We start from the raw sequence: 57,496 nt of genomic DNA, 5'->3' as shown, positions 1-57,496 counted from the left end.
ACGTTCCGCCTCGTCCATGGCGGCATCGACCATATCCAGCAGCAGCCGGTGGGCACACTGTTCCTGTCTGTCCCCGGCAGCGATGCAAGCCATCTCGCGCGAGTGATCGCATTCCTGAAATCGCGCCAGGCGCGGGTGGAGGTGCTTGGCCATGTCGCCGATCCTGTTTGAGCTTCTGCTGCGGTCGATCTGGGAGACGGTGCTGATGACGGCCGCTTCCGGCCTCATCTCGCTGGTTTTCGGCCTGCCGCTTGGTCTCGCCTTGATCGCCACCGAACGCGGCGGCATCGCCGAAAGCCTGTGGGTCAACCGCGTGCTCGGCGCAGTCATCAACGGCTTCCGGTCGGTGCCGTTCATCATCCTTTTGGTGGCGCTGATCCCGGTGACGCGGCTGATCGTCGGTACCTCGATCGGCACCTGGGCGGCGATCGTGCCGCTGTCGATCGCCGCCACGCCCTACTACGCGCGCATCGCCGAAGTGTCGCTGCGCGAGGTCGACCATGGCCTGATCGAGGCGGCGCGCGCCATGGGCGGCAATCGCTGGACGATCATCCGCGAGGTGCTGGTGCCGGAAGCGCTGCCAGGCATCGTCGCGGGCTTCACCGTGACGCTGGTGACGCTGGTCGGCGCCTCCGCCATGGCCGGCGCGATCGGCGCCGGCGGCCTCGGAGACCTCGCCATCCGCTACGGCTACCAGCGGTTCGAGACGTCAGTGATGATCGCCGTGGTGATCGTGCTGATCATCCTGGTCTGCGGCATCCAGTGGGTGGGCGACCGGCTGGTGGCGAAGCTGGACCGGAGGGGGTGAGCGGCTGAGCTACGCGATGATGTCTTCGATAAGCGTTTGAAGCGGCGCCTCGGAACCACCGAAGCTGTCAATCATCGCCTGAATAACGCGATCTCGCTCCAGGATATCGGCGTTGAATGTGAAGCCCGCATGTTCAGCAAGCATCGCAAGGAAGGTGAGTTGGGTACGGCCGTTGCCTTCGCGAAAAGGATGAACGGCATTGACCTCCGCAACGATGTGGGCCACGTGCCTCGCAAAACCGAGGCTGTCTAGGTCTGCCAAGGAGTCGGGCTCGCCAAGTTCACGGAACACCCGAACCATCTCGCCGGCGATGTGCTCGGGATAGCAAAACCAGCTGCCACCCTTGCCGATCCGGATGGTGCGCGGCTGACCGGCCCAAGCATACACGTCTTGGAACAGGTGCCGATGCAGGTGGAGATAGTGACGGTAGTCGAGTTCGCCTGCGGGAAGGGGCTCGTCCGCGCGAGTCAGGAACAAGGCGAGCTCGACCTCATCGAGCTCTGCCTGCTCGCGGATATCAAGCAGATTTATAAGCACGGTCGTGCCGGGGTAGCAGAGTGGATCGAACTCGGCAGCGTAGACCAACGGCCTATTTCTTTTTGCGGATTTCTTCTTTGATCAGCGAGCGCCGCTCGTCACCGGACAACCCTTGCCGCACACCATGGTTGAGTATTTTCGCCATGCGGGACGACAACTTCATACCTTCGACAGCGCTGATTTTCTCGCCATGCGCTCTCGTCAGCACGAAATGACCCGTCTTGGCTGAGCGGCCGGTTCTTGAATTAAGATACTTCATTCGCAAATCATATCATGGACCCGCAGGAGAGGCCAAAACGATTTCCGAGCAAGCCGGACCAGGCCGCGGCCTTACTCCTCCGGGTCGAACAAGGCGCCAGCGAGTTCATGCGGCGCCGAACAAATCCCTGGCCTGTTCAGCCGTATAATAACCAAGCCTGACGTCCTGAGCCACCAGTTCCGGATCGCGCTCACGCGGATTGCCGTAGCCGCCACCACCCGGCGTACCGACGCGGACGCGGTCACCGGCCTTGAGCGCGATGTCCTGCTCCTTGGAGAGGTGCGGCGGCACATGTTCCTTCCCGTCGCGGATGACGGCCACCGTGTTGGGCTCGCCATCCCGGCCGCCGAGCGCGCCTTGCGGGCCGAAGCGGCCATGGTCCATGACAAAGGAGGCGCGGGCTTCTCCACGCAGGATCTCGACCTCGTAGGCAAGGCCAAAGCCGCCGCGATGTTTGCCGGCGCCGCCCGAGCCCTCGCGCAACGCATAGTGACGGTAAAGCACCGGAAAGGCCTGCTCCATGATCTCGACCGGCGGCGACTTGGAGATGCCGATGGTCGAGCAGCCATTGGTCAGCCCGTCATGGCCGGCATTGCCGCCATAGCCGCCACCAGAGATCTGGTACATGACATAGTCGCGGCCGCGCGCCGGATCGTTGCCGCCGAGCGCGAAATTGCCGCTGGAGCCGGCGGGCGCCGCCGTTACCTTGTCGGGCAGCGCCTGCACCATGGCCGCGAACACCGCCTCGGCGATGCGCTGCGACACTTCCGCGGCGCAGCCCGAGACCGGGCGGGGATATCTGGCATCCAGGAAGGTACCCTCCGGCCGCTTGACCTCGAGCGGCTCGAAGGCGCCGGCGCTGATCGGCACATCGGGGAAGATATGGCGCATGGCGAGATAAACCGAGGACAAGGTGGTCGCCAGCACGCTGTTCATCGGCCCGGCGCAGGGCTTTGACGAGCCGGCGAAATCGAAAATCAGGGTGTCGCCCTTCTTCTCGACGGCGAGCGCGATGGTCAGCGGCTCGTTGACCACGCCGTCGGAATCGACGAAGGCCTTCGAGCGGTAGGTCCCGTCGGGAATGGCCGCTATGTTGGCGCGCATCTGCTCGGCGGCGCGGCGGCGCAGTTCTGCGATCGCCTCGACAACAGTTTCGTCTCCGTAACGATCCAGAATTCCATTGAGCCGATCCTGGCCGATCAGCAGTGCGGCAGCCTGCGCCCTGATGTCGCCGATGCGCTGGTCGGCGACGCGGATGTTCGAACAGATGATGGCGTAGATCTCCGGGTCGAGTACGCCTTTCTTGAACAGTTTGACCGGCGGCAGCCGCAAGCCTTCCTGCTCGACCGCCGTCGCCGAAGCCGAGAAGCCGCCGGGCACCGAACCGCCAATGTCGGGCCAATGGCCGGTGTTGGAAAGCCAGCAGAAAATCTTGCCGTCGCGGTAGACCGGCATGACGAAGCGTACGTCCATCAAGTGCGTGCCGCCGAGATAGGGGTCGTTGACAATGTAGATATCGCCCGGCTCCGGAGCCAGGCAGCGGCCGTCGGCGATCATCTCGATCATCGTCCTGGTCGAATATTGCATGACGCCGACGAATACCGGCAGGCCCTGGCTGCCTTGCGCGATCAGCGAGCCGTCGACGGCCGAATAGATGCCGTCGGAGCGGTCGTTGGCCTCGGCGATGACAGGTGAGAAGGCGGCGCGGGAAAAGGTCAGGTCCATCTCATCGCAGACCTGCTGCAGGGCTGCCTGGAGGACTGAGAGCGTGATCGCGTCGAGCTTTTGCATCTCAGGCCTCACCGATGTCGATGATGATGTTGCCGTCGGCGTCCGAGCGGGCGCGGTCGCCGGGTTCGAGCACCGTGGTAGCGTCCATCTGTTCGAGGATCGCGGGCCCTTCGATGACCGCATTGAGCGGCAGTTCTTCGCGTGCGTATACGGGCGTGTCATGCCAGCGCCCGCTGTACCAGACCGGCCGGATCTCACGCCGGGCCTCGTCGAGCGTCTTTGCCCGCCCGGCGGGGTCGATCAGCCGCGACAGATCGATCGCCGGCCTGACACCCGTCACCGAAGTGTTCAAGTTGACCAGATTGGCGCGGATTTCCGGCAGCTCGACCTTGAAGCGGGCGAAATAGACCTTTTCGAACAGCGCCTGCAGCTCCTGCCGGGTCACCGACGAGGACGGCAGCGGCACGTTGATGATGTGGGTCTGCCCGACGAACTGCATGTCGGCGGAATGGGTGACGCGGATGGTCTGCGGTTTCACCGCCTCCTTGGCGATCAGCTCCTCGCCTTCGTTTCGATGCCGTTCCAATACCTGATGGAGGCGGCTTTCCTCCAAAACGCCTACCGGCTGATTGATGGTGTTGACGAAATCGTGGCGCAGGTCCGCGACAACGCAGCCGAGCGCGTTGGTGATGCCCGGCCGAGCCGGCACCAGCACCCGGGGCAGTCCAAGTTCGCGCGCCAGAGCGGTGGCGTGCAGCGGGCCGGCGCCGCCGAAGGCGAACAGCGCGAAATCGCGCGGATCGTGACCGCGCGACACCGACACCATGCGGATGGCGCCGGCCATCTTCATATTGCCGAGCCTGAGCACCGCGCCGGCTGCTTCGACGCCGGACAAGCCCGTCGCCTTGCCGATCCTGTCGGCGAAAATGCCGGTGACACGCTCTGATGTGACCGGATTGTCGACGGCAAGCAGCTTCTTCGACGCCAGCCGGCCGAGCACCAGATTGGCGTCGGTGATGGTCGGCTCCAGGCCGCCGCGGCCGTAGCAGATCGGGCCGGGATTGGCGCCGGCACTTTCCGGGCCGATCTGGATCAGGCCTGCCGCGTCGACGCGCGCGATCGAGCCGCCGCCGGCGCCGACCGTGTGCACCGCCACCATCGGCACATGGATGGGCATGGCGTATTCGATCTCGATCTCGTTCGAAACCGCCGGTTCGGCGTTGCGGATCAGCGCCACGTCGGTCGAGGTGCCGCCCATGTCGTAGGTGACGAGGTTTTCGAAGCCGGCGCGCTTGCCCGTATAGGCGGCGGCGATGACGCCCGAGGCCGGCCCGGACATCACGGTCTTGGCCGATTCACGTGTGACGAAGCGGGCCGAGATCATACCGCCATTGCCGTTCATGATCAGGAAATCGCGAGCATAGCCCTTATCAGCCAACTCCTTACGTAGCCGCTCGACATAGCGCTCGAGGATCGGCTGCACCGAAGCGTTGACCGAGGCGGTGACGCCGCGCTCGAATTCGCGCGCTTCCGACAGCAGCGCATGACCCGCGGTGATGTAGTCGTTCGGCCAGAGTTCGGCGGCGATCTCGGCGGCGCGCCGCTCGTGCGAAGGGTTAGCGTAGGAATGCAGGAAGTGGATGACCAGGGATTCGCAGCCGGCATCGATCAGCGCCTTCACCGCCTCGCGCATTTCGGCTTCGTCGAGTGGCATGCGTACCGCTCCCGACGCCTCGACGCGCTCGGACACTTCGAGCCGCAGGTTGCGCGGGATGACCGGAACAAAGGTGCCGGTCATGCCATAGGGCTGCGGCCGCGTGCGCCGGCCGAGCTCGATCACGTCGCGAAAGCCGCGCGTGGTGATCATGCCGGTCTTCGCCAGCCGGCGTTCGAGCACCGCGTTGGTGGTTGTCGTCGTGCCATGCACGATAAGATCGATGCCGTCGATCGGAAAGCCGGTGGTATCGAGCGCCGAAACGACGCCGAAGGCCTGGTTGTCGACGGTCGTGGGCGTCTTGGCGATATGTACCCGCCCGCCATCCTTGCCATCAATCAGAAGCAGATCGGTGAAGGTTCCGCCGACGTCGATGCCGGCGACGACACTGCCCAGGGAATCCGGCGGCTGCACCGAAAAATTCTCTTTCATTGTCGAAACCCGAAATGCTGGGACTACGGATATGTCACAGTTTGGAAAGGTGTTTTACGGCGGCATCTTGACGCAAATATCGTTTGTATACTAATAAATTCCGGACACAAGAGCTTACCGCTTTGGAGTGTGCGAGCAGCACGCCGGAACCTGAACGGTCCGGACGCGCAGGAATAAGGTTTGGCGCCCGCGTTCGTGAGTTGGGCCAGAAGGTTGGATTTGATGAACACCACATCCGCGTTCAACACCGCCGGCGCCCGCCCGCTGCAATTTCCGATTCCAGCCAATGTCTATGCCGAAACCGTGGTCTCGGTGAAGCACTACACCGACCGGCTGTTCTCGTTCCGCATCACCCGTCCGCAGTCGCTGCGCTTCCGTTCCGGCGAATTCGTCATGATCGGCCTGCCCAATGCCGAGAAGCCGGTGTTCCGCGCCTATTCGGTGGCCAGCCCGGCCTGGGACGAAGAGCTGGAATTCTTTTCCATCAAGGTACCGGACGGCCCCCTGACCTCGGAGTTGCAGAAGATCCAGGTCGGCGACACCGTCATCATGCGCCAGAAGTCGACCGGCACGCTGGTGGTCGACGCGCTGACGCCGGCCAAGCGGCTGTTCATGATCTCCACCGGCACCGGCATCGCGCCCTTCGCCAGCCTGCTGCGTGACCCTGACACTTATGAAAAATTCGAGCAGCTGATCCTGACCCACACCTGCCGTGACAATGCCGAGCTGACCTATGGCCAGGAACTGGTGGCGGCGCTCGAAAGCGACCCGCTGATCGGCGAACTGACCGGCGGCCGTGTCACGCTTTACAACTCCACGACCCGCGAGGAGTCGGCGCGCATGGGTCGCATCACCGCGCTGATCGGCTCCGGCAAATTCTACGCCGACCTCGGCATAGAGAAGCTCAATCCCGAGACCGACCGCATCATGATCTGCGGCTCGATGCATATGCTGAAGGACGTCAAGGAAATGGCCGAGAGCCTCGGTTTCCAGGAAGGCTCGCTCAGCCATCCCTCGACTTTTGTCGTCGAGCGCGCCTTCGTCGGCTGAGGCCTGCTCTTCCCGGCGATCGAGCTTTTGACCTTCTGGTCAAAAATTAGCTGCTTTCGCGGCCCTTTTCAGCTATCCTCGCTTGAGGACTCGTGAAGCGCGGCTTCGCGGGCTATCTTCGTGCGTGTCGCCCAAAAGTGCCGAGCGGTTTGGGAAGACGATACACACCTAGACATAAGCGCAGTCGCTGAGTGAAAGGGCAGGAGATGAGCAGCACAATCCGCGAGGCCGAGGCCAAGGTGATGCCGCTGCCGGCGCGCGCCGCCGCCAACACCGCCCTCCCGCTGGATCATCGCATCGCGCGCAATCCCGGCATGAAGCTCGACCTCGGCTTTCTGGAGTCGGTGCGCAGCGTCAACCGCTCGGCGCTGGAACGGCGCGTCGCCAGCCTGACCAAGCGGCGCTCGATCAAGGCCGACAACCAGGCGGCCTGGCTGCTGCGGGCGATAGCCTGCATGGACCTGACGACGCTCAACTCGAACGACACGGAAGAGCGCGTGCGCCGGCTTTGCGCCAAGGCGATCAATCCGCTGCGCCGCGACATCGCCGAGGGCCTGGGCATTGCGGGCGAACCCATCCGCCCGGCCGCCGTCTGCGTGTATCATCCGTTCGTCGCCACCGCGGTCGACGCCGTGCGCGGCACCGGCATCCATGTCGCCGCCGTCTCCACCGCCTTCCCGCATGGTCTTGCGCCACTGTCGACCCGCCTCCAGGAGATCGAGGCCTCGGTGCGCGACGGCGCCGACGAGATCGACGTCGTCATCCCGCGCGGCCTGGTGTTCGGGGCCAAATGGCGCGAGCTCTACAACGAGATCGTCTCGATGCGCGCTGCCTGCGGCGATGCGCATCTGAAGGTCATTCTCGGCACCGGCGACCTCGCCACGCTGCGGAATGTGATGCTGGCCTCTATGGTGGCAATGATGGCGGGCGCCGATTTCATCAAGACCTCGACCGGCAAGGAAAGCGTCAACGCCACGCTGCCCGTCGGCCTTGCCATGGTGCGCGCCATCAGGGCCTATTTCGAGGAAACCGGCTATCTCATCGGCTTCAAGCCGGCCGGCGGCATTTCTACCGCCAAGGTGTCGCTCGACTGGCTGGTGCTGATGAAGGAAGAACTCGGCCGGCCGTGGCTGGAACCGGATCTGTTCCGCTTCGGCGCCTCGAGCCTGCTGACAGACATCGAGCGGCAACTCGAACATCACCTGACCGGGCACTATTCGGCCAATCACCGCCACGCGATGGCTTGAGTCAGGGCTCGAACGTGGAGCCCTACGGCGCCCCCCTCTGTCCTACCGGACATCTCCCCCACACGGGGGGAGATCACGCGCTTCCTTGTTTTCGTCCATTTTCAACGTCGCAAGGGCAGCGACACGCTGAAACTGCCAATCTCCCCCCTTGTGGGGGAGATGTCCGGCAGGACAGAGGGGGGCGCGACAGAGCGCTTGCCGAGGCAATTATCTGGAGGGCCCCATGAACATTCTCGAACGCTATCACGCCATGGAATACGGTCCGGCGCCGGAAGCCCGCAACGAGGCCGACGCCTGGCTTGCCGTGCGCGATTTTTCCAAGGCATTGTTCATCGACGGCACCTGGAAGGCGGCTGGGGGCGGCAAGACCTTCGAGACCAGCGAGCCTTCTTCCGGCAAGCTGCTGGCCAAGGTTTCGGACGCGGGCGCCGCCGACATCGACGCGGCGGTCGCGGCGGCCACCAAGGCGCTGCCGAAATGGTCGGCCTCCTCGGGCTATACCAGGGCAAAAGTGCTCTATGCCATCGGCCGCGCCATGCAGCGCCACCAGCGCCTGCTCGCGGTGCTTGAGACAATCGACAATGGCAAGCCGATCCGCGAGAGCCGCGACATCGACGTGCCGCTGGCGATCCGCCACTTCATCCATCACGCCGGCTGGGCGCAGGCGCTGGACAAGGATTTCCCCGGCCACAAGGGCGTCGGCATCGTCGGCCAGATCATCCCTTGGAACTTTCCGCTGCTGATGCTGGCCTGGAAGATCGCGCCGGCACTGGCCGCCGGCTGCACCGTGGTGCTGAAGCCGGCCGAATTCACGCCGCTGACCGCCATCCTGTTCGCCGAAATCTGCGAACGCGCCGGCGTGCCGAAAGGCGTCGTCAACATCGTGCAGGGCGGCCCGGAAGCGGGTGCGGCCATCGTCAACCACCCCGGCATCCAGAAGATCGCCTTCACCGGGTCTTCCGAAGTCGGCAAGATCATCCGCAAGGCTACCGCCGGCTCGGGCAAGAAGCTGTCGCTGGAGCTTGGCGGCAAGTCGGCCTTCATCGTGTTCGAGGACGCTGATCTCGACAGCGCCGTCGAAGGCTTGGTCGACGGCATCTGGTTCAACCAGGGACAGGTCTGCTGCGCCGGTTCGCGGCTGCTGGTGCAGGAAGGCATCGCCGACGCCTTCATCGCCAAGGTCAAGGTCAGGATGAGCCGGCTGCACGTCGGCAGCCCGCTGGACAAGAACACCGATATCGGCCCGCTGGTCGATCTGACGCAGCTCGATCGCGTCAAGGGCCTGGTCGCCGAGGGCGCAAAACAGGGGGCGGTCTGCTGGCAGCCGGATGCGGCGCTGCCTTCATCCGGCTATTACCATCTGCCGACCCTCGCTACCGGCGTTTCGCCGGCTAATATTCTCGCCCAGGAAGAAGTGTTCGGGCCCGTTCTGGCGACCATGACGTTCCGCAACACCGAGGAAGCAATCGAGCTCGCCAACAACACCCGCTATGGCCTTGCCGCTTCGGTGTGGAGCGAAAACGTCAATCTTGCCTTGCACGTCGCGCCGCAATTGAAAGCGGGTGTTGTCTGGGTCAACGGTACCAATATGTTCGACGCCGCCTGCGGCTTTGGCGGCTACCGCGAGAGCGGTTTCGGCCGCGAGGGCGGGCGCGAAGGCATGTTCGAATATCTCACGGCAAAGCTGCCGCTCGGCCCGGACATCAAGCCGGCGGCAGCCTCGACACAACCGGTCGAGCAGGCCGAGGGCATGGCGATCGACCGGACGGCAAAACTGTTCATCGGCGGCAAACAGGTTCGGCCCGATGGCAACTACTCGCTGGCGGTTGTCACTGCCAAGGGCAAGCTTGCCGGCGAAGTCGGCTTGGGCAACCGCAAGGATATACGCGATGCCGTCGCAGCTGCGCGAGCCTGCAAGGCATGGCCGGAGGCGACCGCCTACAACCGCTCACAGGTGCTCTATTATCTGGCGGAAAACCTCTCCGGCCGGGCGGAGGAGTTCGCCGCCCGTCTCGTCCAGCTCACGGGCGCGACCGCCAAGGCGGCACGCGAGGAGGTCGACCAGTCGATCGAGCGCTTGTTCCTCTATGCCGGACTTGCCGACAAGTTTGAGGGGCGCGTGCACCAGCCACCGGCACGGGCCGTGACGCTGGCATTGCATGAGCCGGTTGGCGTCGTCGGCATCGTCGCGCCCGACAATCAGCCGCTGCTCGGGTTCATCTCACTGGTCGCGCCGGCGCTGGCAATGGGCAACACGGTGGTCGCGGTGCCTTCGGAGCGCCATCCGCTGCTCGCCACCGATCTCTATCAGGTCATCGAATATTCCGACGTGCCTGCCGGCGCCATCAACATCGTCACCGGACGCACGGCCGAACTTGCCGGCGTGCTGGCCAAGCATGACGATGTCGATGGGCTCTGGCTGTTCGCCGATGCCGACACCTGCGCCAAGGCGGAGGTCGAGTCCGTCGGCAACCTCAAACGTATCTGGAGCGGCAATGGCCGTAGCCTCGACTGGGCCTCGGAAGAAGCCGCTGGCGATGTTTTGCTGCGCCGCGCCGTCGAGGTGAAGAACGTCTGGGTGCCCTACGGCGACTGACGTTCCATGCTGTCACGATGGAGATCGGGTTCGGGCTTGACGCTCGGGCTTATGTTCTTTAACGAGAAAAAACATCTTTATCTGTGAACTGACAGAGCAGGCCACATCATGGCCTGTGACTGGCACATGACGCCTTCGCAGGCCGCCGATAAAGGCAGTTAACCCAGAAGGAGAACAGCATGGCGGATCTGGCAGGCAAGGTCGTCGTCATCACGGCAGCGGCGCAAGGCATCGGCAAGGCAAGCGCGCTCGCCTTCGCCAAGGCAGGAGCTACCGTCCATGCCACCGACATCAACGAAACGCTGCTGGCGGAACTCGCCAAGACTGCCGGGATCAAGACACGCAAGGTCGACGTGCTCAATGACGAGGCGGTCAACACCGCCTTCGCCGGGATCGGCCGCGTCGACGTGCTGTTCAACTGCGCCGGTTTCGTCCACTCCGGCTCAATCCTGGAGATGAAGGACAGCGATCTCGATTTCGCTCTCAACCTCAACGTTCGCGCCATGATCCGCACCATCCGCGCCGTGCTGCCCGGCATGCTGGAGCGCGCAGACGGGTCGATCATCAACATGGCCTCGCTGGCGAGTTCGCAGAAGGGCGTGCCGAACCGTTTCGCCTATGGTGTCACCAAGGCTGCGGTGATCGGCCTGACCAAGGCAGTCGCGGCCGACTATGTCGGCAAGGGCATACGCTGCAACGCCATCTGCCCCGGTACGGTCGAGAGCCCGTCGCTGCAGGATCGCATGCACGCGCAGGGCGATTATGAAGCCGCGCGCGCCGCCTTCATCGCGCGCCAGCCGATGGGCCGGCTCGGCACGCCGGAGGAAATCGCCGATCTGGCCGTCTATCTGGCCGGCGCCACCTACACATCCGGGCAGGCCTACAATATCGATGGTGGCTGGTCGATCTAACCGGATCGAGGAGTCTGAAAATCCCGCTCACCGGCGATCACTATATGGTGTCCGCGCTTGCCCTGGATCAGGCCGGTGGTACGGTCCGCCGGCTTCCCAAACGGGAGCCATTCGTTTCGGTGAAGAGTTTGCAAAAGGCCGCGAGGCCGCAACCAGGAGAAGGGTCTAAATGAAACTGCTGCGCTATGGCGAGGTGGGGAGCGAACGTCCCGGCCTGCTCGATGCGGATGGGACGATCCGCGACCTCTCCGCCCATGTCGCCGACATTGCCGGCACCACGCTTCACCCGGCCTCGCTGGAGATGCTGTCCAAGCTCGACGCAAAGTCGCTGCCGGCGGTTTCCGGCAAGCCGCGGCTCGGTGCCTGCGTTGCCGGCACCGGCAAGTTCATCTGCATCGGCCTCAACTATTCCGACCACGCCGCCGAGACCGGCGCCACCGTGCCGCCGGAGCCGATCATCTTCATGAAGGCCAGCTCGGCCATCGTCGGACCGGACGATGACGTGCTGATCCCGCGCGGCTCGGAAAAGACCGACTGGGAGGTCGAGCTCGGCGTGGTCATCGGCAAAACGGCAAAATATGTCAGCCAGGCCGATGCGCTCGATTATGTCGCCGGCTACTGCGTCGCGCACGATGTCTCCGAGCGCGCCTTCCAGGCCGAGCGCCAGGGCCAATGGACCAAGGGCAAGAGCTGCGACACGTTCGGCCCGACCGGCCCATGGCTGGTGACCAAGGACGAGGTCTCGGATCCGCAGAACCTGAAGATGTGGCTGACCGTCAACGGCAAGACCATGCAGAACGGCTCGACGAAGACCATGGTCTACGGCGTCGCCTATCTTGTGTCCTATCTCAGCCAGTTCATGTCGCTGCATCCTGGCGACATCATTTCGACAGGCACGCCGCCCGGTGTCGGCCTGGGCATGAAGCCGCCGGTGTTCTTGAAGGCCGGCGACGTGGTGGAGCTGGGCATCGAAGGGTTGGGCCAGCAGAAGCAGACGTTCAGGGCTGACGCATAACTTTCACGAGTCGCGCCGCCCCTCATCTGGCTGCCGCCATCTTCTCCCCGTAGAACGGGGAGAAGGACGCTGTCGTTGCTGCTTTCGCCAATCGCCGGCGCTGGAGCTATCTTCCTTCTCCCCGTCACTATACGGGGAGAAGGTGCCGGCAGGCGAATGAGGGGCAGCGCCAACTATGTTGCGATACTACTTCAGCACCTTCCCATCCGCGCCAAACCGATAGGTCTTCGCCGGATCCGGCGTTGCATAAAGTGTCGCCCCCGGCTCGGCGTCATAAACACCGAAAATGCGCACGGTGATCAGCCCGGCCTTCTCGCAGTCGAGATAGAGATTGGTGTCGGCGCCGAGGTGCTCGGCATGCACGACCGTGCCTTTCCAGGCGCCGGATTTCGGGTCGACAGTCAGATGCTCCGGCCGCACGCCGATGCTCTTGGCGGTTTCCCCAAGCCTGGCGCCGTCGATGAAGTTCATCTTCGGCGAGCCGATGAAGCCCGCGACAAATTCGTTCGCCGGCGAATTGTAGAGTTCCATCGGTCCGCCGATCTGCTCGATTTTCCCGGCATTGAGCACCACGATCTTGTCTGCCAGCGTCATCGCCTCGACCTGGTCGTGGGTGACGTAGATCATCGTCGCCTTGAGGCGGCGATGCAGCTGCGCGATTTCCAACCGCGTGTTGACGCGCAGTGCCGCGTCGAGATTGGACAAAGGCTCGTCGAACAGGAACAGCTTTGGCTCGCGCACCACGGCGCGGCCGATGGCGACGCGCTGGCGCTGGCCGCCGGAGAGTTCCGCGGGACGCCTTTCCAGATAGGGCTCAAGCGACAGCATGGACGAGGCGATGCCGATGCGGCGCTCGATCTCGGGCGCCGGCGTGCCGGCCTGCTTGAGGCCAAGGCCCATATTGTTCTTCACCGTCAGGTGCGGATAGAGCGCATAGGTCTGGAACACCATGGCGATGCCGCGCTTGGCCGGCGGCGTGGCCGAGACATCCGCGCCATCGATGACCACCCGGCCCGAGGTCGAATCCTCCAGCCCGGCGATCACCCTCAGCAAAGTCGACTTGCCGCAGCCCGAGGGGCCGACGAAGACGACGAATTCGCCATCCGTCACCTCGAGGTCGATGCCCTTCAGCACCTCGACCGGGCCGAAGGCCTTCTTCACATTCTCGATCTTCAGCGAGCCCACGGCAGTCCTCCAAATTGATGAGTGGGCGCCAGGGCACCCCCCTCTGTCCTGCCGGACATCTCCCCCTCAAGGGGGGAGATTGGCAGCTTTGACGCTGAAACACTCTTGTTGACGTTTGTGATTGGCGAAGGCCATGCCGACAGCTGATCTCCCTCCTTGAGGGGGAGATGGCCGGCAGGCCAGAGGGGGGCGCCGTAGGCCGCAACCCCTACCGCTAGCCTCGTTTTCACAATCGCACCGCCTTCCCGCTGCGCACGCTCTCGTCGGCGGCAAGGCAGACGGCGAGCGATTTCACGGCGTCGTCCATATGGCGGGTGAGATCGATATCCTCGCGGATCGCCTTGAGGACAAAAGCCTGTTCGAGATCGCAGAGATCCTGGTGGCCGGGTTCGCCCTCCATCGACAGCATCTCGTCTGGCTTGGCGAACTTGCCGTCCGCGCCGGTTTTCGCACTGTGCAGGCGGATGGTCGACGTCTTGGTGTGAGTGTCGATGTCGTCGGACTTAACGCCTTCCTTCATGACAATCGACACGCAGCCCGTCGGCGAGATGACATCTTTGACAAAGAACGCGGTCTCCGAAATCATCGGTCCCCAGCCGGCCTCGTACCAGCCGACCGAGCCGTCATCGAACAGCACCTGGAGGTGGCCGTAGTTGTACATCGTGGGCGCCACCTCCTCGGTCAGCCGCACGCCCATGCCGCGCACCTCGACCGGCCTGGCGTCGGTGATCTGCAGCATGACGTCGAGATAATGCACGCCGCAGTCCACGATCGGCGAGGTCGTGCGCATCAATTGCTTGTGCGTCTCCCAGGTATGGCCAGAGGACTGCTGGTTGAGGTTCATGCGGAAGACATAAGGGCCGCCGAGCTTGCGCGCCTCGGCGATCAGCCTGATCCAGGACGGGTGGTGGCGCAGTATGTAGCCGATCACCAGTTTCCTGCCATTGGCCTTGGCGGCCGCGACGACGCGCCTGGCGTCGGCCACCGTCGTCGCCAGGGGCTTTTCGACGAAGACATGGCAGCCGGCCTCGAACGCCCTCACCGCATAGTCGGCGTGGCTGTCGGAATAAGTGGCTATGCAGGCGACATCGGGCTTTTCGTCGCGCAGCGCATCGTCGAAGGAGCGCCTGATGCCGTAGCCCGACAGCCCATCCGGCAGCGGCACGTCGGAGCGGTTGATCAACGCGGCGATCTCGAAGCCCGGATTGGTGTGATAGGCGAGCGCATGGCTGCGGCCCATATTGCCGAGGCCGGCGGCGACGACGCGAAGGGGCGATTGCGAATTCACTTGACGGCTCCTGACGTGATGCCGCGGATCAACTGCCGCGAGAAGATGACGTAGAGGATCAGCACCGGCATGATCGCCAGCGAGAGCGCGGCCAGGATGGCGTTCCAGTTGGTGACGAACTGGCCGAGGAAGAGCTGCGCGCCGAGGGTCACAGTCTTGGTCTCTTCCGACGGCGCCAGGATCAGCGGGAACCACAGATCGTTCCAGATCGGGATCATGGTGAACACTGCGACTGTCGCCATCGATGGCCGCACCAGCGGCAGCACCAGCCGGAAGAAGATGGTGTATTCCGACAGGCCGTCGATGCGGCCGGCGTTCTTCAGGTCGTCGGACACCTGCTTCATGAATTCCGAAAGGATGAAGACAGCCAGCGGCAGGCCTTGCGCGGTGTAGACCAGGATCAGCGCCGTCAGCGTGTTGACCAGCCCGCTCGCCACCATCAATTGCAGGATGGCGACGGTGGCCAGCCGGATCGGGATCATGATGCCCAGCGCCAGATAGAGGCCCATCAGCGTATTGCCGCGAAAACGGTATTCCGACAGGGCGAATGCCGCCATGGCGCCGAACAGCAGCACGAAGAACAGCGAGGCGACGGTGACGACGAGGCTGTTCTGGAAATAGTGGATGAAATCGCCCTGGCCGATCACCGTGGTATAGCCGATCAGGTCGAAGGTCTTTGGCGTCGGCGGTGTCAGCGGCGCGCCGAATATGCCGGCGCGGGATTTGAACGAATTCATGATGACCAGGATCACCGGGAACAGCGCGATCGCCGTGTAGGTCAGCAGGATCGCATGAGCGCCGATCGTGCGGGGCAGCGAACGGGTGGCGGTGCTCATTGGATGGTCTCCTGAGGAGCTACTTTGCCGAGGAACAGCACCCAGCCACCCCCCTCTGGCCTGCCGGCCATCTCCCCCGCAAGGGGGGAGATTGGCAGCTTTGGCGCCGACACATATCCTGCATCGCTGGTGGCTGGCGAAGGCCGTGACAACAGCTGATCTCCCCCCTTGCGGGGGAGATGTCCGGCAGGACAGAGGGGGGTGCTCAAGCTCGACATATCGCCCCCTAAAACTGATATCGACGCAGGCGCGTCTGGATGAGGAAGAGGTAGACGCAGACACCGCCGAGGATGATCAGGAACATGATCGTGGCGATGGTCGCGCCCATGTTGGGGTCGCCGACCTGCAGCTGGAAGCCGAAGAATGCGCGGTAGAGGAAGGTGCCGAGAATGTCGGTCGAATAATTCGGCCCGGCGAGCGCGCCCTGCGCGGTGTAGATCAGGTCGAAGGCGTTGAAATTGCCGACGAAGGTCAGGATCGAGATGATGCCGATCGAGGGCAGGATCAGCGGCAGCTTGATCTTCCAGAACTGCGACAGGCCGGTGATGCCATCGCATTCCGCCGCCTCTATGACCTCATTGGGGATCGACAGCAGCGCGGCGTAGATCAGCATCATGGGGATGCCGACGAACTGCCACACCGAGACCAGGCTAAGCGCGGTCAGCGCATACTGCTCCTTGCCGAGCCATGGCGTGAACAGGCTTCTGAGGCCGACCAGGTCCATCATGTGCGGTGCCACGCCCCATAGCGGCGACAGGATGAGCTTCCAGGCGAAGCCGACGATGACGAAGGACAGGATGGTCGGCACGAAGATCGCCGTGCGGTAGAAGGCCGAAAAGCGCAGCCTGGGGCTGGACAGAAGTGCGGCCAGCAGTACGCCGATCGGGTTCTGCACCAGCATGTGGATGATGAAGAACCAGACATTGTTGCGCAGCGCGTTCCAGAAATTCACCGACCAGTTTGGATCGCCGAACAGGGTGCGGAAGTTTGCCAGCCCGACGAAGACCTGGGATTGCTCGATGTTGCGGAACAGCGACAGCTGCAAAGTGCCGGCGAGCGGCAGGATCATGATCGCCGTATAGACGAGCACCGCCGGCGCCAGGAAGACGGCGATATGCCAGCGGATCGGTCTTTTCGGTCGTGCTTGTGCGGCCATGAGTTCGGTCCCCGCCGATCAGGTCTGGGAAATGCTTTCGACCACAGCGCTGCCCCTCATCCCGACCCTCTCCCGGTGAAGAACGGAGAGAGGGGTCGCCAGCGTTGCGGCAACTCCCTTTCTCACCGTCACTGTACGGGGAGAAGCTGCCGGCAGGCGGATAAGGGGCGGCGCCGTCCTTCGCAGTCGATGCTATCGAAAAACGCTGGGCCGTCCACTGGAACGGCCCAGCTCATTGCCAGAGCCTTACTTGGCGGGCTTGTACCAGCTGTCGAGGCCGTCCTGCAGCTTCTTGGCAGCGGCTTCCGGCGTATCGGTGCCGTTGATGACATTGGCCGATTCGACCCAGGTCTCGTTCTCGAGGTTCGGCGTGCCGCGCGACAGGATCTGGTAGGTCGAGCGGATCGTCGACTTGCACTTGCCGCGCCAGGAGACGAATTCCTGTGCCAGCGGGTCCTCCATCTTCACCGGCGAGGAGTTCAGGCTGAAGAAGCCCGGCAGCGCGTTGGCGTAGATGGTGGCGAAATCCGGCGAGGCCACCCAGGACAAGAAGGTCTTGGCCGCATCCGCATGCTTGGAGCCCGCATTCAGGCCCATGCCGATATCGGTATGGTCGGAGATGTAGCAGGTATCGCCGGCCTTCTCGACCGGCGGCGGGAAGGCACCCATCTTGAACTGGGCCTGAGTGTTGAACAGGCCGATTTCCCACGAGCCGGCCGGGTAGATGGCGGCGCGGCCGAGCGTGAACAGGTTCTGGCTGTCCGGATAGGTCTGCGCCTCGAAGCCGTCGCCGAGATAGGGCTTCCACTTGGCCAGTTCCTCATAGGGCGCGACCCAGTCCTTGTCGGTCAGCTTCTGCTCGCGCTTGATGAGGGCCGCGCGGCCTTCCTCGCCCTTCCAGTAGTTGGGGCCGATGTTCTGGTAGCCCATGGTCGCGGCTTCCCAGAGATCCTTGGTGCCCATCGCCATCGGGATGTAAGTGCCGTCGGCCTTGATCTTATCGAGCGCGGCGAAGAACTCATCGCGGGTCTCCGGCACCTTGATGCCGAGCTTGTCGAAGGCGTCCTTGTTGTAGATGAAGCCATGGATGACCGACGCCATCGGCACGCAGAAGGTCGCCTTGCCGTCGTCGGTCTGCCAGGCGGACTTGGCCACCGGCGAGAAGTTGTCCATGCCCGGCAGCGAGGAGAGGTCCGCGAGATTGCCCTTCTTGAACAGCTCGAGCGACTTGTCGAACGGGCGGCAGGTGATCAGGTCGCCCGCCGAACCGGCGGCGAGCTTGGCGCCGAGAGCCGCGTCATATTCGGTCGGCGCCGAGGGCGCGAACACCACCTTGATGCCGGGGTTCTTGGCTTCGAAAGCGGGGATCAGCTTGTCCTTCCAGATGGCAAGGTCGTCGCCGCGCCAGCTTTCGATGTTGAGCGTTACGTCCTCGGCGTAAGCCATCCCGGCGGAGCCGAGAATGCTGGTGCCCAGAAGCAGTGCCGTCAGTAGTTTCGTTGTCATGCTCAGTCTCCCTGTTGACCTTTTTCAGGTTCGGTTTTGATGAAAACAGAGGCGTTGCGCCCCTTGCTCCCCTCGCAAGCCTGTTTCACCCCGATGGACACCGGGATGAAACAGGCTCTATTTCTTTGTTCGAGCATGATCTTTTCCGAAAAGCGGTCTCCACTTTTCGGGATCATGCCCCAGCGCGGAAAGGGCCGGCCGCAGCTTCTGGCCGGCCTCTTCCAGTATCTTCTGCGCCGTGTCGGCGCTGTCGGCGCCGGCGGCAAGCAGAATGGCGGTCTTGACCGCACCGCCGCTCTTTTCGAGCAGGCGGGCCGCGTCGTCGCGGCTGCCGCCGCTGATGGCCGCGACGATCCGCGCCGCGCGGTCGCGCAGCTTGCTGTTGTCGGCCATGAGATTGACCATGTAGCCGTCATGGACATGGCCGAGATGGATGGCGGCGAGCGTCGACAGCATATTGAGGGCGATCTTCTGGGCCGTGCCGGCGCCCATGCGCGTCGAGCCGGCGATCACTTCCGGCGGCGTTTCGAGCAGGATGGCGGTTCCAGACAGACGCAGCAGAGCCGAGTCCCGGTTGTTGGCGATGCCGATGGTGGCCGCACCGCGACGGGCGGCTTCCTCGATCGCCCGCAGTGCATAGGGCGTCGTACCACTGGCCGAGATTGCGATCAGGCAGTCGCCCTTGCCAATGCCGGCGTTGGCGACCGCTGTCGCGGCCTCCTCTTTATCGTCTTCGGGGCCGCCGGCCAGGGTTCTGAAGGCCTCATCGCCGCCGGCGATCAGGATGGCGATTCGGTCGCGACGGATGCCGAAGGTGCCGGGCAGTTCCAGCGCATCGGCAAGCGCCATCAGGCCGGAGCTGCCTGCCGCGGCATAGGCGAGCTTGCCGCCGCCCTTCAGGCTGCCGGCGATGATCTCGGCCGCTTTGGCGATGGAGGGAATGGCGTTGCGCACAATCTTCGCCGCCTCGACCTGCGCATCGGCCAGCGAAGCAAGGATCGCTTCGGGAGCCTGGATATCCAGCCCCTCGGCATTCCTGTGCAGCGCTTCGGTGCGCGTTTCGGCCATCCCAATTCCTCCAATTCGGAAACAATACCAAAAAAATACCACTTGTCCACACGCATTAACGAATTCGCGGTCTCGAAATCGCTGGCGCAGGTAAATGACCAAGTTTTTCAATAAAATACGCTCTAATCTTTTTGCAGCGGAAATTAACCCTTGGCTATTGGTATTTTATTGGTATTATCGGCCTGGAGGAGAAATCACGTGAAATTCGTGCTTGGCATCGATGGCGGCGGCACCAGCTGCAGGGCGGCCCTGGCAATGGCGGACGGCACGGTGCTCGGCCGCGCCAAAAGCGGCGCCGCCAACATCCGCACCGACCTGACCGGCGCCCGGTCGAACATCGTCGAGGCGGCGCGGCAAGCCTTTGTCGCGGCTGGCCAGGATCCGGACCTGATCCCGCAAACACCGGCCATTCTCGGCCTCGCCGGCGCCAATGTCGGCACCTACCGGCAGCAGCTCGAGGCGATCCTGCCGTTCAGCACCAGCCGCGTCGAAACCGATGCCGAAATCGCGCTGGAAGGCGCGGTCGGTTCCGGCGACGGCGCCATGGCGATCCTCGGCACCGGCACCGCCTACATGGCGCGCAAGAACGGCAAGTCGCGTGCCATCGGCGGCTGGGGCTTCCAGGTCGGCGACCAGGGCAGCGGCGCCCGCATCGGCCGCGACCTGCTCGAACAGACCCTGCTTGCCCATGATGGCGTGCGCGCGCGCACGCCGCTGACCGATAGCATGATGGCCGTCTTCCGCGACAATCCGGAGGATGTGGTCGAGTTCACCACCAATGCCAAGCCCGGCGATTTCGGCGGCTTCGCCCCCAAAGTGTTCGAACACGCCGAAAAGGGCGACGCGGTCGCCAACTGGATCCTCGACAAGGCGGTCGGCGATGTCGAGGCCTCGCTCGGCGCTCTCGATCTCGCGGCAGACGCGCCGCTCTGCCTGCTCGGCGGGCTGGCGCCGCTCTACGCGCCGCGCTTGTCGGCACGCTACCGGGCGCTGCTTCGGGAGCCGCTCGACGATGCGCTCGGCGGCGCCGTGCAGATGGCGGTCCGCCTGTTCGCGCCGAGGGGAGCGGCTCGATGAGCGACGCCGCCGACCAGATCTTCGCCGCGCTGAAACAGTCCTCGCAAAGCGGTGCGCCGCTCTACCTGCAACTGCGCAAAAGCATTGAGGATGCCGTCAACCGCGGCCTGATCGGGCCCGGCGACGCGCTGCCTTCCGAGCGCGACATCGCCATCAAGGCCGATATTTCGCGCGTCACCGTGCGTAAGGCGGTGCAGGACCTCGTCAAGGGCGGCATCCTGGTCCAGCGCCACGGCTCCGGCACCTTCGTGGCGCCGCGCATGGAGCGGGTCGAGCAGTCGCTGTCGCGGCTGACCTCCTTCACCGAGGACATGGCGCGGCGTGGCATGGTTGTGCGCTCGGCCTGGCTCGACCGCGGCCTTTACGCGCCCTCGCCCGACGAGATGATGGTGCTCGGCCTTTCGTCGAACGAACTGGTGGCGCGCGTGGCGCGCCTGCGCATCGCCAACGACACGCCGCTGGCGATCGAGCGCGCCTCGCTGTCGGCCAGCGTGCTGCCGGACCCCGCTGGAATTGGCTCCTCGCTCTACGCAGCCCTGGAATTGACCGGCAACAGGCCGGTGCGCGCGGTGCAGCGCATCTCGGCCGCCAATCTCGGCGACGGCGACGCGCGCCTGCTCGAAGTGCCGCCGGGCATTGCCGGCCTGCACATCGAGCGTATTTCCTATCTGGCGAGCGGCAAGGTGATCGAGTTCACCCGCTCCATCTACAGGGGCGACGCTTATGATTTCGTCGCCGAACTGCGGCTGACAGGGCCGAGCGAAGAGGGCCGACCATGACGACCGAGCCGAACAAATCGACGGAGCCGACCCATATGCGGCGCGAGATCGAGGAGATCCCGCAAGCCGTCGCCCGCCTGCTCGACGGTTCCGGTGCCGTACTTTCCGAAGCCGGCCGCGGCATTCGCGAGCGCGACCCGCATTTCGTCGTCACTGTGGCGCGCGGCTCGTCCGACCATGCCGCTACTTTCATGAAATACGCGGTCGAACTCACCGCCGGTCTTGCGGTGGCTTCGGTCGGCCCTTCCATCGCTTCGATCTATGGCCGCAAGCTCAGGCTCGGCGGCTCCGCGTGCCTGGCCATCTCGCAGTCGGGCAAGAGCCCCGACATCGTCGCCATGGCCGAAACCGCACGGGCAGGTGGCGCGCTGACCATCGCCGTCACCAACACCGCCGATTCACCGCTGGCGCGCGCCTCGGACCATGCGATCGACATCCTGGCCGGGCCCGAGCGCAGCGTCGCGGCGACCAAGACCTTCGTCAATTCCGCCGTCGCCGGCCTTGCTCTGATGGCGCATTCCACCGGCGACGAAGCGCTTCTCAAGGCGCTTGCCCGCTTGCCCGAGCATTTCGGCAAGGCGATCGCTTGCGACTGGATGAGCGTGCTCGTCGAAACGATCGAAAAGCAGAAGTCGCTGTTCATCCTCGGCCGCGGCCCATCCGCGGCGATGGCTAACGAAGCGGCGCTGAAATTCAAGGAAACCTGCGGCATGCATGCCGAGGCCTACAGTGCTGCCGAAGTCATGCATGGCCCGCTGGCGCTGATCGGCCCCGATTTTCCGGTGCTGGCCCTGGCCGCGCGCGACGCATCCGAACCGTCCGTGGCCGAAGCCGCCGACAGCCTGGCGGCCAAGGGGGCGCCGGTCTTCGTCACCTCGATGCTGGCGAACAAGGCCACACGCCTGCCGCATGTCGCCACCGGCCATCCACTGACCGATCCGCTGACGCTGATCGTGTCCTTCTACGTGTTCGTCGAGGCCCTTGCGCGCCACCGCGGCCTCGACCCGGATACGCCGCGCAACCTTCGCAAGGTGACGGAGACCGTATGAGCGACCGTTTCGCCCTGACTGGCGCCCGTATCTTCGACGGCGACGACTGGCATGACGGTCATGCCCTCGTCGTGCGCGACAGCCTGGTCGAGGCCATCCTGCCCACCGGCGCGCTTGCCGCGGATATGCGCCGCGTCGACACCGGCGGCGGCATGCTGACGCCGGGCTTCGTCGACATCCAGGTCAATGGCGGCGGCGGCGTCATGCTCAACGATCACCCCGATGTCGCCTCGATCGAGACCATCTGCCGGGCGCATGCGCCGTTCGGCACCACGGCGCTGCTGCCGACGCTGATCACCGATACGGCTGATATCACCGCCGCGGCGATTGCCGCCGGCGAGGCGTCGGCACTGCGGAAAGTGCCGGGGTTCCTCGGACTGCATCTGGAAGGTCCGCATCTGTCGATCGCCCGCAAGGGCGCGCATGACCCGGCGCTGATCCGGTCGATGACGGACAAGGACGAGGCGATGCTGATCGCGGCGCGAGGCAAGCTCCCGGTGCTGCTCACCACGATCGCACCCGAATCCGTCGAGGCGGCCCGCGTGACGGCCTTGGCCAAGGCCGGCATCATCGTCAGCCTCGGCCATTCCGACACCGGCTACGCCACGGCCAAAGCCTTCGCCGAGGCCGGCGCCAGCGTGGTCACGCATCTGTTCAATGCCATGAGCCAGATCGGCAACCGGGAGCCGGGACTGGCGGGCGCCGCCATCGACATCGGCGGCCTGTCCGCGGGACTGATCGCCGACGGCATCCATGTCGATCCCGCCACCATCGCAATAGCGCTGCGGGCCAAAGAGGGGCCGGGCAGGATCGTGCTGGTCACCGACGCCATGGCGACGATCGGCACCGACATGACCTCCTTCACGCTCAACGGCCGCACCATCTACCGCAAGGACGGCAGCCTGCGGCTTGCCGATGGAACGCTGGCCGGCGCGGATCTCGACATGATCTCGGCTGTGCGCTTCACTCACCGCAGCGTGGGCGTGGAGCTTTCCGAGGCCTTGCGCATGGCCTCTCTTTATCCGGCGCAGGCGATCGGCCAATCGCACCGGCTCGGCCGCTTCGCCAAGGGCACCGCCGCCGACATCGTTTCGCTTTCGAACGATCTCGACATCAAAACCGTCTGGATCGGCGGCGACAGGGTTTTTTCGACCAGCGCCGGCGGGCAACGGTGAAAGCCGGCCATGGCTGACGTCGATTGCGTCGTCGCCGGAGCCGGCGTCGTCGGGCTCGCCATTGCCAGGGCGCTCGCCTTGTCGGGCCGCGAAGTGCTGGTTATCGAAAAGGCCGCCTCGATCGGCACCGTCACCAGCTCGCGCAATTCGGAAGTCGTTCATGCCGGGCTCTATTACGCGCCCGGAAGCCTGAAGACGCGTTTCTGCGTCGAAGGACGCGAACGGCTCTATGCCTATTGCCGCGAGCGTGGCATCGGCCATCGACGCACCGGCAAGCTGATCGTCGCCGTCGGACCGGGCCAGCTGCCTCGGCTCAATGCAATCCGGGCCAATGCGGAACAATGCGGCGTCGACGACCTCGACTTGCTGACCGCCGCGCAAGCAGAAAGCCTCGAACCGGCGCTGAGCTGCGCCGGGGCGCTGCTGTCGCCGTCGACGGGCATCGTCGACAGCCAGGGGCTGATGCTGTCGCTGCGCGGCGACGCGGAGGCGGCCGGTGCGTCGTTCGCCTTCCTGACCGCCGTCGCAGCGGCGACGGTCGAGGCCGACGGGATTCGTATCACCACGCGCGATGGCGACGGCGAGACGTTCGCGTTGAAAGCCGGCGCTTTCGTCAACGCCGCAGGGCTCGACGCGCAGGCGCTGGCCGGCCGCATCGAAGGGTTCCCGCAAGAGCTCGTGCCGCCGCTCTGGCTGGCGCGCGGCAACTACTTTTCGCTTTCGGGCCGCTCGCCATTCTCGCGGCTGATCTATCCAGTGCCGGTCAATGGCGGCCTGGGCGTGCATCTGACCCTCGATCTTGGTGGCAGCGCGCGCTTCGGCCCAGACGTCGAATGGATCGGCCAGGCGGACTATACGGTGGATCCCGGCCGCGGCGCGGTCTTCTATGACGAGATCCGGCGCTATTGGCCGGATCTGAGGGACGGCGCCCTGCTGCCGGCCTATGCCGGGATCAGGTCGAAACTATCGGGCCCGAACCAGCCGGCGGCCGACTTCATGGTGCAGGGTCCGGCCGACCACGGCGCGGGCCGGATCGTCAACCTGTTCGGCATAGAGAGCCCGGGCCTGACGGCAAGCCTGGCGCTGGCCGAGCATGTCGTCGGTCTCTTGTTCCCCCGATAGTGCCCAGGCGATCGCACGAAACTGTTCGCGATGCTCCCCGTCCAAACAAGCGGGATGAGGTATCCTTGCCTGGATCGACTTAGCTGGCGGGACTGCTTATGGAAAAAAGATCCTTGTAGGTATCGCGCAGCAGATTCTTTTGCACCTTGCCCATGGTGTTGCGCGGCAATTCGTCGACGAAGACCACGCGCTTGGGATGCTTGTATTTCGCCACGCGCGCGGCAATGGCATTGAGTATCTCGGCAGCGGTGACGGTCGAAGCCGGCGAGCGAACCACGACGGCCGTTACGCCTTCGCCGAAATCGGGATGGGCAACGCCGATGACGGCACTTTCCAGGACGCCGTCAAGCGCGTCGATCTCGCTCTCGAGCTCCTTGGGATAGATGTTGTAGCCGCCCGAGATGATCAGGTCCTTGCCGCGGCCGACGATGTGGACATAACCGTCGGGGTCGATCATGCCGAGATCGCCCGTGATGAAGAAGCCGTCGGCGCGGAATTCCGCTTTGGTCTTTTCCGGCATGCGCCAGTAGCCGGAGAAGACATTCGGCCCCTTGACCTCGATCATGCCGACCTCGCTTTGGGCAAGCGGCCTGCCAGTGTCGGGGTCGGCGATGCGCAACGACACGCCGGGCAAGGGAAAGCCGACGGTGCCGGCGCGGCGCTCGCCATCATAGGGGTTCGAGGTGTTCATGTTGGTCTCGGTCATGCCGTAGCGCTCGAGAATGGCGTGGCCTGTGCGCTCGCGCCAGGCCCTGTGCGTCTCGGCCAGCAGCGGCGCCGAGCCGGAAACGAACAGGCGGATGTTTCTTGCCGCCTCGCGGGTCAGCCCGTCCTGCTGCAAGAGCCGGACATAGAAGGTCGGCACGCCCATCAGCGCCGTGGCGTCCGGCAAGAGCGCGACGACGCGCCCTGCGTCGAATTTCTGCTCGAACAGCATCGAGGCGCCGGCCATCAGGATGACGTTGGTGGCGACGAACAGCCCATGGGTGTGGAAGATGGGCAGCGCGTGGATCAGCACATCGTCTGATGTGAAGCGCCAATAGTCGACCAGCACGCGCGCATTCGAGGCGAGGTTCTCGTGGCTGAGCATGGCCCCTTTCGAGCGGCCGGTCGTTCCCGACGTGTAGAGGATCGCCGCAAGATCGTCGGGACCGCGCGCGACGTCGTGGAAGTCGGGCGATTGCCGCGACGCCTGGTCCGCCAGCGATCCTTCGCCCTTGCCGTCGAGGGTGACGGCAAGGGCTCCGCATTTTTGCGCCAGGGCTTCGATGTCGGCTGCCCGTGCCGGATCGCAGACGACCAGCCGGGGCTCGGCGTCGCCGAAGAAATAGGCGAGTTCGGCCAGCGTATAGGCGGTGTTGAGCGGCAGGAAGACGGCGCCGGCACGCAGGCAGGCGAGGTACAGCAGCATAGCTTCCGGGCTCTTCTCGACCTGCACCGCGACCCGGTCGCCGGGCTCGACGCTAAGTTGCAAAAGCGCGTGCGCCAGTTGCGCCGAGCGCGCCAGCATGTCGCCATAGGTCAGCACGCGGCCGTCATCCGTTCGCATCAACAGGCGTCCGGGCTTCGGCATCCGGGACCGGAAAATGTCGAACAGATGATTGCTCATGAGGTCTTCCTGCGTCTGGCGGCCAAAGGCATGCATCCGACGGAGCCGGGCCTGTCTTCCGGTTCGGCCGCTTGCACGGCGCCAGACTGTTGGTGGTTCTTGCCGACCCGTCAAGCCCGCAAGGGCGGCTCCACGCGGCCGCCATGATCATGTCGCCGGCGAAAAGCGGAAGGCCTCGGCGGTGGGGGGCAAAGGCTTGGGGCGCGATGCGGCGCTACCGTGGGGTGCGCTCGGCCCTGGCGCTGGCCGGCTCTGATGCTTCGACCTGCTTGAAGCGCTCCATGCACATGGCTGCCGTCAGGCGATAGTGATTGAGCAGGGCTTCGACCGCGGCGTCGGCATTACCGTCCAGCGCATTTTCCGCGATCAGGCGGTGCTCCGCAAAATCGTCGCGCTGGATGCCTTCGCCGTTACTGGCCATTCGGCGGTAGCGGTAGGCGTGATCGGAAAGCTGGTCGCAAAACCCCACCAGCCATCGCGACCGGCAGGCCGAGATCAGCGCACGGTGGAAAGTGCGGTGCAGTCTCTCCCAGTCCGGATTGAGCGACGACAGATCCGTTGGCATGAGACGTGAGGTGCGCCCCAACCGATGCAACGCCAGAACCAGCTGTTCTTCCCATTCGGCGGTGCGGTGGGCGATGGATTCGCGAAGCGCCCGTTCCTCGAGCCAGCAACGGGTACGCGTCAATTCCTCGAGCTCTGCCGCGCTGACCGGCATGATGAAGAAGCCTCGCTGGTCATGCCGACCGAGAAGCCCTTCCGAGGCCAGGCGATTGAGAGCCTCACGAACCGGGGAAGCGCCGGCGCCATATTTGGAAACAACCCACTCAACCCGCAGCTTGCTCTCGGTTTCAAAGGCGCCCCGCAGAAGATCGGCACGGAGTTGATGATAGACAGTGCTGGCGAGCGTACTCTTCGAGCCTGTGCCGTCGTCATTCAGATTGGCAGCTGCGTATGTCAAAATCGGCTCCTTGTCCCCAAATCTTGTCCTGGGCAATTCGAGTCCGAGAAACAGTTCCCTTTCCGTACACGTACCCTACCGCGCGCGCCTCGACGCGCTCAAGCGGGAGATCGCGTCATTGTACTTTAGAACAAAGAAATATGCACGATCCTATATCTGGTCGAACGAAATCGTGTTCGGCTACAACCGGCGGAAATTTAACGTGTTTATATGCAGGATCACCTGTTCTTCCGTGCCTCCGCGCGAACCTCTTTTCCGTCGCGCGCAAAAGACACCGAACAGTGGGACCGAATCAGGCCTTTTATCCTGCCCATGGCTTTTGTCGCGGGGCCAGCCGCAGCGAAGCGCGCAGTGCAGGCCCCCGGGGTTGACCACGTGGGGAGATCCTGGCCTCCATCGGTTCCTTGTGCGGTGCTTTTAGCCGGCTGCCTTGTCGGCCGCCGTCCTGATCGCCCCGATATTTGCCCGGTACGCTTCCACGCTGCCGCCCTTGAAGATGGCGGCGCCGGCCACCAGCACATCGGCGCCGGCGGCGGTCACCAGCGGCGCGGTTTCGGGCGACACGCCGCCGTCGATCTCGATGCGGATCGGCCGGCCGCCGATCAGCGCCTTGACCCGCCTCACCTTGTCGACGATTGCCGGAATGAAGGCCTGGCCCCCGAAACCCGGGTTGACGGTCATGATCAGGATCAGGTCGAGCCTGTCGAGCACGTATTCGATCGCACTTTCCGGCGTTGCCGGATTGAGCGAAACGCCGGCCTTCTTGCCGAGATTCCTGATCGTCTGCAACGAGCGGTCGAGATGCGGCCCGGCCTCGGCATGCACCGTCATGCCGTCGCAACCGGCCTCGGCGAAGGCGGCCAGATAGGGATCGGCCGGCGCAATCATCAAATGGCAGTCGAAGAAAGCCTTGGTGCGATTGCGGATCGCCTTGATCACCGGCGGGCCGAAGGTGATGTTGGGGACGAAATGGCCGTCCATCACATCGAGATGGATCCAGTCGGCGCCGGCTGCCGTGACGGCTTCGACCTCGTCGCCCAGCTTCGAAAAGTCTGAAGCCAGCACCGAAGGTGCGATCAAGGTTTTTTTCGTCATGATGACGGGGCCTTTCCGAGCGCCTTTTTCATCTGATCACTGCCTAAAGCGCGGCCGCTGACTTGTCGAGGGTGCGAGCTTGGCGGTTCCACAGCTGGGGTAGTGCGGCGTCCTCTTCGTGTTGCAGCTTCAGCCTGCCCGGCCACGAAGAACCCCGCCGGATTGCTCCGGCGGGGTTTCCGATGTGCCTTCAGGCGATGGTTACTGCTGCTGGAGATCCAGGATTCTGTTTGGAGCCGTATCCTGCCGCTGTTCGGACTGCGGCCTGCGCCGTGGCAGAACCTGCTGCAGCAGCAGTCCCGGGTTGAGTTCCAGCGAGGGCAGCCCGCGCACCGGCCTGCAGTTCGGATAACGGCCGATCATGCCTTCCGGGCAACGCCGCCTGAAGATCGGCTGGCACTGGCCGTTGACCATTTGCGAGCCCGGCGCGCATTCGCTCTCTTGCCTGGACCGGCGGCATGCGCCGTCGATCACCTGGGTTCCACGCGGACAGACGCACTCGCCGCGCTTGTTGTGGATCTGGCCGCGAATGTCGCACTGCTCCACATCGGGCTGCTTGCGCCGGCACACTCCATTGCGCAGCTCGGTCCCCCTCGGGCAGACGCAGTCGCCATTGGCGTCGTGGACCTGGCCGCGGATGGTGCATTGCTCAGGCTCCGGCTGGAGAGCCCGGCAGGCTCCCTTGCGCAGTTCGGTCCCTCGTGGGCAGACGCATTCGCCTTCCGCGCCGTGGACCTGGCCACGGATGGTGCACTGCTCAGGCTTCGGCCTGTCGCGTACGCAGGCGTTGGCATCCCGGTCGAGATGCGTGCCCCTGGGACAGGTGCAGCCATGGCCGTTCGATGTCGGCACCGAGCCCGGTATCGCGCAGCCCGGCCTGGATATCGTGACGCAGGCGCCATTCTCCAACTCGGTCCCGCGCGGACAGACGCAGCGTCCGTCCTCTGTGCGGACCTGGCCCTTGAGCAGCACGCAACGCTTTGGCTCCTTCGGCGGGATGATGACGCCGCCGGACGAGCACTGGCCGTTGCGATAGGTGGTGCCTTGCGGGCAGACGCACCGGCCGGCGTCGTTCATGACGAAGCCTGCCGAGCATTCCTTCTTCGTCTCATGCCCGATGGCGAAGGGATGGCAGGCATAGGCCTTGTCGCGATTGCCCTGGGTATTGGCCTGGTCGCGGGAAAGCACATCTCCGCCGCCCTGCACCCGCGTGTCGGGAGAGAGCACGCCGACGCAGTTCTGGCCGTTGACGCTGCCTTGCAGATTGGCCAGGCGGCCGTCGTCGGGGATGACCACGGTGACGTGGTGGACGCGGCTTTCGCCAGCGCCAAGCGTCAGGTCTGCGATGCAGGACGCAGGCAAGGCCGCCGGTTCCGGCGAGCAGCCGAAGGCCGGCTCGATCGAGGTGATCGCGACGCCTTCCAGCCGGCCGAGGCCTTCGACGCCGATCGCATCGCCGATGCGGACAGGGCCGGAAAATTCCGCCGGGCCGTCGTTGGTGATGGTGATCTCGAACGAGCAGGGTTCTCCGGGCCGGCACTCGCGGTCGCCGGTCTTCTCGACGCGGATGGACGAGACCCCGCCGCCCTTGGCGCAGGCCCGGCCGACCGGATGGACGACGTCCTCGCCCTGCGCCGGGCCGTAGGAGCCCCGCGCGCAATTCTCGAACTCGCCGTTGGCCGAAACCGTCACGTCGAAGTGCCTGCTGGTTCCGGGTGTCATGACGGCGCCTGGAATCTGGCACGCCAGCGTGTCGGCCGGAACCGGTCCGCACGCCCATTCCGCGCCGTCTGATGTGACGGTCTGGATCTGGACGGGCGCGCCGCCCGACACCAAAGCGGCGGCATCGTTGACCCGCACCGGACCGGTGGGGGCAGCCGTGCCGGCATTGCTGACGGTGATGCGGCAGGAGACGAAAGCGGCACCCGCCAGCGAACCGCCGCATGTCTTGGTGATACGCAGGACAGGCTGGCCGCCATTGGGACGAGGAATGCGTTGCTTGGCGCAGGCCCGGTTATTGGTGAGGTCGGTTTCGCCGGGGATCGGTTTCACCTCGGCGCAATTCTCGACCGTGTCCGACCGGTAGCCGGCCGGCACCACCGCCTTGACGACGATCGCCGTCAAAGCGCCCGGCGGCAGCGAGATGCCGGCATTGTCGCAACGGAACTGGCCGGGCCCGTTCGGACCGCATGTCCAGGGTGGGCTCGGGCCAAAGGTCGAGGAGGCCGGCGCGCCGCTGGGATAGGTGTCGACCACGGTCAGCGGCCCGTTATAGGTCGAGGTGCCGTTGTTGATGATGTCGATGACGAAGCTGCACACGCCATCGGCGGTGCAGGCTTCCGCGCGGGTACGCTTTTTCAGGATCAGGTCGGCCTTCTTCTCGACCGGCGGCCGGCAGTCGCGATCGCGATCGCCACGCCGGCAGATCGGGATCGAGGCGCAGCCACGGTCGTTGGCCTGGCTGCCGAACAGCGGCTTGCCGCTGGCGGCATAGTTATAGGTGGCACAGTTGCGCAAGCTGCTGCCTTGCCAGCCGCCAGCCGGCTTGAAGCCGAACTCCAGGTCGATGAAAGCCCCCGGATTGAGCGTGGTCACCGGATGGGTGCACGTCATCGGGGTGGCGCCGGGCACACAGGTCCAGGGCGGATTGGGTCCCGAATCGAGCGTCGAGCCCGCCGGCAGCGTCACCTCGTCGAGCACGATCTTGCCGTTGTAGGGCGCGTCGCCGACATTGGTGACCCGGATGCTGAAGTCGCAGCCGCCGCCCATCGTGCAGCGCGTGACATCGGCGCGTTTCTCGACCTTCAGGTCCGGTTCCCTGTCCTTGGGCGGACATCTCTGGTCGCGCGGGATGACGATGTCGTTGGTCTGCGTGCAGCAGAGCCCCCAACCCTCTTTCGGCCCGGCATAGGTCTCGATGCCGGTGACGACGAGGTGGATGACGTCGCCGGGCGAGGCGCCGACGATCTTCCAGTTCAGCACACCGCCGCCGGCCGGCACCTTCTGTGTGTCGGGGACGATGGTGATGCCTGGCGTGGCGGTCGAAAGCTGCACCCACCTGCCGCCCATCTCGGGGCCGACAGGCATATGGTAGATGAACGCGCCGCCGCCGGGCACGCAGTCGACCGTGCCGCGCTCCACCTTGAAGCATTCCTTGCCCGGAGGCGGCGGTGGTGGCGGATTGCACTTGGTCAGGTCGATCCGGATCGAGGTTTTTTCGCCGGTGAGAAAATTGCCGTCGTCCGGCTTGCCCGGATCCTGCGACGGGATGATGGTTCCCGTGCCGGTGCCGACGGTGACTTTGACCAGGCCCTGATTGTCGACCGTCGCCGGCGCGGGGAACGCCGCGTGGTCGATCCTGGCGGTGATACGGAAAGTGATGACGCGTTCGTCCGGTGCGCCCGAGCCGTCGAGGTCGGAAGCGGAAATCCGGAAATCCGAAACCGTTGCCGTGTCGTTGGGGCCGGCCGAATTGCTGATGACGGCGCCAGGCAGAGGTCCGCCGGACGCATCGGTGCCGTCACCGGAGACCTGCATGTTGACGATCTGCAAGCCATGCGGGAGCTGGTCCTTGAAGTCGAGCCGGACCGTCTGCAGCGAAGCCGCAAACCCCGGGCTGGCGAAGCCTTGCGGTGCGCCGCGCAGGCCGAAGCTCAAAGTGTAGAAGACATAGTCGCAGCTTCGCTGGCCGCCGGTCTTGGTGAAGAACGGCACGGCTCGTCCGGGCTCCGGATTGATGATGCGCGGATTGTCGAGCTTGAATTCCTTATCCGGGCTGGCGGCCTGGACGGTCTTGGCCGGAGCCGTGCCTTCGGCAAGTGCCGGCAGCGCCGGCAGCATGGCGACCGCGATACCGGCCGCCACCAGCCAGCGCGCAGCGCGCCTGGCAAAAGACAGGCGCCTCGTGTTCATGACGGTTGATTTGTCGGCGACGCCCAGCGGGGAGAGTGCGAGATTGTTCATCGTCCCCTCCTCAACGGTCGCAGCTGACGGCTGGCGTTCTGAGCGGCAAGGTCATCTTGCAGCAAGGGTAGTAGCCGCCCTTGTCCTTGTCGGACTTCCTGTAGAAGCAGAGTCCGACATCGACCGTGTCGCCCGGATCGTGGCCGGTGATGCCGATCGTGTATGGCTTGCCAGGCACATGCGACATGGGCGAGGTCACCCCGACGCCTGGCGTCCTGGATTGGGCTTTGATCGAATCGCCCCCGAGGCCGGCATGGTCATGGAGATAAAGGTCCGCCTCGAGCCCGCGCGGTGTGCAGAAATACCTGACATCGTCGACATCGAGACAAGGGGGCAGGTTGCCGGGCGGTTGGAAGTCCGGCGGATAGAACGGTGGCAGATAGCCGCCCGGGATTTCCTCATAATAGCCGGCGCGGCCCTCGCAGGGATGCCAGACGGCGACGTCGCCGACATGGCCTTCCACTTCCGGGTCCTCGAAATAGCCGTCGAAGTCGACGAACCGGGAGCCGAAAGGCGGCACATTGGCCGGCTTGACCAGCTCCCTGGGCGTGATCTGCACGCCATGCACGGCGAGCGGCCCGCCAGCGGCGAGCCGCTCGGCAAGAGCCGGATTGTCGCGCAATTTATCGCCGGTGTTGACCAGCGTCCGGGTGCAGGCCGACGTGTCGAGATCGCCCTCGGCGTCGTAGCCATATTGCAGGTCCAGCCCGCCGGCCGACTGCCTGAAACCTTGCGGGAAGCCGACGGCATATTCCTGCGGCGCTTCCACCCAGACCGATTCCGTTGCCGGATCGTCCGGGTTTTCGCTGAAGTAGCGGATGACCTCGCCCTTGCCGGAATCGGCGAGCTGGCTGTAGTCGTAGCGGTTCTCGACCGGGCCGCGCTGGGCCAGGTACATGAAGCCGCTATCGTCGAAGGCGATGTCGGTGACGGCGTAGTCCTTGTCGGCCTTGACCGTCAGCTCCCAACGGGGATCGCCGGCGAAGCGGCCGTCGCGGGCAATGCCCACCGACCAGATCTCGGCCTTCTCGCCGACGGAATAATAGAGCCGGCCGCCATGATAGGCGACGGCCCAGACACGGCGCTCGTCCTGGGTGTAGCCCCAGGTCTCGGGGTCTTCCGTGTCGAAGGCCGCGCCCTGTATGTCCATGACGGCGCCATCGTCGGTGACCGGAGCCAGGCCATGCGCCGGGCGCCCGGCGACGCCATGGTCGAACGTGTCGACCAGCGCGCCATTGGCGTCGATGCGATGGATCAGACCGGTATCGAGGTCGGAGGCGAAGACTTGGCGGTGGATGGGGTCGAAGGTGAGATTGCCGATGCCGGGCCCGCTGTTGGTGTCGATGTCGGCGAATTTGGCGACCTGGCCGGTGATGCCGTCGACCTTCCAGATGGTGCCCGGCCGGCCGCCGTTCTCGGTGCCGAACTGGCCCTCCATGAAGGCAGCGCCTGCCATGCCGCGGTGCTGCCGCTCCGGACGGCCGTCATCGTCGGCGTCAGGCGTGACGATGCGGATGCCGTGCAGCGAGGTGGCGCCGGCATAGAGATTGGGAACGCCTGACGGGGCGCCATCGCGCATGCCGTCATCATAAGTGAGGCCGAACACCTGGCCGATCTGGCCTGATGTCACCTCGAAAGGCGGCGGCGTGTAGACGAGCTGGCCGGAGGCCGGCCCGCCCAGGCTTGAAACGTCGAAAACGCGCAAGGTGGCGCGCGCCGTGTCGATGAAGGTCTCGTCAATCGGATCGACGCCGGGCGGCAGGCCCCCCTTTTCGGAATCTGAAGAGTCGAAATCGGGAATGACGGTGCCGGAAAATCCGGTGACCGCCATCGAGCCGGGATAGATGATCCGGGTTTCCTGCGCCCGCGCGGGGCCGCCAAGCCATAGGCCGGCGGTCAGCGCCAGGACAAGAAAGGCGCTGGCGGCCTTCGCCACGCCGCCCAAACGGCCGGCACGAGAGGGCGCGAACCGGCGGTGATCGCGAGACATGGAACTCCCCCCGAAGTCTAACGGAGAACCAACCGATCCTGCCGCGCAAACCAGCGCAAGGCGCGGCGTTCCAGCACGTTCGTCCCCGATCGAATTGTCTGCTTTCCTCATAATTACGATACGCCTGCTCCTGTGCAGGGTCAACGGAACCAGCGGAAAGCCAAGCGCATTGACCCTGTCGCGAAGACGATGGTCGCGCCGAGCTCCTGTTGGTCGGGGAGGCCATGGCGTCCCTGGGGTGCTGGTCATGGTGGCTCCCTTTCCCGTGGCCGCATCATGCGGCGCCTGAGCGTCAGTCGCACGCGGAGGCGGAAAGGTTCACCGTGGGGTCTGATTATTCTTTCCAGACCGCAGCGAGGCGGAACGGCGCAAATGCCTCAGGCGCAGGCGTAATTGCGCCGTTTCGCCATCCGCTGGCGAGGATGGTGGAAGCCTTGCGCAGAATGCTTGCGCCCGATGCTGCCTGTTCTTATATACGCGCCAAGCCGTCCAGCGCCGCAACAGCGGTTGCCGAACGGGATTTCTTGTGAACAGGGGCTTTCGTCGGAACGCCTTACGGGTCCTGAGAGCCTGCTTAGCGGAGAGACTAGAAAAATGGCAAAAGTAATCGGTATCGATCTCGGCACCACCAACTCCTGCATCGCCATCATGGACGGCAAGGAGCCGAAGGTGATCGAGAATGCGGAAGGCGCGCGCACGACGCCTTCCATCGTCGCCATCTCGGGCGACGGCGAACGTCTCGTCGGCCAGCCGGCCAAGCGCCAGGCGGTCACCAATCCTGAAAACACCATCTTCGCGGTCAAGCGCCTGATCGGCCGCCGCTATGACGATCCGGTGACGGAAAAGGACAAGAAGCTTGTCCCCTACAAGATCGTCAAGGGCGACAATGGCGATGCTTGGGTCGAGGCCGGCGGCAAGAAGCAGTCGCCCAGCCAGATCTCGGCCATGATCCTGCAGAAGATGAAGGAAACGGCGGAAGCCTATCTCGGCGAGAAGGTCGAGAAGGCGGTCATCACCGTTCCCGCCTATTTCAATGACGCCCAGCGCCAGGCGACCAAGGACGCCGGCAAGATCGCCGGCCTCGAAGTGCTGCGCATCATCAACGAGCCGACCGCGGCTGCCCTCGCCTACGGCCTCGACAAGAAGGACGGCAAGACCATCGCCGTCTATGACCTTGGCGGCGGCACGTTCGACATTTCGGTGCTCGAGATCGGTGACGGCGTGTTCGAGGTGAAGTCGACCAATGGCGACACCTTCCTCGGCGGCGAGGATTTCGACATGCGCCTCGTCGAGTATCTGGCGGCCGAGTTCAAGAAGGAACAGGGCATCGACCTGAAGAACGACAAGCTTGCCTTGCAGCGCCTCAAGGAGGCTGCCGAGAAGGCCAAGATCGAGCTGTCGTCGACGACGCAGACCGAGATCAACCTGCCGTTCATCACCGCCGACGCCACCGGGCCCAAGCACCTGACGCTGAAGCTGACGCGCGCCAAGTTCGAAAGCCTGGTCGAAGACCTCGTCCAGCGCACCATCGATCCGTGCAAGGCGGCGCTCAAGGATGCCGGCCTGAAGGCTGGCGAGATCGACGAAGTGGTGCTGGTCGGCGGCATGACCCGCATGCCCAAGATCCAGGAGATCGTGAAGCAGTTCTTCGGCAAGGAGCCGCACAAGGGCGTCAACCCCGATGAGGTCGTCGCACTCGGCGCCGCCATCCAGGCCGGCGTGCTGCAGGGCGATGTCAAGGACGTGCTGCTGCTCGACGTGACCCCGCTGTCGCTCGGCATCGAGACGCTGGGCGGCGTGTTCACCCGGCTTATCGAGCGCAACACGACGATCCCGACGAAGAAGAGCCAGGTGTTCTCGACGGCTGAGGATTCGCAGTCGGCCGTGACCATCCGGGTCTTCCAGGGCGAGCGCGAAATGGCCGCCGACAACAAGGCGCTCGGCCAGTTCGACCTGGTCGGCATTCCGCCGGCCCCGCGCGGCGTGCCGCAGATCGAGGTCACCTTCGACATCGACGCCAACGGCATCGTCAACGTTTCGGCCAAGGACAAGGGCACCGGCAAGGAGCACCAAATCCGCATCCAGGCCTCGGGTGGCCTTTCGGACGCCGACATCGAGAAGATGGTGAAGGATGCCGAAGCCAATGCCGACGCCGACAAGAAGCGGCGCGCGCTGGTCGAGGCCCGCAACCAGGCCGAGGCGCTGGTGCATTCCTCGGAGAAGTCGCTGAAGGAATATGGCGACAAGGTCTCGGAAGCCGACCGCACGGCGATATCGGACGCGATCGCGGCGCTGAAGACCGCTACCGAGGGTGACGACGCAGCGGAAATCGAAGCCAAGAGCCAAGCGCTCGCGGAGGCTTCGATGAAGCTCGGCCAGGCCATGTACGAGGCCTCGCAGAAGGAAGCGGCGGAAGCCGACGCCAAAGCGGACGCCGCCAAGGACTCGGATGTGGTCGATGCCGATTTCGAGGAAATCGACGAGGACGACGACAAGAAGAAGTCGGCCTGAACCGGCTGACGGCAAGATAAAGCGGAAAGCCCGGCGCAAAGCCGGGCTTTTTTGCAACCCTGGCAGAAAAAGTGCGGAAAAAATCGTCGAAAAGCACGAACAGCTCCGCGCCGGCCCTAGCATCCGGGCTGCGCCGATCCTAAATCGTGGCAACGTGCCGGCAAACGACGCAACACTGCATGAAGACGTTGAGCATCCGGACAGCGGGAAAAAATGAAAGCTGATTTCTACGAAACGCTGGGCGTGCACAAGGGTGCCGACGACAAGGAACTGAAGAGCGCTTTCCGCAAGCTCGCCATGCAGTTCCACCCCGACCGCAATCCGGGCGACCATGCCTGCGAGCACAAGTTCAAGGAAATCAACGAAGCCTACGAGACGCTGAAGGATCCGCAGAAGCGCGCGGCCTATGACCGTTTCGGTCACGCGGCCTTCGAGCAGGGCGGCATGAACGGCGGCGCACACGGCTTCGGCGCCGGCGGCTTCGCCGACATTTTCGAGGACATTTTCGGCGACATGATGGGTGGCCGCCAGCGCCGCTCTTCCGGCGGCCGCGAGCGCGGCGCCGACCTGCGCTACAACATGGAAATCTCACTGGAAGAGGCCTTTGCCGGCAAGACCGCGCAGATCCGCGTGCCGGCCTCGATCTCCTGTTCGGAATGTTCGGGAACCGGCGCCAAGCCCGGAACCCAGCCGGTCACGTGCTCGATGTGCAACGGCCACGGCAAGGTGCGCGCCACGCAAGGCTTCTTCTCCATCGAGCGCACCTGCCCGCAATGCCAGGGCCGCGGCCAGACGATCAAGGATCCGTGCCCGAAATGCGCCGGCCAGGGCCGCGTCACCGAGGAGCGGTCGCTGTCGGTCAACATCCCAGCCGGCATCGAGGACGGCACCCGCATCCGGCTTGCCAATGAGGGCGAAGCCGGCTTGCGCGGCGGGCCGTCGGGCGACCTCTACATCTTCCTCGCGGTCAAGCCGCACGAATTCTTCCAGCGCGACGGCGCCGACCTCTACTGCAAGGTGCCGATCTCGATGACGACTGCCGCCCTTGGCGGCTCGTTCGAGGTGACGACGCTGGACGGAACGCAGACCAAGGTGAAGGTGCCGGAGGGCACCCAGAACGGCCGCCAGTTCCGCCTCAAGGGCAAGGGCATGCCGGTGCTGCGCCAGCCCAATGTCGGCGACCTCTACATCCAGACGGCGGTCGAGACGCCGCAGAACCTGTCGCGCCGCCAACGCGAGCTGCTGGAGGAATTCGAACAGCTCTCCTCACAGGACAATTCCCCCCAGTCGAGCGGCTTTTTCGCCCGCATGAAGGACTTTTTCGAGTCGTTCGGCGAGCGTTGATCGACGGCCTGTGCGCGTGTGGCTTGCCTTGCCGGTGTCGGCGCTGCGCCTCACCTGCCGGGCGGCCGACACGCGCCGTGAAAACCGCAGTAGGCGCGCATTTTTAGACGCGACGAAAACTATCTTATCCACGACATAGGCATGACCCTGCCTTGCCTTGGGCGGCTTAGGTGTTAAGTAGCTCTCAGGGGAGCGCTGAGGAGAGCTTGCATGACACGTGGTCCGGGACTGCGGAAGGCGCTTGCCGAAAAGTTCGATGACGAGCTGAAGTTCTTCAAGGGCTGGATCGACAAGCCGAAGACGGTCGGCTCGATCGTGCCGACCAGCTCCATCACCGCCCGCAAGATGGCTTCGATCGTCGACCCGAAGTCCGGTCTGCCGGTGCTCGAGGTCGGGCCCGGCACCGGCGTCATCACCCGCGCCATCCTGGCCCAGGGCGTGAGGCCTGAAAACCTTTACGCGGTCGAATATTCCACCGACTTCGTGCGCCATCTGCGCCGGCTCTACCCCGGCGTCAACGTCATTGAGGGCGACGCCTTCAATCTCAACGCCACGCTTGGCGCCAAGAGCGGGATGATGTTCGATTCGGTGGTCTCGGGCGTGCCGCTGCTCAACTTCCCGGTCGCCCAGCGCATCGCCTATATCGAAAGCCTGCTTGACCGCATTCCGGCCGGCCGGCCGATCGTGCAGCTGACCTACGGCCCGATGTCGCCGATCCCGCCCGGCCGCGGCGACTATACTGTCAAGCATTTCGACTTCATCATCCGCAACATCCCGCCGACGCAGCTGTGGATCTACCGGCGCGAGGCGCATTAGGGATTGCGAAGCCGACCGCGAATGTCTTCGAAAGTCGTCATCCTGCGGCTTGTCCCGAGGATCTGCCGCATAGCGGTATCAGATGCGGTGGGCATTGGGACGAAAATGTCTGACTTGGATGCGTTGGCAGATCCTCGGGGCAAGCCCGAGGATGACGCTTTGCCTGATCTGCATTGATTTGAGCGGGCTCTGGCTGTACCTGTCCGGGAACAAGGTTGGCCAATGGCAGTGATCCCAAAAATCCTCGTCTTTGCCGGCTCGGTCCGGGCCGGGGCCTTCAGTGGCAGGACCGCCGACGTGGCGCAGAAGGAACTTGCGGTGCAAGGCGCCGAGGTCACTCGCATCTCGCTTGGCGACTATCCCTTGCCGATCATGGATGAGGATCTGGAGAAGGAAAAAGGCGTCCCCGAAAACGCCCTGAAACTTGCCCGGATGATCATTGCCCATGACGGGCTGCTGATCGCCACGCCCGAATATAACGGCTCCATTCCGCCGCTGCTCAAGAACACGATCGACTGGGTGAGCCGGGTGCGCAAGGATGGCGGCCGTGCGGTGAGGCCGTTTGCCGGCAAGGTCGCCGGCCTCAGTTCGTCTTCCAGCGGACACTTCGCCGGGATACGCTGCATCAACCATCTGCGCGCCGTGCTGGTGCGTTGCCAGATGGAGGTGGTGACGCCGGAATGCTCGGTGCCGGAAGGCGGCAACGCCTTCGACGAGGACGGGCGTTTCAAGGACGAACGACTGCACCGAACCATGGAGCACCTATGCCGCACGCTGATCGAAACCTCACGCATGCTGTCGACCCGGGTCGAGCCGTGATCGCCAACGCCATGCAGACCGACACAATGCGCGAAAGGCTGATCGTCGGCCTCGACGTGCCGAGCTTGAAAGAGGCCGAGAAGGCGGTCCGCGAACTCGACGGCGTCGTCTCCTTCTACAAGATCGGCTATCAGCTCGCCTTCGCCGGCGGGCTCGATTTCGCCAGGGAGCTCGCCAGCGCGGGCAAGAAGATCTTTCTCGACATGAAGCTGCTCGACATCGACAACACTGTGGCCAAGGGGGTCGAGAACATCGTCAAGATGGGCATGACCATGCTGACGCTGCATGCCTACCCGAAGACCATGCGGGCGGCGGTCGAGGCGGCGAGAGGCAGCGAGCTTTGCCTGCTTGCCGTCACCGTGCTGACCTCGATGGACGAACAGGACGTGATCGACGCGGGCTACGAATACGACCCGCACACGCTGGTGCTGAGGCGCGCGGAACAGGCGCTGCATGCCGGCATGGGCGGCATCGTCTGCTCGGCCGCGGAAACAGAGGCGGTGCGCCGCATCGTCGGGCCCGACATGGCGGTGGTAACGCCAGGCATACGCCCCGCCGGCAGCGACCATGGCGACCAGAAGCGCGTGATGACGCCGGCGGATGCCATCCGCAGCGGCTCCAGCCATCTGGTCGTCGGGCGCCCGATCGTCGCCGCGGCGGACAGACGCGCGGCGGCTGAAGCCATCCTCGACGAAATGCGCTCGGCATAATTTCCAACGAACGGCTTCGGAGAAGAGGGATGCCCAAGGGATACTGGATCGCCCGCGTCGATGTGCGCGACGCGGAAGGCTACAAGGATTATGTCGCCGCCGCCAAGCCGGCCTTCGAGCGCTTCGGCGCGAAATTCCTGGCGCGCGGCGGCGAGCATGAGAAGGCAGAAGGGGCCGGCCGCGCGCGCAACGTCGTCATCGAGTTCGAGACGCTTGCCGCCGCGCATGACTGCTACCATTCACCTGAATACCAGCGCGCCGCCGCCATTCGCCAGAAGGTCGCCGACGGCGAGATCGTGCTGGTCGAGGGCGTCTGAGGCTATCCCGGCCGGCATCAGTGCCGGCCGCGGCCTTTGCACGAGTCCTGAGGTTCACATCCCGCAGCCTGGCCCAGCAGGCGGCGCCCCGACCGGTTGTCTTTGAGCGACAACCGGCACAGTCGTTCGACAACGGCCACGACATGGCTGACGCATAATCCCTTTAGCAATCGCGTCCGAACAGCCCTTACACGGGGGTAATTTTGATGCCGGCCGATCGCGGGTTGACATGCAGGTATTTACCTGCATATTATGGCTTCACATCAGAGTGAACCCGATGGACGCGGACAAGGTTTTCAAGGCGCTGGGCGACCCGACACGCAGAAAGCTGCTTGATCTTCTGTGCGAGAAGAACGGGCAGACGCTGGGCCAGCTTTGCGAACATCTCGATATGGCCAGGCAATCCGCCACCCAGCACATCGACCTGCTGGAGGCGGCCAATCTGGTGAGCACGGTCAAACGCGGCCGCGAGAAGCTGCATTTTATCAATCCCGTGCCGCTGCACGAGGTCTACGAGCGCTGGGTGCGCAAATTCGAACGCCAGCGGCTCAGCCTGCTGCACGACCTGAAACAGGAACTCGAAGGAGAAGACAAATGACCGCAGAGACGACCAGCTTTGTCTACGTGACCTACATCCGCTCGACGCCGCAAAAAGTGTTCGAGGCCATAACCAGGCCCGACATCGCACGGCGTTACTGGGGCCATGAGAACGTCTCGGACTGGAAGGCGGGATCGAAATGGGAACATATCCGCGCCAATGACGAGCGCACCGTCGAACTGGTCGGCAAGGTCGTCGAGATCTCGCCGCCGACCCGTCTCGTGATGACCTGGGCAAACGCTTCGCAGGCCGACGATCCGTCGAAATACAGCCGGGTGACGTTCGCCATCGAGGAATACGACACGATGGTGCGGCTGACCGTCAGCCATAACGAACTCGAAGCCGGCAGCGGCATGGCGAAGGGCGTCAGCCAGGGATGGCCGGCGGTGCTGTCCAGCATGAAATCCTTCCTGGAAACCGGCAGCGGCATCGATATTTTCGCCAAGCCGAAATCGGCCTGACCAGCAAATCCGACTGCGGGAAAACGACAATGACCAAACGCTATAGCGGCGGATGCGCATGCGGTGCGATCCGCTATGAAACGAGCAGCGAACCCATCTTTCAAAACCACTGCCAATGCCACGAGTGCCAGAAGCGAAGCGGCACGGGCCACAGCTCCTATCTGACTTTCCCCCGGCGAGCCGATGTGACGATCACGGGCGAAGCGAGCACCTGGCGGGTGGCGGGCGACAGCGGCAACGAAAAGATCCACGCCTTCTGCCCGACCTGTGGAACGCCGGTCTACCTGACGCAGGTCGCAAGGCCGGACCTGATAGCGGTTCACGCGACCAGCCTTGACGATCCCGGCCAGTTCAATCCGCAGGTGGTCACATATGCCATCCGCGGCCATGCTTGGGACAGGATAGATCCTTCCTTGCAGGCATTCGAGCGAATGCCTTTGGGATAGCGTACGGCAGGCAATCTTGCCGCGCTTTAACGGGTCATTCGGTTCGCGGCGGTTTCGGCCATGGCGTCGGCGAGCTCCAGGTTCCATTGCGACCGGCAATAGGCGCGGAAATCGAAGCAGGGCAGGCCGGGGCAGACTTCGAATTCTATGAGGTGAACGGTGTCGTCGGGCTCGATGCGGAGATCGATGGAGAACACGTCGCGCAGGCCGAGCCCGCTCATCAGCCGTTCGGCGATCGCGCGGACTTTTGCATCGGCGACCGGCTGGCTTTCGGCGACCGGAAGCAGAAGCGGCTCGGCGTATTTGCCCGCCGCCTTCGCCGCCTCGCCGGTCTCGCCGTAAAGCGCCAGGCTGTCTTCCATGGTCTGGAAATCGCCGCCGGACTCGACGAAGGCGACGCCGAGCGCTTCGACGCCGGTGTCCGGCCTCAGGCCGAGGAAACTGGCGCGCGCATTGCGGCCGCCGACATAGGGCTGGACGACGGCGTCGTCGCGATAGGCGGCGAAAACACGCCGGCTAAGCTCCAGCGCGTGGCCGAGATCGCCGCAGCGCGAATCCGGCCAGATGCCGATCTTGGCGCCGAGCCGGTTCGGCTTGACGAACCAGCCGGCGGCGGAAACCGGCGGCTCGACCAGCCATTGTCCGTTGCGCGCCAGGCCGGCCTGCGGCACAGGCAGGCCGAGCGCGCCGAGCACGGCGCCGGAGCGAAACTTGTCCTGGCAGAGCGCGAACAGCGAGTCCTCGGCGCCGATCGTCTTCAGGCCGTTCAGCCTGGCAAGCGCGGGCGCCGTGCCGCCCCGGAAATAGGCGATGCCGTCGGTCAGCGTCCAGACCAGCGTGGCCGCCGGATCGGCCTTGGCGAGCATATCGGCGGCATCGTCCAGCTCCACCGCTGCGAAGCCGAGATCGCGCCGTTTGAAGGCAGAAGCGAGCGCGTCGAACTCATGCGCGAGATCGGTCGATTGCGCCAGGTAAGAAGCGATTTCGGCGGCACGCTCCGGCGCGTGGCCTTCGGCGAGGAGCCGCTCGAGGCAGGCCTTTTCCGGCTCATGGACGAGGATCAGCCTGGGGCTGGACATGACATGATTCCCAATGGTGCAATTCCACACCATCGCATGGCGAAGACGCCAGGCTTTCGCGAAACCGACGCGGGCCGGACGCCTGCGTGACAGCCGGCCGAATGATCCCGTCAGACGCGGTGCATCGGGGTACCGAGACTCGCGTCAGGCCGAGCCGAAAAGGCCGGCATCACCTGAGGTGCCCTAGGCGATCAGCACGCGGGGCTCGAACCGGCCATTGACCTCGATGTCGAGGAGGAAGGTCATGCCGGCCTGAGGGTCGAGCTGACGCTGCTTGTCGTCCTTGCCGTGCCAGGCCGATGTAACCGCCAGCCGGCTGGCGTTCTTGCCGACAAAGGCCGGGCAGGAAGGCTGCGTCACCGGCATGGCGATCGTGCGCACCAGCTTGCCGTCCGGGGCGTAGCCCTTAACCACCTTGCCGCCCCAGACGGCATTCCACAGGATGCCGTCGCGGTCGAGCACGGAGCCGTCGACGAAGCCCTTGGCCGACCGGTGATCAACGAACACTTTCGGCTCGCCCGCCGGCAGGCCGGTCGCCGGATCGCAAGCGACGCGCATCAACAGGCCGGTCGAGGTGTCGGTGTAATAAGCGAGCGCGCCGTCCGCGGAAAAACAGATCGAGTTCGACACGGTGATGTCGGAGAACAGCTTGCGCAATTCGCCCTTGAAGAACCAGTAGATCGCGCCGGCGCCCTTCTCCTCGCCCTTGCCCATCGTGCCGGTCCAAAGGGCGCCGCAGGGATGGACGCGGGAATCGTTGGAACGGGTGACCGGATTGTCGGCCTCGACAGGTGTGTGCAGCGTCATCCTGCCGGTGGCGACGTCGCGGACAAAAAGCCCGGTTTCGGTGGCGATCAGCTGGCGCTTGTCGTCGATGATGGCGATAGCGCTGGCCATCCGGCCAAGCTCGTGCACCTGGGCCGCGCCGCCGGACAGGCGCTTTTCCAGGAGATGGCCCTTGACTATGTCGAACCAGTAGAGCGTGTCTGTGGCGGGGTCGTAGCTCGGCCCCTCGCCGAGCTGGCAGACATGGTCGGAAAAAACCGAAACGATCGCTTCGCTCATCCTGCGTCTCCGCCGAACACCGCGTCCCAGGCCGTCACCGCCGCCTGGGCCCGCGCGGCCACGTCTTCGACGCTCATGCCCGGCTTGAACAGGCTGGAACCAAGCCCGAAAACCGTGACGCCGGCCGCCTTGTAGCCGGCAAAGTCCTTCTCTGAGACGCCGCCGACCGCGCCGACCAATGTCGAAGCCGGCAGCACCGCGCGGATGGCGGAAATACCGGATGCGCCGAGCACGCTTGCCGGGAAGAATTTCAGCGCCGAGGCGCCGAGCCGGATCGCCAGGAAGGCCTCCGTGGGCGTGAACACGCCGGGCATGGTGACCATGCCGTATTGCAGCGCGCGTTCCATCACCTCGGCATCGATGTTGGGACTGACCAGCAGCCGGCCGCCGGCTTCGTGCAAGCCATCGACATCGGCCGGCGTCAGCACCGTGCCGGCGCCGACCAGCGCGGCCGGCGGCAGCGCCTTGAGGATGGCGGCGATGGACGCGAACGGATCGGGTGAATTGAGCGGCACCTCGATCGCCTCGATGCCGGCATCGAAGACCGCCTGGCCGATCGCCACCGCCTCGGCAGGCTTGAGGCCGCGCAGGATGGCGACCAGCCCGCGCTTGAGCTTCGGGAACGCAGCGGTCTGGTTCATCAGGCAACTCCGGTTCTGGCGATCATGCCGTTTTCGCGCGCCGCCTCGACCAGGCCGGCACGCACCGCCTCATCCGCGTCGACGGTCCGCACGCCAAGCCCGGCAAGGCCGAGCGCCTGCCGATAAAGCGCCGCAAGCGCGCCGGAGGCAATCAGCACCACCGATGTGGCGCCCGCGGCCTGGCGGCGCCTCGCCGAGGCGATCTCGCCGCCGATCAGCAGGCCCGACAGGCAGGCCGCGGCATCGTCGGCCTTCATGTCCTGGAGCAGACCGGCGGCGCGGATCGAGAACAGTTTTGCGGTGACGTCGCCACCTTCGGTCAACGCCGCACCACACCAGCGGCGGAAGAAAGGGTTCTGCGGGTCGACCGGCTTGGGATGCTCGCCGAGCGAATGGCGCAGGATCGAATGCGCGGCCAGCACCGAGAACAGCTCGCCGGTCGGCCATGTGCCGAAGCCGGCAACGGCGCCGTCCTCAACCAGAACCCATTTCGAATGGGTGCCCGGCATGCAGACGATTTCACGCCCCTTTGCCGGCAAACCGGCGCCGGCAAGCTGTGTCTCCTCGCCGCGCATGACGTCTGGCGCATCGGCCAGGCGTTGGGCAAGGCCGGGCACGATACGAATGTCGCGGCTCTCCCCCGGGATGCGGGCCGCGCCGGCCAGGATGGCGCCGATCGGCGCCGGCAGCGTGACATAGGGCGCTTCGAGCCAGCCCTGGCGCGAGCCTGCCATGCCGCAGATGATGACGGGCAGCGTTTCCGGCGCGCCCATGGCGGCGAGATGACCCTCGAGAACCCGGGAAAAGCCCTTCTCGCGCGCGGTGATCAGTCCGTCGTCGCCGCGACGCTCGGCAAGCACCTTGCCGCCGCCGTCGATCAGCCAGGCACGAAGCCGGGTCGTGCCCCAATCGAGCGCCGCGACCGCCGGCACATTGCCGACAAATCGGGGGCCGGCAAACCCGGGGCTCACAGGAAACCTCCGTCGACGATCAGCATTTGCGCGGTCAGCATGCGCGAGGCGTCCGAGGCCAGGAACAGCACGGTGCCGACCAAATCGTCCGGCCGCATGACGTCCTTGATGCACTGCTTGGCGACATGAGAGGCAAGCGCCTGCTCCGTCACCCAGCGTTCCTGCTGCCGTTCCGTGATGACCCAGCCGGGCGCGACGGCGTTGACGCGGATACGGTCGGGCCCGAGCTTGCCGGCCAAACCCTTGGTGAGGCCGAGTATGCCCGCCTTGGCGGCGGTGTAGGCCGGCATGTCGGGGTGGTTGATCAGGTAGGAGGTCGAGGTGAAATTGATGATCGAGCCGCCGCCGGCCCGCTTCATGCCCGGCGCCACCGCCTGCGCGGTGAAGAAATGCGGTCTGAGGTTGATCGCCTGGTTGTTGTCCCAAAACTCCACCGTCACGTCTTCGACGGCGTGGCGTTCGTCCCAGGCGGCATTGTTGACCAGCACGGTGACGTCGCCATGCGCTTCGGCCGCCTTCGCGGCAGACGCCCGGAGCGCTTCGATGTCGCGCAGATCGGACTTGAGGTAGAGCGGCCGGCGGCCGAGCTCTTTCTCGATGCGGTCGGCAAGCGCGGTGCTGGGCTTGTCGGCGATGTCGATGAAGGCGACCTTGGCGCCCTGGCGCATGAAACCCTCGGTCAATGCCGCGCCAATGCCGGAGCCGCCGCCGGTGATCAGCACCGAAGCGCCTTCGAGGTCGGCAAAACGTGCCGATGGCATCATGGTTTTCGTCTCCCGGGTTGACCGGCGCGCATCCTAGCCAGACCGATCCGGCGGGCAAGGGCGAAAAGACGGATTTTGAGGCTTATGTCTGACAAAAAGCCTGGAGACCACGCACAGGCACGGCCGGTCCTCGATCGAGGACCGGTCAATCGCCCGGTCAGATTGCCTTGGCGCGCAAGGCGCCGCGGAAGGAATCGCGGAGATAGCCGAGCGTGGCGTCGGCATCGGCCGGCTTGCCGAACAGATAGCCCTGCCCACCGGCGCAGCCGAACTGGACGAGGCGGTCGGCCTGCGCCTCTTCCTCGATGCCTTCGGCGACGACATCCATGCCGAGCCCTTCGCACATTGCGAGAATGGCGCGGATGATGTGCTCCGACGGGCGGTCATCGAGAATGGAGGAGACGAAGGCGCGGTCGATCTTCAACTTGTCGAAATGGAATTCGCGCAGCCGCCCGAGCGAGGACTGGCCGGTGCCGAAATCGTCGAGCGAGACGCGGATGCCGACGCGGCGCAGGTCCTCGACGATCTGCGCGGCCGAGGCCGGATCGTTCATCAGGCCGGTCTCGGTAATCTCGATCTCCAGCCGGCGCGGATCGAAGCCCGTACGGTCGAGGATCGCCAATATGTGCAGGCCGGTGTTCTGGTCGACGAGCTGCGAGGGCGACAGGTTGAAGGACAGGAACAGGTCCTTCGGCCAACTCCTCGCCGCCTCGGTCGCCTTGCGCAGCACTAGCTGCGACAGCGGGCCGATGATGCCGCGCTCCTCGGCGATCGGAATGAAGACGGTCGGCGGCACCGAGCCGAGATCGCGGTCGGTCCAGCGCGCCAGCGTCTCGAAGCCGATGGTGCGGCGCGTGGTGAGGTCGACGATCGGCTGGAAATGCGGCTCCACCTCGCCGGCCGAGACGGCGCGGCGCAGCGCCTGCTCGATGCGGGTGACGCGCTTGGCCGCCTCTTCCATTTCGCGGGTATAGACGACGACCCGGCCGCGGCCGGATCGCTTGGCATGGTAAAGCGCCGTTTCGGCCTTGTTGATGAGGATCTCGGTGGTCTCGTCGCCGGAATAGAACAGCGAACAGCCGACGGAGGCCGACAGCCTCGCCGTGCGTTCGCCGACATCATACGGGGCCGACAGGATTTCGATCAGCATGCGCGACTTTTCGGCGGCCGCCTCCTCGCTGAACACCAGCGGATAGAGGAAGGCGAATTCGTCGGCGCCGATGCGGCAGACGGTGGAATGGCCGTCCATCGAGGCGCGCAGGCGCATCGCCACCTGGATCAGGATGTCGTCGCCGGCCTTGTGGCCGAACAGATCGTTGATCGGCTTGAATCCATCAAGGTCGAGAATGCCGACGGTGAAGGGCGCGGGATCGTCGGCACGGTCGCTGATTAGGCGATCGACCTTGTCGAAGAAGCGGCGATGGTTGCCAAGCCCGGTCAACGGATCGGTGAATGCCAGATCCGTGCTCTCCCTGTTTGCCTGACCGGTGCCAAACGAAGTTTGCATCGGTGTCCCTGTTTCTCGAAGTCGGAATTTATTTCCGAGACTGGCAGCAAACCCTTTAGGAAACGTATCGGGAAAATCGATTTTTCGCCGCTAGAGCGCGTTGCCCTCCGCAAAGCCGCCCGGGCTCAAGGGCGCCGTCGCTCAGGCGGATTCTCAACCGGCGGTGCGAACGCGATAGAGCTCCAGCGGCGCGCCCTGGGTCTCCGCCACCGGTTCCAGCCAATCCGGCACGCTGCCATGCATCAGCCCGGCCAGAAAGCCGTCAGGCGCCTTGGTTGCGAGAAGCCTGGTTTCGGGATTGCCGCGGCAGAGCGCGACAATCCCGACGCGATGGTTTGCCACGACGGCTTTCGCGTCAGTGGCCGAGCCCAGCAAGGCATCGAATACGAGCAGGTTTCCGGCGACGTTGCGGTGGTAGGGCCCAGCGAGCGCGCGATGACCGGTAAAGGCCAGGATCGGCGAGCCGAGATTGGAGATGGCCAGCACCGTGGTGTCAGGCATGCGGGCGAGCGCGGCGAACGAGGCCTTGCTGTTGCAAGGTGCATCGATGCCGGCATTGGTGACGGCCGCACCGGTCTGGAAGGCGCTCGATGCCGCCTCGGCAGCGCTGGACCAAACCGCATTGACCGAGATCAGCCAGGCTGCGGCCATACGGAGCACGGAGCCACCGGACGGACTGTTTTCGGCGCGCTGCCGCCATTTGGCGATCCAGGCGCAAAGCGGGATCACCGCGAAGGCGATGGAGAAGGTCGAGCCTCGGACCTCCCAGGCGCTGACCAGGAAAGCCACCACCAGCAGCGCGCCGACGAGACTGTCCTGCCGCCGCCAGCCGCCCTTGCCGAGACGCAGCGCCATCAGGACGATCGCCACCAGCGGCGTCGCGAAGCGCGCCACCGCTCTGGCCGGATCGGCCGCGACGAGCTGGAATATCGACTGCGCTTCGTCGATATGACCGAGCCACATCTGCTGGAGGCGCGGGTCGAGGCCGGCATAGGGGGCAGCCAGGCATTGCGGGAACAGAAACATCACGACAAGGATAAGCACGAACGCCAGCAGGCCGAGCGAGACCAGGCGACGGCCGTACGTCGCATTGGCGGCGCCCCATGAGGCGATGACCGCAAGGCCGGCGCCGGCAAGCGCGGCAACCACGAAGTGCACGGTCGAGAAGGTGTCGCACTGCGTCTGCCCCCATGCCGACGCCGGTATGGTAGTGATGAAAACAAGGGCCGAGACGGCGGTGACGCCCAAGCCAAAATCCCTGGCGATCAGCCTTTCGCCGCCACCGCTGACGAGGAACAGCAGGGCGACGATGGCGCCCAGGGTTCCAGCATAGGGGGCGCTTTCCATGCCGATCGCCAATGCCAGGGTGGCGCACGCGCCGGCAAACAGGGCGGCGGTCCGGTGGCGAGGGGCTTCAAGCAGCAAAGCCAGGCCGGCCAGGGTCAGCATCAGCTGGACATTGTGGTGATCGAGCGCGCCGGGCGAGAAGATTCCGAGATAATACAAGGCCGCTCCGCCGACCACCGCGGCGGGCAGGACCGCGTGCTCGCCGGCGAAAGCGCGCGCGGCGCGCATGATGGAGAACAGCGCGAGCCAGAATTGCAGGAGGGGCCAAAGCACCTGCACGACCTGCTCGCCCAAAGCGGCACTGCCCGTCAGGGCCGACAGGGCAAGCATGCCGAGCGCCAGCGGGGCGTCGAGCAGCCGCGACCAGTGCATGACGAAGCCACCCTCCAGCCCCATCCTGTACTGGTGCAGGTCGAACCAGCCCTGGTCGGCCAGGAGGTCGCGAACCTCCACCAGTTGCAGCAGGCTGTCATTGTCGCCGGCCGGGTTGGCCAGTTGCGGGAATCCGGCATAGAGATCGAGCGCCAGCAGCAGCAAGGCGGCAAGCAACGCAAACGCTATGTCGGACTTCCAGGTGGAAGCGCCGTTGCTGGCTGTGCTCATCCCATCGCCCCTGGCAGGAATGCCGGGCTTTTTCGGCCAATCGACACTCGTAAAGTCGGCCTTAAACCTAGCCTTAACGGCTTCAATAAATAGTAAAACCGCCTGAACGCGCCTGACTTTCGGCGCGAACCGCGCGTGGCGGCGAGGCACCCGGAGAGGAAAATGCCGCAAGAGCTTCGCTACGAACCCGCCATCGCCGTGCTGCTGCCTTGCTACAACGAGGAATTGACGATCGCCGAGGTGGTGCGGCGCTTCCGCGAGACGCTGCCTTTGGCGACGGTCTATGTCTACGACAACAATTCGCGCGACCTGACCGCGCTCAGGGCCCGCGCCGCCGGCGCCATCGTGGTGCGCGAACCGCGCCAGGGCAAGGGCAATGTGGTGCGGCGCATGTTCGCCGACATCGACGCCGACATTTACCTGATGGCCGACGGCGACGGCACCTATGCGCCGGAAGACGCGCCGCAATTGATCAACACGCTTCTGACCGAGCGCTCCGACATGGCGGTGGGCACCCGGCGCGGCGTCACCGACGATGCCGGCAGGACTGGCCATGCCTTCGGCAACCGCGTCTTCAACAGCCTCTATAAAGGGCTGTTCGGCAGCGATTTCACCGACATCTTCTCGGGCTACCGCGTCTTCACCCGGCGCTTCGTCAAGAGCTTCCCGGCCGTCTCCGGCGGCTTCGAGATCGAGACCGAAATGTCGGTGCATGCCTCGCAGCTCAAATTGCCCGTCAGCGAGATCGCGCTCGATTACGGCAAGCGGCCGGACGGCTCGTCGTCGAAGCTTTCGACGTTTCGCGACGGCGCCAGGATCCTTTGGATGTTCGCCATGCTGATGAAGGAAACGCAACCGCTGCGTTTCTTCGGCGCCTTCGCCCTGGTCTTCCTGGCGTCGAGCCTGTTCCTGATGGCGCCGGTGCTGGTCGAATTCGCCGAGACCGGGCTGGTGCCGCGCATGCCGACATGGGTGCTGTCGGTCGGCCTGCTCTTGCTCTCGATGCTGGCTGGTGTGACTGGGGTGATCCTCGATTCGGTGTCGCGCGGCCGCGCCGAACAGAAGCGCATCTTCTACCTGTCGATGCCTTCGGGCCGCATAGAGCGGCGCGAGCGCGCCAGCGAGCCGACTGCCGCGAAGGCCGGCCCAGGCAAGACGCCTCGCGCCGCATGAAGCGGTGAGCCGTCTTATCCGCTTCCTCTTTGCCGGCGGCATCGGCTTCGTCGCCGACGCGGCCGCCCTCTGGCTGCTGCTTGCCGTCACGCCGCTCGGCCCTTTCAGCGCCCGCATGCTGTCCATCGGCTTTGCACTCTGCGTCACCTGGCAGATAAACCGGCATCTGACCTTCTCGCCGTCGAGCCGCGGCTTGGTGCGGGAAGGTGCCCGCTATGGCAGCATCGGCATAGCCACCAGCATCGCCAACTATCTGGTCTACTGCGCCATCCTTGTCGTCCTGCCGACAACCCCGCCATTGGCCGCCCTTGCTTTCGCTTCGCTGGCCGCCATGGCGCTGTCCTTTCTCGGCTATTCCAGGCTGGTCTTCGACCGCTAGAGGCGTGGCCCGATTGGCAGAAGGCGCCGGGACCCTTATATCGCTCTCTCATCGACCGTGCTGGGGACCTGCCATGAAGCTGAAAATCGCCGTCCAGATGGACCACATCTCCACCGTGTCGATCGCCGGAGACACTTCGTTCGCGCTGTCGCTGGAGGCGCAGCGGCGCGGCCATCAGCTCTATCACTACACGCCCGACCGGCTGTCGCTGCGCGACGGCAAGGTGTTCGCCCGCATCGAGGAGATGCAGGTACGCGACGAGAAGGGCAGCCACTATTCGCTGGGGGAGAAGGTGCGAACCGACCTGTCGGAGATGGACGTGATCCTGCTGAGACAGGATCCGCCCTTCGACATGAACTACATCACCACCACGCACATACTGGAGCGCATCCACCCCAGGACGCTGGTGGTCAACGACCCGGCCTGGGTGCGCAACAGCCCGGAAAAGATCTTCGTCACCGAGTTTTCCGACCTGATGCCGGAAACGCTGATCACCAAGGATCCCCAGGAGGTCGCCGCCTTCCGCAAGGAATTCGGCGACATCATCGTCAAGCCGCTCTACGGCAATGGCGGCGCGGGCATCTTCCACCTGCTGGAGGCCGACCGCAACCTCGCCTCGCTGCTCGAAATGTTCGGCCAGTTGTTCCGTGAGCCCTACATCGTGCAGCGCTACCTGAAGGACGTGCGCAAGGGCGACAAGCGCATCATCCTGATCGACGGCGAACCGGTCGGGGCCATCAACCGGGTGCCGGCCGAGCACGATTCCCGCTCCAACATGCATGTCGGCGGCCGCGCCGAGAAGACCGAGCTGACCGAGCGCGAGCGCGAGATCTGCGCCCGCATCGGGCCGGCACTGAGGGAACGCGGCTTCATCCTCGTCGGCATCGACGTCATCGGCGACTATATGACCGAGATCAACGTGACCTCGCCGACCGGCGTGCGCGAAGTCAAACGCTTCGGCGGCGCCGACATCGCCAGCCTGTTCTGGGACGCGGTGGAGGCCAAGCGGAAATAGCCGTTTTCACTTTGTATTAACCATGTTCCGTTTTTGCAACCGGAGACAATCGCGCCGCAACTTAAGCGATTGCGCGTTCCTGTAATGTTCTTGATTTAACCGAGGAATTGTGATTGTGTCCGGCCCAGGCCCTTCGCGGCCTGATTGTAGAAGGCTTGGGGCAAACCCAGATCCGGGGACAAGACATGGTGGCGCGGGTTCGCACGGTTGCTTTCCAGGGCATCGAGGCCGTGCCGGTCGACGTGCAGGTGATGATCGCGCCCGGCAAGGTCAACATGCACATCGTCGGCCTGGCCGATAAGGCGGTGGCCGAAAGCCGCGAACGGGTGCAGGCGGCACTCCATGCTTCCGGCCTGTCGATGCCGTCCAAGAAGGTCACCGTCAACCTGGCGCCCGCCGACCTGCCCAAGGAGGGCAGCCATTACGATTTGCCGATCGCGCTCGGCCTGATGGCGGCGCTTGGCGCCATTCCGGGCGACATGCTGGCCGGTTATGTCGTGCTTGGCGAATTGTCGCTCGACGGCACCATTGCCGCCGTCGCCGGCGCCCTGCCGGCGGCGATCGGCGCGAATTCCGAAGGCAAGGGCCTGATCTGCCCCTTCGCCTGCGGCCCGGAAGCCGCCTGGGCCGGCAAGGACTTCGACATACTCGCGCCGCGCAGTCTGATCGCCATCGCCAATCATTTTCGCGGCACGCAGGTGCTGTCCCGGCCGGAGGCCGGCATCCATGCCGCGGCGCGCGACCTGCCCGATCTTGCCGATATCAAGGGCCAGGAAACCGCCAAACGAGCGCTGGAGGTGGCGGCGGCCGGTGGGCACAACCTGCTGATGGTCGGCCCGCCCGGATCGGGAAAATCGATGCTGGCGCAGCGGCTGCCGTCGATCCTACCGCCGCTGGCGCCGAAGGAACTGCTCGAAGTGTCGATGATCGCCTCCGTCGCCGGCGAGCTCGGCGAAGGCAAGCTGACCGACCGGCGGCCGTTCCGCGCGCCGCACCATTCGGCCTCGATGGCGGCGATGGTCGGCGGCGGCATCCGGGCGCGGCCGGGCGAAGTGTCGCTTGCGCACCACGGCGTGCTGTTCCTCGACGAATTTCCCGAATTCACGCCGCAGACGCTCGATGCGCTCCGCCAGCCGCTCGAGACCGGTGACTGCATGATCGCGCGCGCCAACCACCGCGTCACCTATCCGGCGCGCATCCAGCTTGTGGCGGCGATGAACCCGTGCCGCTGCGGCATGGCCGGCGAGCCCGGCTATCGCTGCCTGCGCGGCGAACGCTGCCGCACCGACTACCAGGCGCGCATCTCGGGACCGCTGCTCGACCGCATCGACCTCAGGATCGAGGTGCCGGCGGTCTCGGCCAGCGACCTGATCCGGCCCGACCGGGCGGAGAAGAGCGCCGACGTGGCGCTGCGCGTGGCGCGTGCCCGCACCCTCCAGCGCGAGCGCTTCGAACGGCTCGGCGTCACCAGCGCCACCACAAACGCGCATTGCGCGCCGGCGGTCATCGAGGAGATCGCCATGCCCGACGCATCGGGCCTGTCGCTGCTCAAGGACGCCAGCGAAAAGCTCGGCTTCTCGGCGCGGGCCTATCACCGCGTGCTGAAGGTGGCGAGAACACTGGCCGATCTCGACGCCAGCGAGACCGTCGGCCGCATTCACTTGGCCGAAGCGATCTCCTACCGGATGAGTTCGGAGCGGGTGGCACAGGCGGCGTAGCGCGCTCTCGCTCGAGAGGAGGGGAACGGAACGCCGGCGGCTCCAAATCTCCGGTTCAGGCCGCTCCCTTCGCCTTCAGTTCCAATCTCCGCGCGTGCAGCACCGGCTCGGTGTAGCCGTTGGGCTGGATGCGGCCCTTGAAGACGAGGTCGCAGGCGGCCTGGAAGGCGACGGAGCCGTCGAAATCGGCGGCCATCGGCTGGTAAAGCGGGTCGCCTTGGTTCTGCTGGTCGACGATATCAGCCATGCGCCTCATCGTTTCCATCACCTGGTCGGCCGTGCAGACGCCATGGTGCAGCCAGTTGGCGATGTGCTGCGAGGAGATGCGCAGCGTGGCGCGGTCCTCCATCAGGCCGACATCGTTGATATCTGGCACTTTCGAGCAGCCGACGCCCTGGTCGATCCAGCGCACGACATAGCCCAGAATGCCTTGCGCATTGTTGTCGAGTTCCGCCTGGATGTCGGCCGGAGACCAGTTGGGCCGCACCGCGACCGGCACCGACAGGATGTCGTCGAGCTTGGCCTTCGGCCGGCTCTTCAGCGCCGCCTGGACGGCGTGGATATCGACCTTGTGATAGTGGGTGGCGTGCAGCGTCGCCGCGGTCGGCGAAGGCACCCAGGCGGTGTTGGCGCCGGCCCTGGGGTGGGCGATCTTCTCGGTGAGCATCGCCGCCATCAAATCGGGCATCGCCCACATGCCCTTGCCGATCTGGGCATGGCCGGCAAGCCCGCATTCCAGCCCGGTGTCGACATTCCAGGCCTCGTAGGCGGAAATCCAGGCGGCCTGCTTCATGTCGCCCTTGCGGATCATCGGGCCGGCTTCCATCGAGGTGTGGATCTCGTCGCCGGTGCGGTCGAGGAAGCCGGTGTTGATGAACACGACGCGCTCTTTGGCGGCGCGGATCGCCTCCTTGAGGTTGACGGTGGTGCGCCGCTCCTCGTCCATGATGCCCATCTTGATGGTATTCTGGTCCATACCGAGCAGGGCCTCGACGCGATCGAAGATCTCGACGGCGAAGGCGACTTCCTCGGGTCCATGCATCTTGGGTTTCACGACATACATCGAGCCGGCGCGGGAATTGGCGCGGCGGCCGTTCGGCCCGACATCGTGCAGCGCGATCAGCGCGGTCATCGCCGTGTCCATGATGCCTTCCGGCACCTCGTTGCCGTCGCGGTCCGTTATCGCCGGATTGGTCATGAGGTGGCCGACATTCCTGACCAGCATCAGCGAGCGGCCGGGCAGCGTCACCGTGCCACCATTGGGCGAGGTATAGGACCGATCGGGGTTGAGCTTGCGGACAAAGGTCCGGCCGCCCTTGGTGATCTCTTCGGCCAGGTCGCCCTTCATCAGGCCGAGCCAGTTGCGGTACACGACGACCTTGTCCTGCGCATCCACCGCCGCGACCGAATCCTCGCAGTCCTGGATGGTGGTCAGCGCCGATTCCAGGATGATGTCGGCGATGCCGGCCGGATCGGTGCGGCCGATCTGGTTGTCGCGGTCGATCAATATCTCGATATGCAGGCCGTTGCTGACCAGCAGCACGGCTTGCGGGTTGGCGGCATCGCCGCGATAGGCGACGAACTGCCTGACATCGGCAAGGGTGGTCGAGCCGGCGCCGGCGCTGAGCCGCAGCGCGCCATTGGCCAGCGAAAGGCCGTTGACGCCGGCCCATTTGCCCGATGTGAGCGGCACCGACTGGTCGAGAAAGTCCTTGGCCCAGGCGACGACTTTCGCACCACGCGCGGGGTTGAAGCCGTTGCCCTTCCCGGCGCCGTCTGTCTCGGGAATCGCGTCGGTGCCGTAAAGCGCATCATAGAGCGAGCCCCAGCGCGCATTGGCGGCGTTGAGCGCATAGCGCGCATTCATCACCGGCACCACAAGCTGCGGCCCGGCGACGACGGCGATCTCGGGATCGACCTTTTCGGTCGTCACCGAGAAGGTCGGGCCCTCGGGGACGAGATAGCCGATCTCCTTCAGGAAGGCCTTGTAGGCTTCCATGTCGACCGGCGCGCCATTGGCGCGATACCAGTCATCGAGCTTTTCCTGGATAGCGTCGCGCTTTGCCAGCAGTGCCCGGTTCTTCGGAGCGAGGTCGTGGACGATGGCCGAAAAGCCGTTCCAGAATTTGTCCGGATCGATGCCGGTGCCCGGAGCGGCCTCGTTGACAACGAAGTCATGAAGTTCGCGGGCGATCCGCAATCCGGCGATTTCGACGCGATCGGTCATCAGGCTGCTCCAGATGAAAGGCTTTCGCGGGCCTTTGGCATGTTGGGAGTGCAGGGTCAATTCAGCTTAGGGTGAGGCAAGGCAGGTAGGCGCGGTTTTTAGGCTTGGGCCGGCGGCGACGCTGCCAATCTCCCCCCAAGTGGGGGAGATGCCCGGCAGGGCAGAGGGGGGCGCGAAGGAATGCCGACCTCGGCAAGTTTCGGTATTTCGTGCAGTCGGTCGACGTCGAGTATGAGCGGGCGCTGCTCCGAGACGCTGGCGGGACAGCGCCCCCCTCTGGCCTGCCGGCCATCTCCCCCACAAGAGGGGAGATTACACCCTCCATCACACCGCGATCCGTGGCCTGCCCGAAGCCACCGCCACCACATGCGCCTCGATGAACATACGCTGGGCTTCGACGGTGGAGACGCGGAATTCGGTCGCGACATCGATCTCGGCGCTGTCGGTGCCGGCGTCCCTGGCGCGCTCCGCGACGATGGCGCGCACATCGGCCTCGGCCGCCGCGATCGCCGCCGCCTCGTCGAGGAAATCGCGCACGGTCTCGCCCGAGGCAAGACGGAACAGACCTTCCTTGGGCTGGCTGACGCGCGCCTCCGCCGATACCCGGACCTGGCCGACCACGGCGCCGAGCGCGTTGGCGACATCCGTATCATCAGGCACCACGCAGTCATTGCCGACCAATGGCGGGAGTCCGGCATAGTGCAGCGGCGCCGAGGCGCCGAGGCCGATCACCGGCCGGTCGAGGGCGACGCTCAAGCGCGCAATGCCGGGATGCGCGTCGACGGCGCGCTGCACCAGCGCATGCGCAACGGTGGCCGCGCCGTCG

Annotated in this window: 49 protein-coding genes (2 of these 49 cut by a window edge); 25 read left to right on the top strand and 24 right to left on the bottom strand. The window is 64.9% G+C overall.

The genetic code is table 11. From position 1 onward, the window contains the following. Nucleotides 1-171, top strand: partial view of a methionine ABC transporter ATP-binding protein gene (locus tag FJ951_RS07850; RefSeq protein WP_140514239.1) — the 3' end only. Its footprint begins 927 nt before the window's first position; 171 of the gene's 1,098 nt are visible here — the last part of the coding sequence; the start codon falls outside the window, past its left edge; its stop codon occupies nucleotides 169-171. After that, entirely contained in the window at nucleotides 152-808 is a 657-nt protein-coding gene (locus FJ951_RS07845; protein WP_140491569.1) for a methionine ABC transporter permease, read from the top strand. The genes FJ951_RS07850 and FJ951_RS07845 overlap by 20 nt, the downstream gene beginning before the upstream one ends. A 9-nt stretch (nucleotides 809-817) precedes the next feature. Here the strand turns inward: FJ951_RS07845 and FJ951_RS07840 are convergent, their stop codons facing one another. The 4 genes from FJ951_RS07840 to FJ951_RS07825 all read right to left on the bottom strand — a co-directional run bounded on the left by FJ951_RS07840 (nucleotide 818) and on the right by FJ951_RS07825 (nucleotide 5,481). Next, complete coding sequence (locus tag FJ951_RS07840; protein ID WP_140514237.1) at nucleotides 818-1,393, bottom strand: Fic family protein; 576 nt, start codon at nucleotides 1,391-1,393, stop codon at nucleotides 818-820. A 4-nt stretch (nucleotides 1,394-1,397) separates the two neighbouring features. Continuing rightward, nucleotides 1,398-1,604: a hypothetical protein gene (locus FJ951_RS07835; protein WP_140514236.1), complete on the bottom strand. Its 207-nt coding sequence runs from the start codon at nucleotides 1,602-1,604 to the stop codon at nucleotides 1,398-1,400. A 105-nt stretch (nucleotides 1,605-1,709) separates the two neighbouring features. Continuing rightward, nucleotides 1,710-3,395 (bottom strand): hydantoinase B/oxoprolinase family protein, encoded by a 1,686-nt coding sequence (locus FJ951_RS07830; protein ID WP_140514234.1) that lies wholly within the window; start codon nucleotides 3,393-3,395, stop codon nucleotides 1,710-1,712. A 1-nt stretch (nucleotide 3,396) separates the two neighbouring features. Then, nucleotides 3,397-5,481 (bottom strand): hydantoinase/oxoprolinase family protein, encoded by a 2,085-nt coding sequence (locus FJ951_RS07825; protein ID WP_140514232.1) that lies wholly within the window; start codon nucleotides 5,479-5,481, stop codon nucleotides 3,397-3,399. A gap of 222 nt (nucleotides 5,482-5,703) precedes the next feature. On the opposite strand from FJ951_RS07825, the gene FJ951_RS07820 reads away from it, so the two are divergent. The 5 genes from FJ951_RS07820 to FJ951_RS07795 all read left to right on the top strand — a co-directional run bounded on the left by FJ951_RS07820 (nucleotide 5,704) and on the right by FJ951_RS07795 (nucleotide 12,300). Then, nucleotides 5,704-6,531, top strand: coding sequence for a ferredoxin--NADP reductase (locus FJ951_RS07820; RefSeq protein ID WP_140514230.1), 828 nt, complete (start codon nucleotides 5,704-5,706; stop codon nucleotides 6,529-6,531). Nucleotides 6,532-6,737: 206 nt separating this feature from the next. Next, nucleotides 6,738-7,778, top strand: a complete 1,041-nt coding sequence (deoC, locus tag FJ951_RS07815; RefSeq protein WP_140491579.1) for a deoxyribose-phosphate aldolase — start codon at nucleotides 6,738-6,740, stop codon at nucleotides 7,776-7,778. 223 nt (nucleotides 7,779-8,001) lie between these two features. Continuing rightward, a complete protein-coding gene (locus FJ951_RS07805) occupies nucleotides 8,002-10,374 on the top strand; it encodes an aldehyde dehydrogenase family protein (protein ID WP_140514229.1) in 2,373 nt (790 codons plus the stop codon). 179 nt (nucleotides 10,375-10,553) lie between these two features. Further along, nucleotides 10,554-11,285 carry an SDR family oxidoreductase gene (locus tag FJ951_RS07800; protein ID WP_140514227.1) on the top strand — a complete coding sequence of 244 codons (732 nt, stop codon included), beginning with the start codon at nucleotides 10,554-10,556 and terminating at the stop codon, nucleotides 11,283-11,285. 169 nt (nucleotides 11,286-11,454) lie between these two features. After that, nucleotides 11,455-12,300, top strand: a complete 846-nt coding sequence (locus FJ951_RS07795) for a fumarylacetoacetate hydrolase family protein (protein WP_140514225.1) — start codon at nucleotides 11,455-11,457, stop codon at nucleotides 12,298-12,300. Nucleotides 12,301-12,486: 186 nt separating this feature from the next. Here the strand turns inward: FJ951_RS07795 and FJ951_RS07790 are convergent, their stop codons facing one another. The 6 genes from FJ951_RS07790 to FJ951_RS07755 all read right to left on the bottom strand — a co-directional run bounded on the left by FJ951_RS07790 (nucleotide 12,487) and on the right by FJ951_RS07755 (nucleotide 19,339). Further along, nucleotides 12,487-13,485, bottom strand: a complete 999-nt coding sequence (locus FJ951_RS07790) for an ABC transporter ATP-binding protein (RefSeq protein ID WP_140514224.1) — start codon at nucleotides 13,483-13,485, stop codon at nucleotides 12,487-12,489. Nucleotides 13,486-13,711: 226 nt separating this feature from the next. Beyond that, nucleotides 13,712-14,773 carry a Gfo/Idh/MocA family oxidoreductase gene (locus FJ951_RS07780; protein WP_140514220.1) on the bottom strand — a complete coding sequence of 354 codons (1,062 nt, stop codon included), beginning with the start codon at nucleotides 14,771-14,773 and terminating at the stop codon, nucleotides 13,712-13,714. After that, the gene (locus FJ951_RS07775; RefSeq protein WP_140491597.1) at nucleotides 14,770-15,609 is read right to left on the bottom strand and encodes a carbohydrate ABC transporter permease; all 840 of its coding nucleotides are present in this window, start codon (nucleotides 15,607-15,609) and stop codon (nucleotides 14,770-14,772) included. The genes FJ951_RS07780 and FJ951_RS07775 overlap by 4 nt, the downstream gene beginning before the upstream one ends. 226 nt (nucleotides 15,610-15,835) lie before the next feature. After that, entirely contained in the window at nucleotides 15,836-16,765 is a 930-nt protein-coding gene (locus FJ951_RS07765; RefSeq protein WP_140514217.1) for a sugar ABC transporter permease, read from the bottom strand. Nucleotides 16,766-17,011: 246 nt separating this feature from the next. Continuing rightward, nucleotides 17,012-18,271: an ABC transporter substrate-binding protein gene (locus FJ951_RS07760; protein ID WP_140514215.1), complete on the bottom strand. Its 1,260-nt coding sequence runs from the start codon at nucleotides 18,269-18,271 to the stop codon at nucleotides 17,012-17,014. 117 nt (nucleotides 18,272-18,388) lie between these two features. Further along, the gene (locus FJ951_RS07755) at nucleotides 18,389-19,339 is read right to left on the bottom strand and encodes an N-acetylmuramic acid 6-phosphate etherase (protein ID WP_140514214.1); all 951 of its coding nucleotides are present in this window, start codon (nucleotides 19,337-19,339) and stop codon (nucleotides 18,389-18,391) included. 198 nt (nucleotides 19,340-19,537) lie between these two features. Between FJ951_RS07755 and FJ951_RS07750 the strand changes: the two genes are divergently transcribed. Genes FJ951_RS07750 through FJ951_RS07730 form a run of 5 tightly spaced genes read left to right on the top strand, consistent with a single transcriptional unit; the run spans nucleotide 19,538 to nucleotide 24,541 of the window. Then, a complete protein-coding gene (locus FJ951_RS07750; protein ID WP_140514212.1) occupies nucleotides 19,538-20,416 on the top strand; it encodes an N-acetylglucosamine kinase in 879 nt (292 codons plus the stop codon). Further along, the gene (locus FJ951_RS07745) at nucleotides 20,413-21,195 is read left to right on the top strand and encodes a GntR family transcriptional regulator (RefSeq protein ID WP_140491609.1); all 783 of its coding nucleotides are present in this window, start codon (nucleotides 20,413-20,415) and stop codon (nucleotides 21,193-21,195) included. Before FJ951_RS07750 ends, FJ951_RS07745 begins: the two co-directional genes overlap by 4 nt. After that, nucleotides 21,192-22,244 carry an SIS domain-containing protein gene (locus tag FJ951_RS07740; protein ID WP_140491611.1) on the top strand — a complete coding sequence of 351 codons (1,053 nt, stop codon included), beginning with the start codon at nucleotides 21,192-21,194 and terminating at the stop codon, nucleotides 22,242-22,244. Before FJ951_RS07745 ends, FJ951_RS07740 begins: the two co-directional genes overlap by 4 nt. Continuing rightward, complete coding sequence (nagA, locus tag FJ951_RS07735; RefSeq protein ID WP_140514210.1) at nucleotides 22,241-23,419, top strand: N-acetylglucosamine-6-phosphate deacetylase; 1,179 nt, start codon at nucleotides 22,241-22,243, stop codon at nucleotides 23,417-23,419. The genes FJ951_RS07740 and nagA overlap by 4 nt, the downstream gene beginning before the upstream one ends. Before the next feature lie 9 nt (nucleotides 23,420-23,428). After that, entirely contained in the window at nucleotides 23,429-24,541 is a 1,113-nt protein-coding gene (locus tag FJ951_RS07730; protein WP_140514209.1) for an NAD(P)/FAD-dependent oxidoreductase, read from the top strand. 79 nt (nucleotides 24,542-24,620) lie between these two features. Here the strand turns inward: FJ951_RS07730 and FJ951_RS07725 are convergent, their stop codons facing one another. From FJ951_RS07725 to FJ951_RS07705, 5 genes are all read right to left on the bottom strand, one after another. Continuing rightward, nucleotides 24,621-26,150: a malonyl-CoA synthase gene (locus FJ951_RS07725; RefSeq protein ID WP_140514207.1), complete on the bottom strand. Its 1,530-nt coding sequence runs from the start codon at nucleotides 26,148-26,150 to the stop codon at nucleotides 24,621-24,623. A gap of 214 nt (nucleotides 26,151-26,364) precedes the next feature. Beyond that, the gene (locus FJ951_RS07720; protein WP_140514205.1) at nucleotides 26,365-27,111 is read right to left on the bottom strand and encodes a GntR family transcriptional regulator; all 747 of its coding nucleotides are present in this window, start codon (nucleotides 27,109-27,111) and stop codon (nucleotides 26,365-26,367) included. Nucleotides 27,112-27,528: 417 nt separating this feature from the next. After that, entirely contained in the window at nucleotides 27,529-28,206 is a 678-nt protein-coding gene (rpe, locus tag FJ951_RS07715) for a ribulose-phosphate 3-epimerase (protein ID WP_140514203.1), read from the bottom strand. 201 nt (nucleotides 28,207-28,407) lie between these two features. Further along, nucleotides 28,408-32,169, bottom strand: coding sequence for a hypothetical protein (locus FJ951_RS07710; RefSeq protein ID WP_140514202.1), 3,762 nt, complete (start codon nucleotides 32,167-32,169; stop codon nucleotides 28,408-28,410). A gap of 10 nt (nucleotides 32,170-32,179) precedes the next feature. Next, nucleotides 32,180-34,408, bottom strand: a complete 2,229-nt coding sequence (locus FJ951_RS07705; protein WP_140514200.1) for a hypothetical protein — start codon at nucleotides 34,406-34,408, stop codon at nucleotides 32,180-32,182. Nucleotides 34,409-34,753: 345 nt separating this feature from the next. Here FJ951_RS07705 and dnaK point away from each other — a divergent pair, with 345 nt between their 5' ends. From dnaK to FJ951_RS07660, 9 genes are all read left to right on the top strand, one after another. After that, a complete protein-coding gene (gene dnaK, locus FJ951_RS07700; RefSeq protein WP_140514198.1) occupies nucleotides 34,754-36,670 on the top strand; it encodes a molecular chaperone DnaK in 1,917 nt (638 codons plus the stop codon). Between the two features lie 213 nt (nucleotides 36,671-36,883). After that, the gene (gene dnaJ / locus FJ951_RS07695) at nucleotides 36,884-38,014 is read left to right on the top strand and encodes a molecular chaperone DnaJ (protein ID WP_140491627.1); all 1,131 of its coding nucleotides are present in this window, start codon (nucleotides 36,884-36,886) and stop codon (nucleotides 38,012-38,014) included. A gap of 210 nt (nucleotides 38,015-38,224) precedes the next feature. Then, entirely contained in the window at nucleotides 38,225-38,830 is a 606-nt protein-coding gene (gene pmtA, locus FJ951_RS07690) for a phospholipid N-methyltransferase PmtA (RefSeq protein ID WP_140514197.1), read from the top strand. 222 nt (nucleotides 38,831-39,052) lie between these two features. Continuing rightward, nucleotides 39,053-39,649: an NADPH-dependent FMN reductase gene (locus FJ951_RS07685; RefSeq protein ID WP_140491631.1), complete on the top strand. Its 597-nt coding sequence runs from the start codon at nucleotides 39,053-39,055 to the stop codon at nucleotides 39,647-39,649. Next, nucleotides 39,646-40,359 carry an orotidine-5'-phosphate decarboxylase gene (gene pyrF, locus FJ951_RS07680; RefSeq protein WP_181165186.1) on the top strand — a complete coding sequence of 238 codons (714 nt, stop codon included), beginning with the start codon at nucleotides 39,646-39,648 and terminating at the stop codon, nucleotides 40,357-40,359. The genes FJ951_RS07685 and pyrF overlap by 4 nt, the downstream gene beginning before the upstream one ends. A 29-nt stretch (nucleotides 40,360-40,388) precedes the next feature. After that, the gene (locus FJ951_RS07675) at nucleotides 40,389-40,676 is read left to right on the top strand and encodes a DUF1330 domain-containing protein (RefSeq protein WP_140491638.1); all 288 of its coding nucleotides are present in this window, start codon (nucleotides 40,389-40,391) and stop codon (nucleotides 40,674-40,676) included. A gap of 277 nt (nucleotides 40,677-40,953) precedes the next feature. Then, nucleotides 40,954-41,274, top strand: coding sequence for a helix-turn-helix domain-containing protein (locus FJ951_RS07670; protein ID WP_140514195.1), 321 nt, complete (start codon nucleotides 40,954-40,956; stop codon nucleotides 41,272-41,274). Further along, nucleotides 41,271-41,735, top strand: a complete 465-nt coding sequence (locus FJ951_RS07665; protein ID WP_140514194.1) for an SRPBCC family protein — start codon at nucleotides 41,271-41,273, stop codon at nucleotides 41,733-41,735. The genes FJ951_RS07670 and FJ951_RS07665 overlap by 4 nt, the downstream gene beginning before the upstream one ends. Nucleotides 41,736-41,764: 29 nt before the next feature. Continuing rightward, on the top strand, nucleotides 41,765-42,181 hold the full coding sequence (locus tag FJ951_RS07660) for a GFA family protein (RefSeq protein ID WP_140514192.1): 417 nt from the start codon (nucleotides 41,765-41,767) through the stop codon (nucleotides 42,179-42,181). 26 nt (nucleotides 42,182-42,207) lie between these two features. On the opposite strand, the gene FJ951_RS07655 is transcribed toward FJ951_RS07660, so the two are convergent. The 7 genes from FJ951_RS07655 to FJ951_RS07625 all read right to left on the bottom strand — a co-directional run bounded on the left by FJ951_RS07655 (nucleotide 42,208) and on the right by FJ951_RS07625 (nucleotide 50,158). Continuing rightward, on the bottom strand, nucleotides 42,208-43,260 hold the full coding sequence (locus FJ951_RS07655; protein WP_140514190.1) for a D-alanine:D-lactate ligase-like protein: 1,053 nt from the start codon (nucleotides 43,258-43,260) through the stop codon (nucleotides 42,208-42,210). 183 nt (nucleotides 43,261-43,443) lie between these two features. After that, nucleotides 43,444-44,325, bottom strand: coding sequence for an SMP-30/gluconolactonase/LRE family protein (locus FJ951_RS07650; RefSeq protein ID WP_140491648.1), 882 nt, complete (start codon nucleotides 44,323-44,325; stop codon nucleotides 43,444-43,446). Further along, complete coding sequence (locus FJ951_RS07645; protein ID WP_140514189.1) at nucleotides 44,322-44,966, bottom strand: 2-dehydro-3-deoxy-6-phosphogalactonate aldolase; 645 nt, start codon at nucleotides 44,964-44,966, stop codon at nucleotides 44,322-44,324. Before FJ951_RS07645 ends, FJ951_RS07650 begins: the two co-directional genes overlap by 4 nt. Next, nucleotides 44,966-45,937 carry a 2-dehydro-3-deoxygalactonokinase gene (locus FJ951_RS07640; RefSeq protein ID WP_140514187.1) on the bottom strand — a complete coding sequence of 324 codons (972 nt, stop codon included), beginning with the start codon at nucleotides 45,935-45,937 and terminating at the stop codon, nucleotides 44,966-44,968. The genes FJ951_RS07645 and FJ951_RS07640 overlap by 1 nt, the downstream gene beginning before the upstream one ends. Continuing rightward, entirely contained in the window at nucleotides 45,934-46,701 is a 768-nt protein-coding gene (locus tag FJ951_RS07635) for an SDR family oxidoreductase (RefSeq protein WP_140491653.1), read from the bottom strand. The genes FJ951_RS07640 and FJ951_RS07635 overlap by 4 nt, the downstream gene beginning before the upstream one ends. 157 nt (nucleotides 46,702-46,858) lie before the next feature. Next, nucleotides 46,859-48,208: an EAL domain-containing protein gene (locus tag FJ951_RS07630; protein WP_140491655.1), complete on the bottom strand. Its 1,350-nt coding sequence runs from the start codon at nucleotides 48,206-48,208 to the stop codon at nucleotides 46,859-46,861. A 153-nt stretch (nucleotides 48,209-48,361) separates the two neighbouring features. Next, entirely contained in the window at nucleotides 48,362-50,158 is a 1,797-nt protein-coding gene (locus FJ951_RS07625; RefSeq protein ID WP_140514186.1) for a GtrA family protein, read from the bottom strand. A 162-nt stretch (nucleotides 50,159-50,320) separates the two neighbouring features. Here FJ951_RS07625 and FJ951_RS07620 point away from each other — a divergent pair, with 162 nt between their 5' ends. From FJ951_RS07620 to FJ951_RS07605, 4 genes are all read left to right on the top strand, one after another. After that, complete coding sequence (locus tag FJ951_RS07620; protein ID WP_140514184.1) at nucleotides 50,321-51,331, top strand: glycosyltransferase; 1,011 nt, start codon at nucleotides 50,321-50,323, stop codon at nucleotides 51,329-51,331. A 4-nt stretch (nucleotides 51,332-51,335) separates the two neighbouring features. Then, nucleotides 51,336-51,710: a GtrA family protein gene (locus tag FJ951_RS07615; protein WP_140514183.1), complete on the top strand. Its 375-nt coding sequence runs from the start codon at nucleotides 51,336-51,338 to the stop codon at nucleotides 51,708-51,710. Between the two features lie 73 nt (nucleotides 51,711-51,783). Further along, complete coding sequence (gshB, locus tag FJ951_RS07610) at nucleotides 51,784-52,725, top strand: glutathione synthase (RefSeq protein WP_140514181.1); 942 nt, start codon at nucleotides 51,784-51,786, stop codon at nucleotides 52,723-52,725. Between the two features lie 185 nt (nucleotides 52,726-52,910). Then, nucleotides 52,911-54,443 carry a YifB family Mg chelatase-like AAA ATPase gene (locus FJ951_RS07605; RefSeq protein WP_140514180.1) on the top strand — a complete coding sequence of 511 codons (1,533 nt, stop codon included), beginning with the start codon at nucleotides 52,911-52,913 and terminating at the stop codon, nucleotides 54,441-54,443. 55 nt (nucleotides 54,444-54,498) lie between these two features. Here FJ951_RS07605 and FJ951_RS07600 read toward each other — a convergent pair whose 3' ends face one another. Further along, a complete protein-coding gene (locus FJ951_RS07600; protein ID WP_140514178.1) occupies nucleotides 54,499-56,670 on the bottom strand; it encodes a malate synthase G in 2,172 nt (723 codons plus the stop codon). Between the two features lie 324 nt (nucleotides 56,671-56,994). After that, nucleotides 56,995-57,496: the 3' end of a hydantoinase/oxoprolinase family protein gene (locus tag FJ951_RS07590; protein WP_140514177.1), read on the bottom strand. It continues 1,538 nt past the right edge of the window; only the last 502 of its 2,040 coding nucleotides appear in the window; its start codon lies beyond the right edge, outside the window; the stop codon is at nucleotides 56,995-56,997.

It is taken from the genome of Mesorhizobium sp. B2-2-3 (genome assembly GCF_006442405.1).
Lineage (GTDB): Bacteria > Pseudomonadota > Alphaproteobacteria > Rhizobiales > Rhizobiaceae > Mesorhizobium.
This window is presented reverse-complemented; position numbering and strand designations above follow the sequence as displayed.

Excerpts from the sequence above, each read along its gene's own strand:
- FJ951_RS07845 (WP_140491569.1), top strand. The coding sequence starts at position 152 with ATGTCGCCGATCCTGTTTGAGCTTCTGCTGCGGTCGATCTGGGAGACG.
- FJ951_RS07835 (WP_140514236.1), bottom strand. The coding sequence starts at position 1,604 with ATGAAGTATCTTAATTCAAGAACCGGCCGCTCAGCCAAGACGGGTCAT.
- FJ951_RS07830 (WP_140514234.1), bottom strand. The coding sequence starts at position 3,395 with ATGCAAAAGCTCGACGCGATCACGCTCTCAGTCCTCCAGGCAGCCCTG.
- FJ951_RS07825 (WP_140514232.1), bottom strand. The coding sequence starts at position 5,481 with ATGAAAGAGAATTTTTCGGTGCAGCCGCCGGATTCCCTGGGCAGTGTC.
- FJ951_RS07820 (WP_140514230.1), top strand. The coding sequence starts at position 5,704 with ATGAACACCACATCCGCGTTCAACACCGCCGGCGCCCGCCCGCTGCAA.
- deoC (WP_140491579.1), top strand. The coding sequence starts at position 6,738 with ATGAGCAGCACAATCCGCGAGGCCGAGGCCAAGGTGATGCCGCTGCCG.
- FJ951_RS07805 (WP_140514229.1), top strand. The coding sequence starts at position 8,002 with ATGAACATTCTCGAACGCTATCACGCCATGGAATACGGTCCGGCGCCG.
- FJ951_RS07800 (WP_140514227.1), top strand. The coding sequence starts at position 10,554 with ATGGCGGATCTGGCAGGCAAGGTCGTCGTCATCACGGCAGCGGCGCAA.
- FJ951_RS07795 (WP_140514225.1), top strand. The coding sequence starts at position 11,455 with ATGAAACTGCTGCGCTATGGCGAGGTGGGGAGCGAACGTCCCGGCCTG.
- FJ951_RS07775 (WP_140491597.1), bottom strand. The coding sequence starts at position 15,609 with ATGAGCACCGCCACCCGTTCGCTGCCCCGCACGATCGGCGCTCATGCG.
- FJ951_RS07765 (WP_140514217.1), bottom strand. The coding sequence starts at position 16,765 with ATGGCCGCACAAGCACGACCGAAAAGACCGATCCGCTGGCATATCGCC.
- FJ951_RS07760 (WP_140514215.1), bottom strand. The coding sequence starts at position 18,271 with ATGACAACGAAACTACTGACGGCACTGCTTCTGGGCACCAGCATTCTC.
- FJ951_RS07755 (WP_140514214.1), bottom strand. The coding sequence starts at position 19,339 with ATGGCCGAAACGCGCACCGAAGCGCTGCACAGGAATGCCGAGGGGCTG.
- FJ951_RS07745 (WP_140491609.1), top strand. The coding sequence starts at position 20,413 with ATGAGCGACGCCGCCGACCAGATCTTCGCCGCGCTGAAACAGTCCTCG.
- FJ951_RS07740 (WP_140491611.1), top strand. The coding sequence starts at position 21,192 with ATGACGACCGAGCCGAACAAATCGACGGAGCCGACCCATATGCGGCGC.
- nagA (WP_140514210.1), top strand. The coding sequence starts at position 22,241 with ATGAGCGACCGTTTCGCCCTGACTGGCGCCCGTATCTTCGACGGCGAC.
- FJ951_RS07730 (WP_140514209.1), top strand. The coding sequence starts at position 23,429 with ATGGCTGACGTCGATTGCGTCGTCGCCGGAGCCGGCGTCGTCGGGCTC.
- FJ951_RS07725 (WP_140514207.1), bottom strand. The coding sequence starts at position 26,150 with ATGAGCAATCATCTGTTCGACATTTTCCGGTCCCGGATGCCGAAGCCC.
- rpe (WP_140514203.1), bottom strand. The coding sequence starts at position 28,206 with ATGACGAAAAAAACCTTGATCGCACCTTCGGTGCTGGCTTCAGACTTT.
- FJ951_RS07710 (WP_140514202.1), bottom strand. The coding sequence starts at position 32,169 with ATGAACAATCTCGCACTCTCCCCGCTGGGCGTCGCCGACAAATCAACC.
- FJ951_RS07705 (WP_140514200.1), bottom strand. The coding sequence starts at position 34,408 with ATGACCAGCACCCCAGGGACGCCATGGCCTCCCCGACCAACAGGAGCT.
- dnaK (WP_140514198.1), top strand. The coding sequence starts at position 34,754 with ATGGCAAAAGTAATCGGTATCGATCTCGGCACCACCAACTCCTGCATC.
- dnaJ (WP_140491627.1), top strand. The coding sequence starts at position 36,884 with ATGAAAGCTGATTTCTACGAAACGCTGGGCGTGCACAAGGGTGCCGAC.
- pmtA (WP_140514197.1), top strand. The coding sequence starts at position 38,225 with ATGACACGTGGTCCGGGACTGCGGAAGGCGCTTGCCGAAAAGTTCGAT.
- FJ951_RS07685 (WP_140491631.1), top strand. The coding sequence starts at position 39,053 with ATGGCAGTGATCCCAAAAATCCTCGTCTTTGCCGGCTCGGTCCGGGCC.
- FJ951_RS07675 (WP_140491638.1), top strand. The coding sequence starts at position 40,389 with ATGCCCAAGGGATACTGGATCGCCCGCGTCGATGTGCGCGACGCGGAA.
- FJ951_RS07670 (WP_140514195.1), top strand. The coding sequence starts at position 40,954 with ATGGACGCGGACAAGGTTTTCAAGGCGCTGGGCGACCCGACACGCAGA.
- FJ951_RS07665 (WP_140514194.1), top strand. The coding sequence starts at position 41,271 with ATGACCGCAGAGACGACCAGCTTTGTCTACGTGACCTACATCCGCTCG.
- FJ951_RS07660 (WP_140514192.1), top strand. The coding sequence starts at position 41,765 with ATGACCAAACGCTATAGCGGCGGATGCGCATGCGGTGCGATCCGCTAT.
- FJ951_RS07655 (WP_140514190.1), bottom strand. The coding sequence starts at position 43,260 with ATGTCCAGCCCCAGGCTGATCCTCGTCCATGAGCCGGAAAAGGCCTGC.
- FJ951_RS07650 (WP_140491648.1), bottom strand. The coding sequence starts at position 44,325 with ATGAGCGAAGCGATCGTTTCGGTTTTTTCCGACCATGTCTGCCAGCTC.
- FJ951_RS07645 (WP_140514189.1), bottom strand. The coding sequence starts at position 44,966 with ATGAACCAGACCGCTGCGTTCCCGAAGCTCAAGCGCGGGCTGGTCGCC.
- FJ951_RS07635 (WP_140491653.1), bottom strand. The coding sequence starts at position 46,701 with ATGATGCCATCGGCACGTTTTGCCGACCTCGAAGGCGCTTCGGTGCTG.
- FJ951_RS07630 (WP_140491655.1), bottom strand. The coding sequence starts at position 48,208 with ATGCAAACTTCGTTTGGCACCGGTCAGGCAAACAGGGAGAGCACGGAT.
- FJ951_RS07625 (WP_140514186.1), bottom strand. The coding sequence starts at position 50,158 with ATGAGCACAGCCAGCAACGGCGCTTCCACCTGGAAGTCCGACATAGCG.
- FJ951_RS07620 (WP_140514184.1), top strand. The coding sequence starts at position 50,321 with ATGCCGCAAGAGCTTCGCTACGAACCCGCCATCGCCGTGCTGCTGCCT.
- gshB (WP_140514181.1), top strand. The coding sequence starts at position 51,784 with ATGAAGCTGAAAATCGCCGTCCAGATGGACCACATCTCCACCGTGTCG.
- FJ951_RS07605 (WP_140514180.1), top strand. The coding sequence starts at position 52,911 with ATGGTGGCGCGGGTTCGCACGGTTGCTTTCCAGGGCATCGAGGCCGTG.
- FJ951_RS07600 (WP_140514178.1), bottom strand. The coding sequence starts at position 56,670 with ATGACCGATCGCGTCGAAATCGCCGGATTGCGGATCGCCCGCGAACTT.